51 protein-coding genes are annotated in these 56,792 nt (G+C 68.1%); 31 read left to right on the top strand and 20 right to left on the bottom strand.

Annotated elements, in window-relative coordinates; all coding sequences use genetic code 11:
• Nucleotides 1–134: 134 nt before the first annotated feature.
• From Q0309_RS06910 to Q0309_RS06900, 3 genes are read left to right on the top strand one after another with little or no spacing between them, the layout of a single operon-like run.
• Nucleotides 135–626, top strand: a complete 492-nt coding sequence (locus Q0309_RS06910; protein ID WP_299438873.1) for a MarR family transcriptional regulator — start codon at nt 135–137, stop codon at nt 624–626.
• On the top strand, nt 623–1,351 hold the full coding sequence (locus Q0309_RS06905) for a response regulator transcription factor (protein WP_299438871.1): 729 nt from the start codon (nt 623–625) through the stop codon (nt 1,349–1,351). Before Q0309_RS06910 ends, Q0309_RS06905 begins: the two co-directional genes overlap by 4 nt.
• 60 nt (nt 1,352–1,411) lie before the next feature.
• On the top strand, nt 1,412–2,740 hold the full coding sequence (locus Q0309_RS06900) for an ATP-binding protein (protein WP_299438869.1): 1,329 nt from the start codon (nt 1,412–1,414) through the stop codon (nt 2,738–2,740).
• Here Q0309_RS06900 and Q0309_RS06895 read toward each other — a convergent pair.
• From Q0309_RS06895 to Q0309_RS06875, 5 genes are all read right to left on the bottom strand, one after another.
• Complete coding sequence (locus Q0309_RS06895) at nt 2,735–3,376, bottom strand: GGDEF domain-containing protein (RefSeq protein WP_299438867.1); 642 nt, start codon at nt 3,374–3,376, stop codon at nt 2,735–2,737. The two genes, Q0309_RS06900 and Q0309_RS06895, sit on opposite strands and share 6 nt — an antisense overlap.
• 209 nt (nt 3,377–3,585) lie before the next feature.
• Nucleotides 3,586–4,515 carry an ABC transporter permease gene (locus Q0309_RS06890; RefSeq protein ID WP_299438865.1) on the bottom strand — a complete coding sequence of 310 codons (930 nt, stop codon included), beginning with the start codon at nt 4,513–4,515 and terminating at the stop codon, nt 3,586–3,588.
• A 1-nt stretch (nt 4,516) separates the two neighbouring features.
• Nucleotides 4,517–5,602: an ABC transporter permease gene (locus Q0309_RS06885; protein WP_299438863.1), complete on the bottom strand. Its 1,086-nt coding sequence runs from the start codon at nt 5,600–5,602 to the stop codon at nt 4,517–4,519.
• Nucleotides 5,592–7,178: an ABC transporter ATP-binding protein gene (locus Q0309_RS06880; protein WP_299438861.1), complete on the bottom strand. Its 1,587-nt coding sequence runs from the start codon at nt 7,176–7,178 to the stop codon at nt 5,592–5,594. Before Q0309_RS06880 ends, Q0309_RS06885 begins: the two co-directional genes overlap by 11 nt.
• Before the next feature lie 90 nt (nt 7,179–7,268).
• Nucleotides 7,269–7,709, bottom strand: a complete 441-nt coding sequence (locus Q0309_RS06875; RefSeq protein WP_299438900.1) for a flavin reductase family protein — start codon at nt 7,707–7,709, stop codon at nt 7,269–7,271.
• Nucleotides 7,710–7,986: 277 nt separating this feature from the next.
• Here Q0309_RS06875 and motA point away from each other — a divergent pair, with 277 nt between their 5' ends.
• From motA to Q0309_RS06860, 3 genes are all read left to right on the top strand, one after another.
• Entirely contained in the window at nt 7,987–8,844 is an 858-nt protein-coding gene (gene motA / locus Q0309_RS06870; RefSeq protein WP_299438859.1) for a flagellar motor stator protein MotA, read from the top strand.
• A gap of 133 nt (nt 8,845–8,977) precedes the next feature.
• Nucleotides 8,978–10,015 carry a flagellar motor protein MotB gene (locus Q0309_RS06865; protein ID WP_299438857.1) on the top strand — a complete coding sequence of 346 codons (1,038 nt, stop codon included), beginning with the start codon at nt 8,978–8,980 and terminating at the stop codon, nt 10,013–10,015.
• Nucleotides 10,016–10,117: 102 nt separating this feature from the next.
• On the top strand, nt 10,118–10,843 hold the full coding sequence (locus tag Q0309_RS06860) for an arginyltransferase (protein WP_299438855.1): 726 nt from the start codon (nt 10,118–10,120) through the stop codon (nt 10,841–10,843).
• Between the two features lie 12 nt (nt 10,844–10,855).
• Here Q0309_RS06860 and Q0309_RS06855 read toward each other — a convergent pair whose 3' ends face one another.
• The 3 genes from Q0309_RS06855 to Q0309_RS06845 all read right to left on the bottom strand — a co-directional run bounded on the left by Q0309_RS06855 (nt 10,856) and on the right by Q0309_RS06845 (nt 12,097).
• Entirely contained in the window at nt 10,856–11,071 is a 216-nt protein-coding gene (locus tag Q0309_RS06855) for a DUF3126 family protein (RefSeq protein ID WP_299438853.1), read from the bottom strand.
• Between the two features lie 139 nt (nt 11,072–11,210).
• On the bottom strand, nt 11,211–11,642 hold the full coding sequence (locus Q0309_RS06850; protein WP_299438851.1) for an Rrf2 family transcriptional regulator: 432 nt from the start codon (nt 11,640–11,642) through the stop codon (nt 11,211–11,213).
• Complete coding sequence (locus tag Q0309_RS06845) at nt 11,639–12,097, bottom strand: GNAT family N-acetyltransferase (RefSeq protein ID WP_299438849.1); 459 nt, start codon at nt 12,095–12,097, stop codon at nt 11,639–11,641. Before Q0309_RS06845 ends, Q0309_RS06850 begins: the two co-directional genes overlap by 4 nt.
• 386 nt (nt 12,098–12,483) lie before the next feature.
• Here Q0309_RS06845 and Q0309_RS06840 point away from each other — a divergent pair, with 386 nt between their 5' ends.
• Both Q0309_RS06840 and Q0309_RS06835 read left to right on the top strand, forming a co-directional pair.
• Nucleotides 12,484–14,064: a benzoate-CoA ligase family protein gene (locus Q0309_RS06840; RefSeq protein ID WP_299438846.1), complete on the top strand. Its 1,581-nt coding sequence runs from the start codon at nt 12,484–12,486 to the stop codon at nt 14,062–14,064.
• Entirely contained in the window at nt 14,061–15,269 is a 1,209-nt protein-coding gene (locus Q0309_RS06835; RefSeq protein ID WP_299438844.1) for a 3-oxoadipyl-CoA thiolase, read from the top strand. Before Q0309_RS06840 ends, Q0309_RS06835 begins: the two co-directional genes overlap by 4 nt.
• 20 nt (nt 15,270–15,289) lie before the next feature.
• Here the strand turns inward: Q0309_RS06835 and Q0309_RS06830 are convergent, their stop codons facing one another.
• The 8 genes from Q0309_RS06830 to had form a co-directional block, all read right to left on the bottom strand.
• Complete coding sequence (locus tag Q0309_RS06830; protein WP_299438842.1) at nt 15,290–17,956, bottom strand: bifunctional acetate--CoA ligase family protein/GNAT family N-acetyltransferase; 2,667 nt, start codon at nt 17,954–17,956, stop codon at nt 15,290–15,292.
• Between the two features lie 93 nt (nt 17,957–18,049).
• Nucleotides 18,050–18,892 (bottom strand): benzoyl-CoA reductase subunit D, encoded by an 843-nt coding sequence (bcrD, locus tag Q0309_RS06825; RefSeq protein WP_299438840.1) that lies wholly within the window; start codon nt 18,890–18,892, stop codon nt 18,050–18,052.
• Nucleotides 18,893–19,176: 284 nt separating this feature from the next.
• Entirely contained in the window at nt 19,177–20,475 is a 1,299-nt protein-coding gene (gene bcrA / locus Q0309_RS06820) for a benzoyl-CoA reductase subunit A (protein WP_299438838.1), read from the bottom strand.
• An 18-nt stretch (nt 20,476–20,493) separates the two neighbouring features.
• Nucleotides 20,494–21,777, bottom strand: coding sequence for a benzoyl-CoA reductase subunit B (bcrB, locus tag Q0309_RS06815; RefSeq protein ID WP_299438836.1), 1,284 nt, complete (start codon nt 21,775–21,777; stop codon nt 20,494–20,496).
• 4 nt (nt 21,778–21,781) lie between these two features.
• On the bottom strand, nt 21,782–22,957 hold the full coding sequence (bcrC, locus tag Q0309_RS06810) for a benzoyl-CoA reductase subunit C (protein ID WP_299438834.1): 1,176 nt from the start codon (nt 22,955–22,957) through the stop codon (nt 21,782–21,784).
• Between the two features lie 2 nt (nt 22,958–22,959).
• Nucleotides 22,960–23,742: a cyclohexa-1,5-dienecarbonyl-CoA hydratase gene (locus Q0309_RS06805; RefSeq protein ID WP_299438832.1), complete on the bottom strand. Its 783-nt coding sequence runs from the start codon at nt 23,740–23,742 to the stop codon at nt 22,960–22,962.
• Nucleotides 23,739–24,878: a 6-oxocyclohex-1-ene-1-carbonyl-CoA hydratase gene (gene oah, locus Q0309_RS06800; protein WP_299438830.1), complete on the bottom strand. Its 1,140-nt coding sequence runs from the start codon at nt 24,876–24,878 to the stop codon at nt 23,739–23,741. The genes Q0309_RS06805 and oah overlap by 4 nt, the downstream gene beginning before the upstream one ends.
• A 52-nt stretch (nt 24,879–24,930) precedes the next feature.
• Nucleotides 24,931–25,998 carry a 6-hydroxycyclohex-1-ene-1-carbonyl-CoA dehydrogenase gene (gene had / locus Q0309_RS06795; protein WP_299438827.1) on the bottom strand — a complete coding sequence of 356 codons (1,068 nt, stop codon included), beginning with the start codon at nt 25,996–25,998 and terminating at the stop codon, nt 24,931–24,933.
• Nucleotides 25,999–26,199: 201 nt separating this feature from the next.
• Between had and Q0309_RS06790 the strand changes: the two genes are divergently transcribed.
• The gene (locus Q0309_RS06790; protein WP_299438825.1) at nt 26,200–27,387 is read left to right on the top strand and encodes an acyl-CoA dehydrogenase; all 1,188 of its coding nucleotides are present in this window, start codon (nt 26,200–26,202) and stop codon (nt 27,385–27,387) included.
• A gap of 11 nt (nt 27,388–27,398) precedes the next feature.
• On the opposite strand, the gene fdhD is transcribed toward Q0309_RS06790, so the two are convergent.
• Nucleotides 27,399–28,190: a formate dehydrogenase accessory sulfurtransferase FdhD gene (fdhD, locus tag Q0309_RS06785; RefSeq protein ID WP_299438823.1), complete on the bottom strand. Its 792-nt coding sequence runs from the start codon at nt 28,188–28,190 to the stop codon at nt 27,399–27,401.
• A gap of 179 nt (nt 28,191–28,369) precedes the next feature.
• Between fdhD and Q0309_RS06780 the strand changes: the two genes are divergently transcribed.
• From Q0309_RS06780 to Q0309_RS06730, 11 genes are all read left to right on the top strand, one after another.
• Nucleotides 28,370–31,108 carry a molybdopterin-dependent oxidoreductase gene (locus Q0309_RS06780; RefSeq protein WP_299438820.1) on the top strand — a complete coding sequence of 913 codons (2,739 nt, stop codon included), beginning with the start codon at nt 28,370–28,372 and terminating at the stop codon, nt 31,106–31,108.
• On the top strand, nt 31,105–31,761 hold the full coding sequence (locus tag Q0309_RS06775; protein WP_299438818.1) for a 4Fe-4S dicluster domain-containing protein: 657 nt from the start codon (nt 31,105–31,107) through the stop codon (nt 31,759–31,761). The genes Q0309_RS06780 and Q0309_RS06775 overlap by 4 nt, the downstream gene beginning before the upstream one ends.
• Nucleotides 31,758–32,699, top strand: coding sequence for a phenylacetyl CoA (locus Q0309_RS06770; protein ID WP_299438816.1), 942 nt, complete (start codon nt 31,758–31,760; stop codon nt 32,697–32,699). The genes Q0309_RS06775 and Q0309_RS06770 overlap by 4 nt, the downstream gene beginning before the upstream one ends.
• A gap of 138 nt (nt 32,700–32,837) precedes the next feature.
• Nucleotides 32,838–33,251 carry a hotdog domain-containing protein gene (locus Q0309_RS06765; protein ID WP_299438813.1) on the top strand — a complete coding sequence of 138 codons (414 nt, stop codon included), beginning with the start codon at nt 32,838–32,840 and terminating at the stop codon, nt 33,249–33,251.
• 53 nt (nt 33,252–33,304) lie between these two features.
• Nucleotides 33,305–34,180 carry an NADH-dependent phenylglyoxylate dehydrogenase subunit gamma gene (gene padE, locus Q0309_RS06760; protein ID WP_299438811.1) on the top strand — a complete coding sequence of 292 codons (876 nt, stop codon included), beginning with the start codon at nt 33,305–33,307 and terminating at the stop codon, nt 34,178–34,180.
• Nucleotides 34,177–35,400, top strand: a complete 1,224-nt coding sequence (gene padG, locus Q0309_RS06755; RefSeq protein WP_299438809.1) for an NADH-dependent phenylglyoxylate dehydrogenase subunit alpha — start codon at nt 34,177–34,179, stop codon at nt 35,398–35,400. The genes padE and padG overlap by 4 nt, the downstream gene beginning before the upstream one ends.
• Nucleotides 35,401–35,415: 15 nt before the next feature.
• Nucleotides 35,416–36,675, top strand: a complete 1,260-nt coding sequence (padH, locus tag Q0309_RS06750; protein ID WP_299438807.1) for an NADH-dependent phenylglyoxylate dehydrogenase subunit epsilon — start codon at nt 35,416–35,418, stop codon at nt 36,673–36,675.
• A gap of 16 nt (nt 36,676–36,691) precedes the next feature.
• Nucleotides 36,692–38,020, top strand: coding sequence for an NADH-dependent phenylglyoxylate dehydrogenase subunit beta (gene padI, locus Q0309_RS06745; RefSeq protein ID WP_299438805.1), 1,329 nt, complete (start codon nt 36,692–36,694; stop codon nt 38,018–38,020).
• Between the two features lie 77 nt (nt 38,021–38,097).
• A complete protein-coding gene (locus Q0309_RS06740; protein ID WP_299438803.1) occupies nt 38,098–39,462 on the top strand; it encodes a phenylacetate--CoA ligase family protein in 1,365 nt (454 codons plus the stop codon).
• 172 nt (nt 39,463–39,634) lie between these two features.
• Nucleotides 39,635–40,393 carry an ABC transporter ATP-binding protein gene (locus Q0309_RS06735; protein ID WP_299438801.1) on the top strand — a complete coding sequence of 253 codons (759 nt, stop codon included), beginning with the start codon at nt 39,635–39,637 and terminating at the stop codon, nt 40,391–40,393.
• Between the two features lie 17 nt (nt 40,394–40,410).
• Nucleotides 40,411–41,112, top strand: a complete 702-nt coding sequence (locus tag Q0309_RS06730) for an ABC transporter ATP-binding protein (RefSeq protein WP_299438799.1) — start codon at nt 40,411–40,413, stop codon at nt 41,110–41,112.
• Nucleotides 41,113–41,139: 27 nt separating this feature from the next.
• Here Q0309_RS06730 and Q0309_RS06725 read toward each other — a convergent pair whose 3' ends face one another.
• Nucleotides 41,140–41,655 carry a DUF4863 family protein gene (locus Q0309_RS06725; protein WP_299438797.1) on the bottom strand — a complete coding sequence of 172 codons (516 nt, stop codon included), beginning with the start codon at nt 41,653–41,655 and terminating at the stop codon, nt 41,140–41,142.
• A 562-nt stretch (nt 41,656–42,217) separates the two neighbouring features.
• Between Q0309_RS06725 and Q0309_RS06720 the strand changes: the two genes are divergently transcribed.
• The 7 genes from Q0309_RS06720 (at nt 42,218) to Q0309_RS06690 (ending at nt 48,408) form a co-directional block, all read left to right on the top strand.
• Nucleotides 42,218–43,096 (top strand): hypothetical protein, encoded by an 879-nt coding sequence (locus tag Q0309_RS06720; RefSeq protein ID WP_299438795.1) that lies wholly within the window; start codon nt 42,218–42,220, stop codon nt 43,094–43,096.
• The gene (locus Q0309_RS06715) at nt 43,093–43,470 is read left to right on the top strand and encodes a hypothetical protein (RefSeq protein WP_299438793.1); all 378 of its coding nucleotides are present in this window, start codon (nt 43,093–43,095) and stop codon (nt 43,468–43,470) included. Before Q0309_RS06720 ends, Q0309_RS06715 begins: the two co-directional genes overlap by 4 nt.
• 15 nt (nt 43,471–43,485) lie before the next feature.
• On the top strand, nt 43,486–44,799 hold the full coding sequence (locus tag Q0309_RS06710; protein WP_299438791.1) for a hypothetical protein: 1,314 nt from the start codon (nt 43,486–43,488) through the stop codon (nt 44,797–44,799).
• 210 nt (nt 44,800–45,009) lie between these two features.
• The gene (locus tag Q0309_RS06705; protein ID WP_299438789.1) at nt 45,010–46,284 is read left to right on the top strand and encodes an MBL fold metallo-hydrolase; all 1,275 of its coding nucleotides are present in this window, start codon (nt 45,010–45,012) and stop codon (nt 46,282–46,284) included.
• Nucleotides 46,285–46,286: 2 nt separating this feature from the next.
• On the top strand, nt 46,287–46,904 hold the full coding sequence (locus Q0309_RS06700) for a hypothetical protein (protein WP_299438787.1): 618 nt from the start codon (nt 46,287–46,289) through the stop codon (nt 46,902–46,904).
• 406 nt (nt 46,905–47,310) lie between these two features.
• Nucleotides 47,311–47,547 (top strand): type II toxin-antitoxin system ParD family antitoxin, encoded by a 237-nt coding sequence (locus Q0309_RS06695; RefSeq protein WP_299438785.1) that lies wholly within the window; start codon nt 47,311–47,313, stop codon nt 47,545–47,547.
• A gap of 51 nt (nt 47,548–47,598) precedes the next feature.
• Entirely contained in the window at nt 47,599–48,408 is an 810-nt protein-coding gene (locus tag Q0309_RS06690; protein ID WP_299438782.1) for a GIY-YIG nuclease family protein, read from the top strand.
• 265 nt (nt 48,409–48,673) lie between these two features.
• Here the strand turns inward: Q0309_RS06690 and Q0309_RS06685 are convergent, their stop codons facing one another.
• Nucleotides 48,674–49,432 (bottom strand): VPLPA-CTERM sorting domain-containing protein, encoded by a 759-nt coding sequence (locus Q0309_RS06685; protein WP_299438780.1) that lies wholly within the window; start codon nt 49,430–49,432, stop codon nt 48,674–48,676.
• Nucleotides 49,433–49,675: 243 nt separating this feature from the next.
• Nucleotides 49,676–50,893, bottom strand: a complete 1,218-nt coding sequence (gene chrA, locus Q0309_RS06680) for a chromate efflux transporter (protein WP_299438778.1) — start codon at nt 50,891–50,893, stop codon at nt 49,676–49,678.
• 301 nt (nt 50,894–51,194) lie between these two features.
• Here chrA and mdh point away from each other — a divergent pair, with 301 nt between their 5' ends.
• From mdh to Q0309_RS06660, 4 genes are all read left to right on the top strand, one after another.
• Nucleotides 51,195–52,151 (top strand): malate dehydrogenase, encoded by a 957-nt coding sequence (gene mdh / locus Q0309_RS06675; RefSeq protein WP_299438776.1) that lies wholly within the window; start codon nt 51,195–51,197, stop codon nt 52,149–52,151.
• A 57-nt stretch (nt 52,152–52,208) separates the two neighbouring features.
• Nucleotides 52,209–53,408 carry an ADP-forming succinate--CoA ligase subunit beta gene (gene sucC, locus Q0309_RS06670; protein ID WP_299438774.1) on the top strand — a complete coding sequence of 400 codons (1,200 nt, stop codon included), beginning with the start codon at nt 52,209–52,211 and terminating at the stop codon, nt 53,406–53,408.
• Nucleotides 53,408–54,283, top strand: coding sequence for a succinate--CoA ligase subunit alpha (gene sucD / locus Q0309_RS06665; protein WP_299438772.1), 876 nt, complete (start codon nt 53,408–53,410; stop codon nt 54,281–54,283). The genes sucC and sucD overlap by 1 nt, the downstream gene beginning before the upstream one ends.
• Nucleotides 54,284–54,588: 305 nt before the next feature.
• The coding region (locus Q0309_RS06660; RefSeq protein ID WP_299438770.1) for a 2-oxoglutarate dehydrogenase E1 component at nt 54,589–56,792 on the top strand (2,204 nt) is incomplete at its 3' end.

The raw sequence follows: 56,792 nt of genomic DNA, 5'->3' as shown, positions 1-56,792 counted from the left end.
GGAATCTGTCCTCAAAAGACCCTGAACCGGTAACATCGTTAGGACAATATGTCAACAAACCTGACTTATATTTCCCCATGCAGCCTGCGCATGGCAGCGCTGCCCGCTCCCGGCGCAGGCAAGGACCGCGTTCGATGACCGACACGAAACCCGGCGCCAACCCGCTGTTCCTGCGCGACGAGGAGCTTCGCCAGGCCATCGAGCTGCTGTTCTTCGCCTATCGGGACTTCACGTCCGAGGCCGACGCCATGCTGGCCCGTCACGGCTTCGGCCGGGCGCATCATCGCGTGATCTACTTCGTCGGCCGCCATCCCATGATCTCGGTCAGCGCCCTGCTGGATACCCTGCGCATCACCAAGCAGAGCCTCTCCCGGGTGCTGAGCCAGCTCATTCGCGACGGGTTCATTGTCCAGCATCGTGGCACGTCCGATCGGCGCCAGCGCTTGCTCGAACTGACCGAAAAGGGGATCGAGATCGAACGGCAACTGACCGAGGCCCAGCGCCAACGCATCGCTCGCGCCTATCGCGAGGCCGGCGGCGAGGCCGTGCATGGGTTCCGGGCCGTGCTGCTGGGCATCATGGATCCGCCGGACCGTGGTCGGTTCACAGGGAAGGGCTCGCCATGACCGCCGACCTAGACCGGCCGGACCCGGCGCACAGCCCCCATGTTCTGGTGGTGGATGACGATGAGCGCCTGCGGGCCTTGCTGACCCGGTATCTATCGGACAACGGATTCGTGGTGACCGCCGCCGATGGCCCCGCCGAGGCGAGGGCGCACCTGACCGCCCTGGCCTTTGACATCCTGGTGGTGGACGTGATGATGCCGGGCGAGGATGGCCTGTCCCTGACGCGGTCGCTGCGCGAGACGAGCAGCGTGCCGATCCTCATGCTGACCGCCATGGGCGACCCGGATGCGCGGATCCGGGGGCTGGAGGCCGGGGCCGACGACTACCTGCCGAAACCGTTCGAGCCGCGCGAGCTGGTCCTGCGCATCAACAGTATCCTCCGCCGCCTGGCCGAGCAACCTGCCGTTACGACAACGGTCGCAGAACCACCGCCCCTCCTGCGCTTCGGGCCGATGGTGCTCGACTTGCGCCGGCAATCCCTGAGTCGCGATGGAGAGCCGGTCCACCTGACCACGACGGAACTCCAGTTGCTCATGGTCCTGGCCGAACGGCCCGGCGAGGTCATATCGCGCGACGACCTCGCCGACTTGACGGGCACAGGCGCCAATCCCCGGGGAGTCGATGTGCAGGTCACCCGTCTGCGCCGCAAGCTTGAGCAGGATCCGCGCGTGCCCCGGTATCTTCACACCGTGCGTGGCCGCGGGTATCTGCTTCGGCCGGACTGAGCCCGGCACGCCTGCCCGGCCGCCGGGTCCGCCCACTCCTCACACAGAGGCCCGCCCGCCATGCTCCCGTTCCGTCCGTTCCGGCTGCTCAAGCGCCTGGTGCCCCGGGACATCCTGGGGCGCTCTCTGCTGATCATCGTGATCCCGCTTCTGATCCTGCAGATCATCACCGCCTACGTTTTTTTCGATCGTCACTGGGACATCGTGGCCCGCCGCCTCAACAACGCGGTCGCCTCGGAAATCGGGCTGGTCGTGCGCCTGATCCGGGACTATCCCGGCGAGGAGATGCAGGAATGGGCCTTCAGCGTCGCCCGCATCACGCAGGGCCTCGTCTTCCGGTTCACGCCCGCCGGGCAGTTGCCCGACATTCCGGCCATGCGGAGCGATCCGATCGAACGCGCGCTGCGCCAGCGCATGGGCGGCTACATCCCCTACCCGTTCGTCATCGACGGTCGGCCGGGCGACCACATGCTGACGGTGCACATCCAAAGGCCCGATGGTCTCCTGTCGGTGGACGTGTGGAAGGAACGCCTGTTCACCGAATCGATTTTCCTGTTCGTGTTCTGGATGGCCAGTTCGTCCATCGTGCTGTTCGGGGTCGCCGCCATTTTCATGCGCAACCAGGTCCGGCCTCTGTTGCGACTGGCCCGCGCGGCCGACGCCTTCGGCAAGGGCCGCGAGGCCCCGAACCTGCGCATCACCGGCGCCACCGAGGTCCGGCAAGCGGCCCGCGCCTTCATCGCCATGCGCGACCGCATCCGCCGCCAGATCGACCAGCGCACCGCCATGCTGGCAGGCGTGTCGCACGACCTGCGCACGCCGCTCACCCGCATGAAGCTGCAACTGGCCATGCTGGATGGCGTGGAGGGCATTGACGATCTGCGCGCCGACGTCGCCGAGATGGAGCGGATGGTCGACGCCTACCTCGATTTCGCGCGCGGCGCCGGCACCGAGACCGCGCACCCCACTGACCTGGGGGCGGTCCTCCAACAGGTCGTGGAGCGATATCGCCGATCCGGCGGTGAGATCACACTGACGGTGCCGAAGTCCATCACGCTGCCTCTGAAACAGCAGGCGTTCGAGCGGTGCGTCGGCAACATCGTCGGCAATGCCGTGCGCCATGGCGGCCGCGTGGACGTCCAGGCGGTTCTGCGCGGCGAGCGCGCCGAGGTGATCGTGGACGACGACGGCCCGGGCATCCCCGCCGATCAGCGGGAAACCGTCTTCAAGGCATTCCAGCGGCTGGAGAGCTCACGCAATCTGAAAACGGGGGGCATGGGGCTGGGGCTGACGATCGCGCGCGACCTGGTGCGCGGCATGGGGGGCGACATCGCCCTGCTGGACAGCCCCCTGGGAGGGCTGCGGGTGCGTCTGACCCTGCCGCTATGACACCAGGCGCGCCCGCCGCGCCCGTTTGTGCCGGTACATGTCCTCGTCGGCGCGAACCAAGGCCTCCTCGACCGCCAGGCCCGGCTCCAGCACGCAGATGCCACAGGAGACGGACAACGGCTGCGCTCCGTCGGGCAGCGCCACGCTGCGGCGGGACACCCCGTGCTGAATGCGGGCGCGGACCTGCTCGGCGCCGGCCCGCCCCATGTCCATCAACACGACGCCGAATTCGTCGCCGCCCAGTCGACCGACCAGATCGGACGCGCGGGTACACTCGATCAGGGTCTCGGCCACCTGCCGGATGGCCGCGTCGCCGGCCGCGTGGCCGCCCCGATCGTTGATCGGCTTCAGGCCGTCCAGGTCCAACATCAGCAGTGCGAGATCCTGGGCCTGCCGGTCGGCATAGGCGACCATGCGGTCCAGTTCGCGGAAAAAGGATCGCCGGTTGCGCAGGGGCACCAGCGGATCGGCGTCCGCCAGGGTTTCCGCCTGGGTCAGACGGGCGCGCAGGGCCTCCCGGTCGTCATGGAGCCGACGGACCTCATCCGCCAGCAGCTTGAGCACCCCGCGCACCGCCGGCGTCATGTCAGACTCGGGGATGCCCGGAAACAGAGAAATCGGAAAAGACTGAACCATGGCGGGCCTCGCCGTGACGCACGCGGGCTCCGCCGCCTGACCAACGGGGTAGTCCCCTACCAAGGGAGTAGGGAAGGGCGTTCGACAGGTGGTCTGCATGGGCGGTCACCCCCTCCACGTTGACTGCACGCGGTTGTCATACCGAGGGGCAGGTTAACAGCGCGTAAGGCCGCGGTAAAGGGAAAAGTTAAAGTCGCGTATGAAGCTTTTTACCGTACCGCCTTGAAAGGCTTGCCAATACAGGATGGGGCGTTCAAGCGGATGCGCGCGCGGTCGCGGGAAATCAGCACCAGCACCACGATGGTCGCCAAGTACGGCAGCATCGACAGGATGTGCGACGACACCGCCAACCCCGCCCCCTGGGCGTGAAGCTGGACGATGGTCACGCCGCCGAACAGGTAGGCGCCCAACAGCACCCGGCCCGGCTTCCAGGTGGCGAAGACCACCAGCGCCAGCGCGATCCAGCCGCGCCCGGCGGTCATGCTCTCCACCCACATGGGCGTGTACGCGAGCGACAAATACGCCCCGCCCAGCCCCGCCATGGCGCCGCCGAACAGCACGCACAGCAGGCGGATCACGAGCACCGGATAGCCGAGCGCATGGGCCGCGTCGTGATTCTCGCCGATGGCCCGGATCACCAGTCCGGCCCGGGTGCGGTACAGGACCCAGCTCACGGCGGCGGTCAGGGCCAGCGAGGCATAGACCAGCGGGTCCTGGGCGAACAGCACCGGGCCGACCAGCGGCAGCTCGAACAGGCCCGGGATGTGGACCGGCCCCAGGCCGCTGATGGGGATACCGATGAAGTCCTTGCCGATAAAGGCGGACAGCCCGACACCGACGATGGTCAGGGCGAGCCCGGTCGCCACCTGGTTGGACATCAGGCCGAGGGTCAGGGTGCCGAAGATCAGGGCCATCGTCATCCCGGCCAGCAGCGCCACCAGCAGGGCCAGCGCCAGACTGCCCGTGGCCACCGCCGTGGCGAACGCGGCCACGGCGCCGACCAGCATCATTCCTTCGACGCCCAGATTCAGCACGCCGGACTTCTCGGCCACGAGTTCGCCCACCGCCGCCAGCGTCAGCGGCGTCGCGGCCCGGATCATGGCCACCAGCAGCGCGACGAGGCCGTCAAGTCCTTCCATCTCAGGCCCCTCCCCGCGCCGGGTTCACGCGGCGGCCGAACCGGATACGATGGTGGATCAACACGTCCGAGGCCAGCAGGAAGAACAGCGTCAGCCCCTGGAACACCCCAGTCACCGCGCGCGGAAGGCCGAGTTCAATCTGCAGGGTGTCGCCGCCCAGGTAGGTCAACGCCATGAACAGGCCGGCCAGCAGAATGCCCACGGGATGCAGTCGGCCGAGAAAGGCGACAATGATGGCCGTGAATCCGTAGCCGGGTGAGATCTGGGGATGCAACTGGCCGATGGGGCCGGCGACCTCGACCATGCCGGCCAGCCCGGCCAGTCCGCCGCCGCACATCAACCCCAGCCAGATCACGCGAGTCTGGCTGAACCCGGCATAGCCGCCGGCGCGCGGCGCCAGCCCGATCACCGTCACCTGAAAGCCGATGAAGGCGCGCATCAGCAGGACCCACACGGCGGCGACGGCGGCCAGCGCGAACAGCGCGCCCGCGTGCAGGCGCGTCCCCTCCACCAGGGCCGGCAGCAGCGCCGAGGGACCGAACAGCGCCGATTCCGGAAAGTTGAAACCACCCGGATCGCGCCACGGCCCATGCACCAGGTATCCCAGCAGCAACTCGGCGACGTAGGTCAGCATCAGACTGACCAGGATCTCGTTGGCGTTGAACCGCGTCCGCAGCAGGGCCGGGATGGCCGCCCAGGCCATGCCGCCGAGTATGCCGGCCACCACCATCGCCGGCAGCAGCCACGGAACGGACGCCTCGCCCGCCCACAGGGCGAGCCCGCCGGCGAAGATGGCGCCCAGGATGAGTTGCCCCTCGGCGCCGATGTTCCACACATTGCCCCGGAACCCGACCGCCAGCCCCAGGGCGCACAGCACCAGCGGGGTGGCCTTCACCACCAACTCTGCCCATCCGAACGCCGTGGTCAGCGGGGCCACGAAAAACGCCCACAGGGCTCGCACCGGGTCCTGACCCAGGGCCGCGAACAGAATCAGGCCAGCCAGCATGGTCAGGCCCGCCGCCACCAGCGGCGTCAGGTAGACCATGACGCGGGACCGCTCCGGACGCGCCTCCAGTCTAGGCCACATGCGCCGGCCCTCCCCCCGCCTGGGCGACCTTGCCGTCGTCGAACAGGCCCCCCATCAGCACGCCGATGTCCTCGGCCGTCACGGTGTGGGTCGGCCGGCTCTCCGACACGCGGCCGCTGGCGATCACGGCGATCCGATCCGACAGGGTGTAGAGCTCATCAAGGTCCTGCGAGATCACCAGGATCGCCGCGCCCTGGTCGCGCAGGTCCACCAGCGCCTGGTGGATCGCGGCGGCGGAGCCCGCGTCCACGCCCCAGGTCGGGTGGGCCGCCACCAGCACGCGGGGTTGCTGCAGGATTTCCCGGCCGATGATGAACTTTTGCAGGTTGCCGCCCGACAGGCTTCGGGCCTCGGCACCATGGCCGCGCGCGATCACGTTGAAGGTTTCCATGACCCGTCCGGCGAAGTGCCGTGCCCGGCCGTGGCGCACCAGGCCGCGCCGCACCAGGCCGCCGTGCCGGTAGGCCGACAGAAGGGCGTTGTCGGCCAGGGTCAGGTCCGGGACGGCCCCCTGCCCCAACCGCTCCTCCGGCACCACGGCGAGCCCCAGGTCGCGGCGCGCGCGCGGCCCGAGAAGCCCCGCCGCCGTCCCGCCGATCCGGATGGTGTCCGGTCGCGACACCCGGCGTTCCCCGGACAGCGCCCGCATCAAAGCGTTCTGGCCGTTGCCCGCGACACCCGCCAGCCCCAGGATCTCGCCCCCCCGCACCGCCAACGACACGTCCCGCAGGTCGGTGCCGCGCGGATCGTCGCGGTCCAGGTCCAGGCCGGCCACCTCCAGCAGGGGGCCGACGCCATCCTCCTCGGTTCGCCGGCGTTCCGTCAGGTCCGGTGGCTCGACGCCGATCATCAGGCGCGCCAGCGACCGCGCACTTTCCTGCCGGGGGTCCACGGTGGCCACCAGCCGGCCGCCGCGCAGCACCGACGCGCGGTCGCACACCCGGCGGATTTCATCCAGCTTGTGGGAGATGTACAGGATCGAACAGCCCTCGTCGCGCAGCCGGCGCAGCACGTCGAACAGGGCCAAGGCCTCGTTCGGCGCCAGCACCGAGGTCGGCTCGTCGAGGATGATCAGCTTCGGTGCCCCGAGCAGGCAGCGGATGATCTCGACGCGCTGGCGCTCGCCCACGGACAGCTCATGGACATGGCGGTCCGGCTGGATGGCCAGCCCGTAGCCGTCGGAGACCGCGCGCACGCGCGTTGACAGGGCCTCGACCGTCTCGCGCGTCTCCAGGCCGAGGGCCACGTTCTCGGCGACGGTCAGGGATTCGAACAGGGCGAAGTGCTGGAACACCATGCCGATTCCCAGCCGCCGGGCCTCCCCCGGGCTGCCGATGCGAACCGGGCGCCCCTCCCACAGGATCGTGCCGGCGTCGGCCGCCAAAACCCCGTGGACGATTTTCATCAGTGTCGATTTGCCGGCCCCGTTCTCGCCCAACAGGGCATGGATCTCGCCCGCGCGGACGGCAAGGTCGACGCCATCATTGACCACGACCCCGGGGAAGCGTTTGCAGATCCCGCGCAACTCCAGACGCGGCGGGGCGGGATCCGGCGGGCTGGGGACGGGAGTCGCCATGGTCTGCCTGTTCTGATGTCGCGGCGCACCGCGCGCCGGCAGGCTGAGGGGCCACGGGCCGGGCCGGACGCGACTCGTCCCTGTCCGCCGTCAGGCAAGGGCGTGGTAAGTGCCGCGGAAATGGATCAGGGGCTGGGCCGCGTCCACAACGGCCGTGTTAGTGACCGCGCCGACGATGATGTCATGATCCCCGCCGGGCAAGACCGCGTGCGTGTCGCATTCGATGTGGGCGAGGCTGTCCGCGATCACCGGCGCGCCATTGGCGCCGGGCGCATGGTCCACGGTGTCGAATCGGTCGTCGCGCTTTTGGGCAAACCGGACCGAGATCTCGCGTTGCGCCTCGCTCAACACGTTGACGACAAAAGGACCCTGCCGGAAGGCGTCAAGCCCCACCGTCCGGTGGCCGAGACAGATGAGGACCAGGGGTGGCTCCAGGGAAAGCGAACAGAACGCGCTGACGGTCAGGCCCACCGGGCTTCCCTCCGCGGTCCGGGCCGTGACCACCGTCACCCCGGAGGCGAAGCAACCCATGGTTTTTTTGAATGCCTCAAGATCTACTTTCATGTGCGGCGCCTTCCCTTCGGTGGCCTTTCGGGGGTGATACTCCATCACGCCGGAGGCGCCAATGTCTGATTTCCTTTGGATACGCCGCGATGTTCAGATTATGTCAAGCTTCTCGGGGGATCATCCCTCGGGCATTTCGGGAATGTCCGCCATAGGATTCGCCCGCAAGCCGGCAAGGCGCTATGATCGTCAGCCATGGCGGGTCTGGCCTTGGCTGGCTGCTGAAACAGGATCACGATTCTAAATGCTCGTTATCATCGGCACGATCGTTGCGACCGTCTGTGTGCTCGGGGGTTATGCCCTGCATGGCGGTCATCTCTACGTCCTCTGGCAGCCCTACGAATTCATCATCATTTTCGGCGCCGCGATCGGCGCGTACCTCATCGGCGGCTCCAAGACGCTGCTGTCGAACACGGTCAAGTCAATTGGCCCCATGTTGCGGGGGCCGAAGTACAAAAAGTCGCACTACCTGGAACTTCTGACGCTTCTTTACACACTGTTCCGGCTGGCCAAGACGAAGGGTGACCTTGCCCTGGAAAGCCACGTGGAGAAGCCGGAGGAGAGTTCGATTTTTCAGAAGTTCTCGGGGTTTTCCTCCAACCACCATAACCTTGAGTTTCTGTGCGACTATCTGCGCCTGCTGACGCTCGGCTCGAACAACGCTCACGAATTGGATACCATCATCGACGGCGAGATCGAGGCGCATCACAAGGAAAACCATGACGTCTCCGCGGCGGTTCTCACCATGGCCGACGCCTTGCCCGCGCTCGGTATCGTGGCAGCCGTTCTCGGCGTGATTCACACCATGGGCTCGATCACCGAGCCCCCCGAGGTCCTGGGCAAACTGATCGGCGCCGCCCTTGTCGGCACATTCTCGGGCGTGCTGTTCTCCTATGCGTTCTTCGCGCCGTTCGGCAAGGCCATCGGCGCCGCCTATGACGCCGAAACCGAATACCTGAACTGCATCAAGGCCGCCCTGCTGGCCCACATGCAGGGGTATGCCCCGCAGGTGTCGGTCGAGTTCGCCCGCAAGATTCTGTCGCCGTCCGTCCGCCCGACGTTTGCCGAGGTCGAAGACGCGGTCGCCAATGCGGCGGGCTGAGGCCCCGGGCTCGCGTCGGCATGGCCATCAGTTCACGCTTTGCTAAACAACCGGCCGTAAAGTAGCTTCGGTATCGACGCGGCCGGGCGGCCGCATCCGCAACGAACACACGGGCAAACGACAGCGGCAGGCAATGGCCGAGGAAAAGAGCACCGTCGTCATCAAGCGCATCAAGAAAGGCGGGCACGCCCACCATGGTGGGTCGTGGAAGGTGGCCTATGCCGACTTCGTCACCGCCATGATGGCCTTTTTCCTGTTGCTGTGGCTGCTCAACTCGGTCACGGAAGAACAGTTACACGGTATTTCCAACTATTTCGCCCCGACCGCGGTTTCCGAAAGCACCAGCGGCGCCGGCGGGATGCTGGGCGGCCAGATTGTCGGCCAGGGCGCCAACCAGTCGCAAAGCGCCTCCCCCACCGCGCAGCCGACTCTGCCGCCGCCGACCGTCGGTTTGGGCGGCAACGACTTCACCGACCCGGCCGAGGGGCTGTCGCTGGACGAAACACAACCCGATTTCCCGTCCGGCGAGGACGAGAACATGGGGCCGGGCGAAGGCCCCAGCGAGGACGACGGGCAGGCCGCCGCCGCCGAGGCCGACAAGGCCCAGGCCGAGGCCGCGCAAGAGGCCAGCTTTGACGACGCCGCCCAGGCCCTGCGCCAAGCCATCCAGGCCGTGCCCGACCTGGAACAGTTGCAGGACAGCCTGGTCATCGAGGAAACCGAGGACGGTCTGAAGATCCAGTTGCTGGACCAGGACCGCCTGGCCATGTTCCCGGGCGGCTCCTCGGCCATGTACGAGCACACCCGCCTGCTGTTGAAGCTGGTGGGCCAGGCCATCGGCGGCTTGCCCAACAAGCTCATGATCACCGGCCACACCGACGACGCGCCGTTCACCGACCCGACCGGGTACAGCAACTGGGAACTGTCGGCCGACCGCGCGCTGGCCAGCCGCCGCGTCCTGCTGGCCTCTGGCATCGAACCGAGCCGCATCGACGGCGTGGTCGGCAAGGCCTCGACCGAGCCGCTGATCCCGGGTGACCCGGATGATCCCCGCAACCGCCGGATCGACATCGTCGTGCTCCGCGATGCAGAGCTGTACGACCAAGCGCAGGCGGAAGAGGTGCCGACGCTGCCGAGCATCATCGACCTGCGCCCCGCCAACGACCTTTAGGCGATCCGGTCGATAGCGACGCCGCGCATTGGGGTTGGCGGGCGTCGGCAGGGCCGCCATATTGCCCCAAGCAAATCGGTTCCAGACAACGGCAGTGGGTCCATGGACCAGGCACCGCTCAAGCGTCCGCAGTTCTTCTTCACCACGGCCCCGATGCCGTGCCCGTACCTGGATGGCCGGTTGGAACGCAAGATCGTCACCGACCTGTCCGGGCAGAGCGCCGACGCGGTGCACGATGCCCTGTCACGCGCCGGGTTCCGACGCAGCCATACCATTGCCTACGCCCCCGCCTGCCCTGGATGTCAGGCGTGCCTGCCTGTGCGAATCGTCGTCGACGAGTTCCAGCCGAGGGGCACGCTGCGGCGCGTCGCCAAGGCCAACACCGATCTAGCGGCCACCCTGCGGCCCGCCGTGGCAACGGCCGAGCAGTATCACCTCTTCTCGCGCTACCAGCAGCACCGCCACGGCGAAAGCGACATGGCCCTGATGGGCTTCTTCGACTATCGCTCCATGGTCGAGGACAGCCCCATCGACACCGCCGTCGCCGAGTTCCGCGCCGAGGACGGGTCTCTGCTGGCCGCCTGCCTGCTGGACCGAATGGCCGATGGACTGTCGGCGGTGTATTCGTTCTTCGACCCCGACGCCCCCTCCAAGCGCAGCCTGGGCTCGCAGATGGTGCTGTGGCTGGTGCACCAGGCCCACGCGGAGGGGCTGGACTACGTCTATCTCGGGTACTGGATCGGCGAGTCCCGCAAGATGGCCTACAAGACGCGCTTCCAGCCGCTGGAAGCCTTCGGGCCGGAGGGATGGTATCGCCTGGAGACGTAGCGGCGACGCTGGCTATCGGCTCGGCAAATCGACGTCCAGGATGGTCATGTTGAAGTCGTAGGAGACCTCGCCCTCGTCCGTGTCCTTGTAGAGGGTCCCCAGGAACTCCTTGCCCAGCCACACCTCGACCGGGTCGTTGGGCTTCTTGGGCACGGTCAGCGTAATGCCGTCGTTGCCGAAGACCCGCTGCATATAGGTCTGGACCTGGTTGATTTCCTGGCGATTCACCGCTGCACCCCCATGACTGGTCGAGTCCACCCCCGCCCGGGCGGGACCCGGACATATGTCTTGTGGGGTTGCAACACGGATCGCCCCACCTGGTCAATGCCCGTGGGGCCGGTTGCACCAAGGGCAGGCCTGCCCCGCATCACGCCGCCGGCGGAGCGTTCCACTGTGACCGCCGGATCATCTTCAGCATGGTTTCCACCGTAATCGACGACAGCGTGGCGCGCGTCAGGATGTCGATTTCCTCCATCACCGAGCGCAGGGCCCGCCCCTCGGCTGTGTCGTCGCCAGGCTCGCGGTGAGAGGCGGCGGGCGTGCCCACCGTTTCGAACGCGCCGATGATGTCCAGCAAGGTGACCCGGCGCGCGTTGCCGACGAACCGATAGCCGCCGCCCACGCCCCGTACCGCCTCGACGAGTCCCAGTCGGCCGAGCGTACGCAGCACCTTCGACAAGTGATTGAGCGAAATGCCGTACTTCTCGGCGATCTCTGCGGCCGCCACCTGCCGGTCCGGCTGGGCGGCCAGTTCAAGAATCGCAAACAACGCATGGCGGGTCGCCATTTGCAGGTTCATCCCGCCAACTCCTTCTCAAGCTGAATGAAGGGCCCGCCCACCATGCCCTGGCTGCGAAAAAACGACATGATCAGAAGGGCATCGCGGGCCAGCATGGTGCGGATGGTCTTCACGCCGGCCTGCCGGAACCGCTCGCACAGACCGTCGAACAGCAGACTGCCGACGCCGCGCAGGCGCACGTCCTGCGGCACGCCCAGGGCAAACACCCAGCCGCAGGGTGGAGACCCGAATTCCCAGGCGCGGACCTCGCCAACAATGAAGCCGACGAAGCGGTCCCCATCCGAGGCGACCAGGATGCACCCTTCGGACCCATTGCCGAATCGATCGAAAACCCCGCGCCAGTAGTCCGGCTTCGACATGCCGGTCATCTCCTGGTCCAGCGCGATGATGGCGTCCAGGTCGGCCGGTGTGGCGGGGCGAATGGTCGGGGTCAAAGGAACCGGGACGTCGGACACGTCCGAACCTCCTTGCAAACGTGGCGCGGACAGATTGTTCCGCAAATGAAGCAATACCAGTACCAGAATACCTGTTATGGCGTCCGGTGGCCACCGGGATGAGGGCGAGGTGCGCTCCGGCCCGCGCCCAGGAGCGGCTTTTCGCGTTTCACGGACCCGCCCGGCGCGGCCCACACCAAAAGAGGGGTTGAGCGACCGAACCTTGACAGCACAGAGGCAAGATGTCAAAACGAGCAAAGGCGCACCACTTTGCTGGAATTGCGCCGGAACCTCCGGACACGCGCGGGACAGGTCCCTGCCCGCCTGTCCGTCCGGATGCGATGGAGACCGGAATTCGGCCCTGAACCAACGAGGCCGAACCGGGCCACGGGGAGGAGACACGCACCATGCCGGAGCCTTCGCGCGCGGTGGGGCCGGGACATGACCTAGCCTTTCCAGATGGCTTCAACGCCGCCACGGCTTTCATCGACCGCCACCTGACCGAGGGACGCGGCGACAAGGTCGCCCTTCGCTGGGCGCGCGGCGAGGTCACTTACGCGGGCGTTGCCGCCAACGTGAACCGATGCGCGAACGCCCTGGCCGACTCCGGCCTGGCGCGCGGCGACCGTATCATGATGATCGTCAAGGACTGCCCGGCCTTCTTCTACGTGTTCTGGGGCGCCATCAAGGCGGGTTTCGTGCCCGTTCCGGTCAACACGATGCTGCGGTCGGGCGACTTCGCCTTCATGATCGAGAATTCCGAGTGCGCCGCCCTGGTCTATTCGGTCGAATTCGCCGGCGAGGTCACGCCCGCCCTGGAGGCGGCGCCGCATCGACCGCGTCTGGTGGTCGAGGTGGACGCGGCCGGCGCCTGCTCGCTGTTCGAGGCCGGACCCGACACATTCGAGGCGGTGCCGGCCGGCGAGGACCAGGACTGTTTCTGGCTGTACTCCTCCGGCTCCACCGGGCGCCCCAAGGGGGCGGTGCATCGCCACCGCGACATGGTGGCCACCAGCGAGCTGTACGGCGTGCGCACCCTGGGCATCCGCGAGGACGATGTGTTCTTCTCGGCGGCCAAGCTGTTCTTCGCCTATGGTCTGGGCAACGGCATGACGTTTCCGTTGTGGGTGGGCGGGACGGCGGTCCTGCTGGACACCCGACCGACACCGGACAGCACGTTCGCGACCGTCGAGCAGTACCGCCCGACGCTCTATTTCGGCGTTCCCACACTGTACGCCGCCCAGTTGCAGGCGCTGGACCACGCCAAGCCCGATCTGTCCTCGGTGCGCCTGTGCGTCTCCGCCGGCGAGGCCCTGCCGGCCGACATCTTCCGGCGTTGGAAGCAGCGCACCGGCCTGACGATCCTGGACGGCATCGGCTCCACCGAGGCGCTGCACATCTTCATTTCCAACCGCGAGGACGACGTCAAACCCGGCTCCAGCGGTCGCATCGTGCCGGGGTACGAGGCCCGCATCGTCGACGAGACCGACCGCGAGGTTCCCCAGGGTGAGGCCGGGCGTTTGTTCATCAAGGGGCCCTCCACCGCCCGCCGCTACTGGCGCAATCCCGAAAAGACCGCCGCCACCATGCTGGGTGACTGGCTCAACACCGGCGACACCTACTATCAGGACGAGAACGGCTATCTGTTCTACAGCGGGCGCTCGGACGACATGCTGAAGGTCGGCGGCATCTGGTGTTCGCCGTTCGAGATCGAGGGCGCGTTGATCGAGCACCCGGCGGTGCTGGAGGCCGCCGTTGTTGGTCGTTCGGACGACGCGGGTCTGGTCAAGCCGGAGGCGTGGCTGGTGCTGGCCGATGGCGTCCGCCCGACCGACTCCCTGCGCGAGGCCTTGCAGCAGCACTGCAAGCAGGCCCTGGCGCCCTACAAGTTCCCACGCGACCTTCATTTCATCGATGAACTGCCGAAGACCGCCACCGGCAAGATCCAGCGCTTCCGCCTGCGGCAAGGCCTGGACCCGGCGGTATGATCGACGCGTACATTTATGACGGCCTGCGCACCCCGTTCGGGCGCCACGGTGGCGCCCTGGCCGGGGTGCGGCCCGACGATCTGGCGGCCGGGCTGATCCGCGCCCTGGTGGCGCGTCTGCCGGCGGAGGCCATGTCCCGCATCGAGGACGTGGTGCTCGGCTGCGCCTGTCAGGCCGGCGAGGATGGCCGCAACGTCGGCCGCAACGCCGCCCTGGTCGCCGGCCTGCCGGTGGAGGTGCCGGGCGCCACCGTCAACCGCCTGTGCGGCAGCGGCATGACGGCGGTGGTGGACGCGGCCCGGGCCGTGCGCGTCGGCGAGGGCGACCTGTTTCTGGCCGGCGGGGTGGAGTCCATGACCCGGGCGCCGTTCGTGATGGCCAAGGCCGAAGCACCCTATGCCCGCGACATCCGCATGTTCGACACCACCATCGGCTCGCGCTTCCCCAATCCGGCGCTGGTGGGGCCGCACGGCGACGACACCATGCCCCAGACCGCCGACACCGTGGCCCGGGAGTTGGGGATCAGCCGCGAGGACTGTGACGCTTTCGCGCTGCGGTCCCAGCAGGCCTACGCGCGGGCGCGCGCGGCGGGTGTCTTCGACGACGAGATCCACCCGGTCCCGGTCACGCCACCCGGCCGCAAGGCGCAACCCCGGTCGGTGGACGCCGACGAGCATCCCCGGCCGGAGACCACGGCGGACTCGCTGGCCCGGCTGCGTCCGCTGGCCGACGGCGGCGTGGTGACCGCCGGCAATGCCTCTGGCATCAACGACGGCGCCACCCTGGTGTTGGTCGGCGGCCCGGACATGGCCGACGCGACGGGCATGGCGCCCCTGGCCCGGGTGCGAGCGGCGGCGGTGGCGGGTGTGCCGCCCCGGGTGATGGGACTGGGGCCGGTGCCGGCCTCGGCCAAGGCGCTGGCGCGCGCCGGGCTGCGGCTGGCCGACATGGACCTGATCGAGATCAACGAGGCGTTCGCCGCGCAGGTGCTGGGCTGTTGCCAGCAGATGGGGCTGGCCGCCGACGATCCGCGCCTGAACCCCGACGGCGGCGCCATCGCCATCGGCCATCCGCTGGGGGCGTCGGGCGCCCGGCTGGTGCTGCACGCCGCGCGGGCCTTGCGGCGGCAGGGCGGGCGCCACGCCTTGGTCACCCTGTGCATTGGCGTCGGCCAGGGGATCGCCGTGGTGCTCGAAGCCGCCTGAGCCGGCAGACGGCCCCGTCTTTAATGCGCGTTCCCGCCGGTGCGGATGACGCAGTCCATGACCTCCGGGTCCGACGTCCGCCCGACCGAGAACCCGCACCGCTTGGCCAGGCGCAGCATGGCCTCGTTGTCCGCCAGCACCTGGGCGCCGATTTCCCCCGTGCCGCGCGCCCGGTGATAGCGGACGATCTTGTCCACCAGGATGGTGCCCAGCCCCGTCCCCTTCAGGTCGGAGCGCACCAGGATGGCCAGTTCCCCCCGACGGTTGTCCGGATCGGTGACCGTGCGCACCACGCCCAGGGTTTCCGGCTGCCCATCGGCGGCGCGGGGCCGCGAGGCGATGAAGGACATCTCGCGGTCATAGTCGATCTGGGTCAATCGGGCGAGCTGGTGGTGCTTCAGCTCCCGCACCGCGCCGAAAAAGCGATAGCGCAGGTCCTGCGGCGTGACCCGGGCCACCAGGTCGGCGTGGGCGGGCTCGTCCTCGGGACGGATCGGCCGCAGCGTCACCGTGCTGCCGTCGTACAGGGTGGCCGGCTCTTCCAGGTCGCTGGGATAGGGCATGATGGCGAAGCGCCGGCGGTCGGAGCCGTCCACGGGCGCCACCCGAATACGGGCATCGACCACCAGCACCCCCTGCTCATCGGCGAACAGCGGGTTGATGTCACAGGCCACGATCTCCGGGTTGTCGACGATCAGGTGCGACAGACGCACCAGCGCCTGGGCCAGCGCCTCGCGGTCGGCGGCAGGCCGGAAACCGTGCGCCTCCAGCCGGCGCGAGACGCGCGTGCGGGCGATCATCTGTCGGGCGAGCGGCGGATTGAGCGGCGGCAGGCCGATGACGTGGTCGCGCAGCACCTCTACCGCACGCCCGCCCTCGCCGAACACCAGCACCGGGCCGAACAGCGGGTCGCAGGCGCTGCCCAGCATGAGCTGGCGGGCGTTGGGTCGCAGCGCCATGCGCTGCACGGCGAAGCCCTGGACGCGGGCGTCGGGCCGGTGTTGCCGCACGCGGTGCAAAATGCCCTCGGCGGCGGCGCGCACGGCGGCGCCGTTTTCCAGGTTCAACGCCACCGCGCCCACGTCCCACTTGCGCGGCAAATCGGGCGAGGCCGCCGTCAGGGCCACGGGGAAGCCCATCCGCTCCGCCGCCCGCGCCGCGTCCTCGGCGTCGGTGGCGGGCACGCTGGGCACCGTGGGCACGCCATAGACCGCGAGCAGGGTGCGCGCGGCGGCATCGGTCAACAAGCCGTCGGGATCGGCCAAGCCGTGCTGGACCAGGCGGCGGGCCGCCTCCCTGTCGGGTTGATGGTCGGCGCTATCCGACGGCGGTGTTTCCAGCAGCATGTCCTGGTTGCGGGCATGGTGGACCACATGCCGGAAGCCGCCCACGGCGGCGCGGATGCTGGTGAAGACCGGCAAGCCGGCCTCGGTCAGCACCCGGCGCGCGGGCATGGCGGCGTCGGCGCCGATCCAGCAGGCCAGCACGGGACAGCCATGACGGCGTGTGGCCTCGACCACCGAGCGCGCCGTCGCCATCGCATCGGCCATGGGTGTGGGCACGTGGACCACCAGCACGACGTCCAGGCCCTCGTCCTCGGCCAGCACCGCCAACGCCTCGCCGTACCGCTCCGGCGCCGCCGCCAACCCAAGGTCCACCGCCGAGTCGCCGATGCCGCCGGGAATGGCGATGTCCTCCAGGCGGGCGCGCGTGTCGGGCGACAGGGTGGCCGGGCGCCCCCCGCTGGCGTGGGTGATCTCGTCCCACGCCATGGTGAGCGCGCCTTCGCCGTTGGCCAGCACGGCCAGCCGCTCGCCGCGCAGGGCGCGCGCGCGGGCCAGCGTCTCGGCCCCCTCGAACAGTTCGTCCAGCGAGCCAACGCGCAGCGCGCCGGCCCGGCCGACGGCGGCGTCGAACACGTCGTCGGGCGCGGCCAGGGCCTCCGACAGGAACGGACCGATCTGGCGGTTCAGGTCGTCGCGGCCCGTCTTGACCAGCAGCAGCGGTTTGTTGCGGGCGGCGGCGCGGGCGGCCGGCATGAACTCGCGGCGTTCGGTGATGGACTCGATGAACAGCAGGATGGCGCGGGTCTCGGGATCGTTGGCCAGCACGTCCATCATGTCGGCGAAATCGACGTCCGCCGCCTGACCCAGCGAGACGAAGCACGAAAAGCCGACCCCACGCGGGCGCGCCCAGTCCAGCACCGACACCCCCGGCACGCCCGACTGAGAGACAAAGGCCACGTGTCCGGGCTGTGCCGGCACATGCGCGAAGCTGGCGTTCAGGCGCGCCTGTGGCAGGATCAGGCCCAGGCTGCCGGCGCCGAACACGCGCACGCCGTGGGTCCGGGATGCCTGTCGGATGGCGGCGGGGTCCACATCCAGGGCGACGACAATGGCCCCGGCGGTGCCGCGCGCGCCCAACTGGCCCAGGGTCTCCGGAACCTGCCGGCCGGCGACGCACAGCACCGCCAGATCGGGCGCCACCGGCAGGTCGGCGACGGACCGATAGGCCAGCACGCCGGCGACGGCTTCCTCCCGGGGGTTCACGGGCATGACCGGCCCCGGGAAGTTGCCCTCCAGCAGATTGCGCATGACCACGTTGCCGAACCGTCGGGGCCGCGCCGAGGCACCGATCACCGCCACCGACCGCGGCGCCAGGACACGCGAAAGACCGAGAATGGACATACCGACGACCCCGGAGTGTGGACCCTCCGGGCACAATAGCGGATCCGGCGAGGCTGCAAACCCCGGGCAAAGGCTCCGTGCCGGTGTGCCCTCCTACGCCGCCGCCCGGCCCTGGGCCGCCAGTTTCTCGTAGCGGAAGGCGCCCCACAGCGCGGCGCCGATGGCGCCGGCGTGGATGGCGTCGGGGTGGCTGCGCGCACGCAGGGCCACCTTCTCTTTCTCCAACGCCGCGTTCAACGCCGACATCAGGCCCACATCCAGGCCCAGGCCGCCGGTCATCAGGGCGATGCCGTCCTTGGCGCCGATGGACTTCAGCAGCTTGGCCATGCGCACCGCCATGGACACATGGACGCCGCGCAGGATGCTGCCGGCCGGAATGCCGCGCGAGACCATGTTGATCACGTCGGTCTCGGCCAGCACCGCGCAGATGGAGGAGACCTTCTCGGAGTCCCCCGCCGCCTGCGACAACGGCCCGATCTCGTCCTGGGCGATGCCCAGGTAGCGCGCGATGTTTTCCAGGAACTGGCCGGCGCCGGACGCGCACTGGCTGGTCATCTTGTAGGCCAGCACCTTGCCGGCCCCGTCCACGCGGATGGCGCGGCCGTTCAGCGCGCCGACGTCCATCACGGCGCGGGCCTCGGGGTCGAGGAACACCGCGCCGCGCGCGTGCGTGGTCATGGAATAGAAGTGGCCGGTGGTGAAGGTCAGGCTTTCCGCGTCGCCTGTCGAGGCCACATAGGCCACGTCGTCCCGGCGCAGCCCCTGGGCGTCCAGCAGGCCCTGGAAGCTGTCCTCGGCCAGTTGGAACGGGTCGCGGTTGCGGATGCGCAGCACCTCGCGGCCGAGCCATTCGGTCTCGGCGCCGTTGACCCGGAACAGGACGGTCTTGACGCAGCCCGCGCCGATATCGACGCCGCCGGTGATCAGGTTGCTCATGGTGTGGTCCTCTCGCCCTGTTTCAACTGCTGTTGGCTCTGGCGTCCTTGCGTCGCGGTTCACTCGACAGCTGCCACATTCACACTGTTTTTCCGCTCGTGCGCGGGATTGCCGACCGTTTCGGCCAGGAGCGCCGTCATTGCGAGCCCGCGTCTTCAGATGCGGGCGAAGCAATCCAGAGCGAAAGACGCCCACCGTTGCCCTGGATTGCTTCGTCGCTTCGCTCCTCGCAATGACGGAGCAGGGTTGGCAAAGCCCTTTGAGGAGGAGGACGGGTGGCTGCGCTACTGCGTGACCGCCCGGACGGCGAACGTGGCGCCGCCCAGGGCGCCGGTGTAGATGGAGTCCGGGTCGATGTTGATGGTCACGTCGCCGTAGTTTTCCTTGATGAGCGCGCGCAGTTCCTTGACGGCGGCACCGTTCTTGGCCACGCCGCCGGTGAAGGTGAACTCGTCCTGAACCCCGCCGGCGCGCGACAGGATGGAAATGGCGCGCAGGATGATCGCCCGGTGCAGCCCGGCCAGGATATCCTCGCGCTTCTCGCCCAGGGCCAGACGGTTGCGCAGCTCGGCCCCGGCGAACACGGTGCAGGTGGAGTTGATGCGCACCTGCTTCGTGGCCTTCAGCGCCATCGGGCCGAGTTCATGCAGGCCCATGCTCATCTCGTCGGCGATGTAGCCCAGATAGCGGCCGCACCCGGCGGCGCAACGGTCGTTCATCTGAAAGTTCTCGACAATGCCGTTCGGGTCCACCTGGATGCCCTTGGTGTCCTGACCACCGATGTCCAGCACCGTGCGCGTGCCCGGGAACATCATGTGCGCGCCCAGGCCGTGGCAGAGAATCTCGGAGCGGATGTGTTCCTTGGGGAACGGCAGGCGCACGCGGCCGTAGCCGGTGCCCACCACGTAGGATTCCTCCAGCGGCACGGCCAGCGTGTCCTTGAGCACCTGGGCGACCTCCGGCCCGCCACCGGCCGCACCGGACTTTTCCAACGCCCGCAGGAAGGTGCTTTCCATGGTCGCGGTCGGCTCGCGGTTTTCCACGGCGATGATCGACTTGTCGTAGACGTTGAGGATGAGGTCGAAGGACAGCCCGGCGTCCTTGCAGGCCGCCTCCGCCGCGTGCATGAAGCCACCCCCGGCCAGATCGCGGAAGAAGTCGGACTTGCGCGCCACGCCGGGGGCGAACAGGTCGCCCGAGTCCTCCCGCAGGCGGGTGAACACCGTGGCAATGACCCCCCGGGCCACGGCGCGTACGTCGGCCAGACGCGGCGTTCCGGTGTTCTCCAGGCAGGTTTGTTCGAGATCTTCCAGCTTTTCCAGGTACTGGACGTGGCGGAAGTTCCGCTCGATGTCGGCCAGGATATCGTCAACCTTGCCGGCCAGGGTCGGAAACGCCGACAGGCTGTTTCGGAACAGGGTCAGGCGCGTATCGATCAGCGCCTCCTGCTTGGCGACGGCGGCGGCCGTGTCGTAGTTGGAGCGGGAATTGGTGATCCCCCGCCCCATGACCCGGCAGGTGTCGTCCATCACCACGGCCTTTGTAGTGGTGGAGCCCAGGTCAATCCCGATGAAGCAGCGCATGGGGTGTCGTCCCTCTGATCAGGCGGCTTTGTTGGCGCCGCGGCGCTTCTGGTCGATCATCTGGAAATAGCTTTCCAGCCGGTTCTTGACGTTGGCCGGCGAGAAGTAGCGGGGATCGACCAGATCGGTCTCGATGAAGGCGCCGGGCTTGCCGGTGCGGCGCTCCACCTCGCGCATGATCATCAGCTGCCCGGCGCTGAAGCTGTTACAGCTCTTGATCGAGTTCACCAGCAGGCCGTCGGCCTCGTAGTCCTCGACGTATTGGGCAAGGATGTCGACGCGGCTGGGCAGGTTGCGGTTGGTGTAGCAGCCCAGGCAGTACTCGGCGAGCGAGCGCAGCGGGTCGGCCGGATCGTGGCGGAACCCCAGGTCGTACATGCCGCCGACCTTGGTGTAGCTGGAGGCCACCACCACCGCGCCCTCGTCGGCGAACATCTGCCAGAACTCACGGAAACTGGTCCAGTTGGGCGGCCCCTCGACCACCAGCCGGTATTTCTGGTCGGTCAGAACGCTACCGTCCGGCAACGTCGGCCCCTGACCGGCGTCGAGGCGCGCCTTCACCTCCTGACGAAGGGCGGTGTAGTAGTCCACCGCCTCTTCGGTGCCGCGAAAGGCGGTGAAGATGGGGCCGATGTAGTAGACGCCGCCGAAATAGGCGTCGATGGGCGATGGCTTGTGTTTGCCCGTCTCCAGGCACCAGACCAGATCGTCCTCGGCCTTCGCCGACAGGGCGAGGATTTCGCGCAGCCGGTCGATGTCGAACTTGACGCCGGAGACCTCCTCCAGCCCCGGAATAATGACCTCTTTCAACTGCTTGACCACGTAGTCGATCATGTTCGGCGTGGAATGGCCGTCGCCCTCGTAGGGGACATGCAGCATCAGGGTCGGGCACTTGTACTCGGCGCGCAGCAGTTCGAACCACTTCATGAACGTGTAGCAGCCGGTGTAGGACAACAGCAGCACGTCGGGCTCGGGAAACGGCTTGCCGTTGGGGGCGATGTTGCCGCGCCCCATCATGCCGATGTCGGCCTTGACGTAGGTGCAGACGTCCTCGGAATGGCCGCCCTTCTCCGCCTCCATGATGTAGTCGCCCGACAGGCGGCGCATCCCGTTCTGGATGGCGTTGATCTCCGGCAGGTTGTTGAGGATGCCGAAGCACATCAGCAGTTCGTTCAGGTTGCCGGGCACGAACGTCGAGGAGACCTTGCGTCCGGTTTCATGCGCGGAGGTGATCGCGTCATAGTTCCCGGCGATCATCTCCTTCTGGAGCAGCATGGACGGCTCTTTGACGGCTACGGTCATCGGCTCAGCTCCACAGTTTGATGGAATCGGCGAAGGCACCGGCCTGTTCGCGGATGGGCTGCATCTGGCCGGAGTTCTCGGCGTACTTGAAGCTCATGTTCGGGATGCCGGCGTCGGACAGGCGTCCGCAGATCATCGGCCGGTCGAGCAACGCCGGATCGCAGAAGCTGGGGGCGGCGTAGATCACGCCCTCGGCGCCGGTCTGCTTGACGCGCTCGACGTGGAAGCGGCCCTTGTCCGCCTCGTTCGGCACGTACTTGCACGACGTCTCCACCGAGTGCCGCAGGTAGGCGGTGGACAGCGCCGCAAGGGGGTCGCCGTCGGTGGCCACGTCCTCGGTGATGAAGCGGTTGACCAGGCTGTAGTCGTCCTCGACCACGTAGCAGCCGGCCATCTCGATCGACTTCAGCAGGGCCAGCGGCGGCTGTTCGCAGAACGAGCCGAAGATTGCGACGCGGACGTTGTCCTTGCGCGGCCGGTCCTCGATGTCCAGCGCGGCCAGGTAGTCGGCCAGCAGGGCGTTGTGTTCCTCCACCGGCATCATCAGGCCGGCGCGCATGACGACGTAGACGTCGGCGGCCGGCGCCTTCCACGGTTCCGCCGCGCGGGCGTCGTAGACGGCGCGCACCAGCCGACGGTTCTCGTTGTACAGCGCGATGGAGGCCCGCAACGCCGCGTCGGTGATGTCCCGCCCGGTCAGGCGTTCCAGGTCGGCGCGAAGTTCGCGCAATTCGTGGGTGTAGTACGTCCCGCCGATCTCCGGATCAAAGTTCTGCGGCGTGTCGAAGAACTTGGTCCAGACGTCGGGGAACATCACCTTCCACATGCCCGACAGATTGCGGATCACGTCGCAGACGAACGGGAACAGCAGGCCGTCGACGAAATCCAGGCGACCGGTCACCCCCAGTTCGATGGTCGAGCGCGGAATGCGGCAGATGTAGCTCTGGTAGTAGGCGTCGCCGTGGATGACCTCGATGCGGTCGCCGCCACCGAACAGGCCCAGCGGCAGGCAACCGGCGGCGTGGATCAGTTCCATCGGCACGTACACCGGCAGGAAGCCGACCACCTTGCGGCCGGGCTCGGCGGCCTTCCAGTCGCGCGCCGCCTGAAAACTCAGGTCATCGACGATGGATTCGCAGCGCCGGGCGATGACGCCGGCCTTGGAAACGGGCATGTCCATGGTCAATGGCCCTCCCATGTTGCCGGACGCTTCTCCAGGAAGGCGTTCAGCCCCTCGTTGGCGTCGTGCGTGCGCATCAGCTCGGACAGGTACAGGTCTTCCAGCGCGCCCAGTTTGTCGCGCACCCGCTCCACCAGGCCCAGCCGCGCGGCCTTGACACCCAGGCGCAGCACCGCCGGGCTGTGCCGGGCCGGCCCCTGGTCGAACCACGCCAGGGCGGCGGCCTCGGGGTCGTCGCCGACGTGCTGGGCCAGCCCCAGGCGCGCGGCCTCGGCGCCGTCGATGGAACGGCCGGACAGCAGCAGATCCTCGGCCGCGCCCAGGGGCATTCTCTCGGGCAGCAGACAAGAGGCCGCCGGCGGGAACACGCCGAGTTGGATTTCCGGCTGACCCAGCCGGGTCTCCGGGTGGACGAACAGTATGTGTCCGGCCGTCGCCACCTCCAGCCCGCCGCCCAGGCACTGGCCTCGCGCCGCCACCATCACCGGCAGCGGATAGGCCAGCAGGTCGAGCACCAGCCGGTGCAGGGTGGCCAGCATGGCGGCGACCCGGTCTGGCATGTGCTCCTCGACGCTGGCGCCAAAGCTGAAGTGCGGGCCTTCGTGGTCGATCAGCACACCGCGCAGCATCTGGGCGTCCCGATGCTCCGCCAGTGCTGAGGACAGCGCGCCGATCATGGCGGCGTCGACGATGTTGGCCTTGGGCCGCGACAGCCGCAGACGCAACAGGGCGCCGTCGCGGTCCAGCCAGACCTTGAGGGGGGAAGAGGCCGGCGCGTCGCTCATTTGCCGGCCCTCGCGGCGGGCAGCAGGCTCTCGGTCAACTCCGGCGTCCAGGGCGTGCCCTTGGCCAGCGCCTGACGCAGGCCGACGAAGTCGATCTCGCGGTCGGCCTTGGTGCCCTCGTTGAAGGCCCGGAACCCGGCGCGGGCCTCGGTCATCATATTCAGCGCCAGCCACGCCCGGCTGTTCTCCTTGTTGGCGTTCCAGGCGTTCAGCTTGGGCTTGCGCAGTTCCTCGATGGTCTTGGTGAAGCAGTCGGGGAAGGTCAGCAGGATCTTGGCGCACAGTTCCTCGACCTTCTGGTCCAGCAGGGACAGGTCGATCTCGCCCTTTTTGAGTGTGGCCTTGGCGGCCTCGGCCTCCTCGCCGGTGCGGAACTCGCCGTGGACGATACGGCCGTACTCGTCGGTCCAGCGGTCGGTGATGACCAGCGGGTTGGGCACGAATTTTCCGTCCACCTTCAGCGCCGGGACGATGTCGGTCAGCAGGCCGAGGCGCGCCGCCTTGTGCGCCGACCACGCCTCGCACAACGAGCCGGAGACCATGGCCATCTCGCAGCCGAGCATGACCGGCAGGAAGTCGGTGGACCCGCCGACGGGGGCCGAGCCGTGCTTGGGGCCGGCCTGCCCGAAGCGGGCGAGGTCCTGGGACACCGAGAAGTCGCAGGCCATGCCGATTTCCTGGCCGCCGCCGATGCGCATTCCGTTCACGCGGCAGATCACCGGCTTGTCGCAGCCCAGGATGGCCGAGACCATGTCATTGAACAGGCGGATGTACTGGCGGTACTCCTGCGGATTGCCGGCGTAGTACTCGGCGTATTCCTTGGTGTTGCCGCCGGTGCAGAACGCCTTGTCGCCGGTGGCCGTGAACACCACAGCGACCACGTCCCGCGCGCACGAAGCCTCCCGAAACGCCAGGATGACGCCCTTGACCATGTCGGTGGTGTACGAGTTGTACTGCTTCGGGTTGTCCAGGGTGATCCAGGCGTTGTACAGGCCCGCGACCTCCTTGCCGTCGGGAGTGCGCGCCGGCTTCTTCTCGAAGATCACGCCGGGCCGCACGAAGTCGCGCGTCAGGGTGTGATCGAAAAGCGCGGCCGGAGCGGTGGCCGTGGTGACGGAAGCGGTATCGGCGGTCATGCTCTGCCCTCTTATGATGTGGGGTGTGTCTCGATTGGCCTTTTCGGCGCGCTCAGGGAACCATCACCGCGCGGCGCGCCAGACGATGGGCGTGGGCGTCCTCGATGACGCGGTTGATCTCGGCCAGGGGATGGCGCTCGACGAAGGCGCCCAGTTCGATGCGCCGGTCGAGGATCAGGTCGAGCGCGGCTGGGTACAGGTCCGGCGTGCAGCCCCAGTTGCCGAGGACGCGGGCGTGGAAGGCCATCAGGTTGGACAGCCGCACCTCAACCCGGTCCATGGTGAAGCCGACGATTGCCAGCGTCGCCCCATGCACCAGCAGGGACCAGGCCGTGGTCTGCCCGGCGGCGGTGCCGGAGCATTCGAAGATCGCCCATTCGCGGGACGAGGCGCCCCGTTCCTTGGCGAAGGCGGCGATCTCCTTGCGAAGACCGCGCGGGTCGGCACCCTTGACGTTGATGGTCTTGGCGGCACCGTGGGGGGCGATGGCCTCCAGCTTGGCGTCGTCCACGTCCAGCGCCACCACCACGCCGCCGAACGCGGCGGCGATCTGCGCGCAATAGCCGCCGACGCCGCCGACGCCGATCACCACGCACAGGGTGCCGGGGGTGACCTCGGCCTGTGTCACTGCCTGATAGGGCGTGGTCACCGCGTCGGCGACCACCGAAACGTCGGCCAGGCCGAGGCCGATGGCGGCCAGGCGATCCTCGTCCACGGGACATAGACCATGCGCCGGCACCGTGATATGCGTGGCGAAGCCGCCGTCGATGTCGTTGCCCGGCATCTTCTGGTGCGGGCAGATGGTGCCCTTGCCTCGGCGGCACAGATCACACACCCCACAGGGCATGACGGCGGGGATGATGACCGCGCGTCCTTGCCAGTCCGCGGCGCCCTCGCCGGTGGCGACGACGTGGCCGCTGATCTCGTGGCCCAGAGTCAGGGGCAAGGGATGATTGGTGCGCACGCCGTCATACAGAAAGCCCAGGTCGGTATGACAGACGCCGCAGCCGGCGATTTCCACGACCACCTGCCCGGCGGGCGGATCGGTCACCGCCAACGGGCGCCGTTCGAACGGCTGGCCAAGCGCGGTCATGACCCATTGATGGGCTTCGTTGGACATTCGCTTCTCCCTGCTCGCGTCTTCTGGCGGCTCCTGTTTCCGCTTGGGAAGCCGCTTGGGCCGGGCCGATTCGCGCCGCGAAATGCCCCGACCGTTAATAATGGCATTGACGTACCATAATGCTTCTTACAAAGTCAAGCGGGTTTCGGGCGGCCGGCGCGGCCGTCCTGCCCGCCTCACTCTCAGTTCACGTGGAGACGAATGATGCCGGCCGAGATCGCCTCGTTTCAGTGGGATGACCCCCTGCTTCTGGAAGACGTTCTGACCGAGGACGAGCGCATGGTGCGCGATTCGGCCCGGGCGTACTGCCAGGACAAGCTGATGCCCAGGGTCACCCTGGCGCACCGCCACGAGGTGTTCGACCGCGCCATCATGACCGAGATGGGCGCGCTTGGCTTTCTCGGCCCCACCCTGCCCGAGACCTACGGCTGTGCCGGCGTGTCTTATGTCTGCTACGGCCTGATCGCGCGCGAGGTCGAGCGCGTCGACAGCGGCTACCGCTCAGCCATGAGCGTGCAGTCGTCGCTGGTCATGCACCCCATCCACGCCTACGGCACCGAGGACCAGCGGCGGAAGTACCTGCCCCGGCTGGCCACCGGCGAGTGGGTCGGCTGCTTCGGCCTGACCGAGCCGGACGCCGGCTCCGATCCCGGCAGTCTGCGCACCCGTGCCCGGACCGTGGACGGCGGCTACCTGCTGACCGGCACCAAGACCTGGATCACCAACAGCCCCATCGCCGACGTCTTCGTCGTCTGGGCCAAGACCGACGACGACATCATTCGCGGATTCGTGCTGGAAAAGGGCATGAAGGGCCTGTCGGCGCCCAAGATCGAGGGCAAGTTCAGCCTGCGCGCCTCGCTCACGGGCGAAATCGTCATGGATGAGGTGTTCGTGCCGGCGGAGAACCTTCTGCCCAACGTTCAAAACCTCAAGGGGCCGTTCGGGTGCCTCAACCGGGCGCGGTACGGCATTTCCTGGGGCGCGCTGGGCGCGGCCGAATTCTGCTGGCACGCCGCGCGGCAGTACACGCTCGACCGCAAGCAGTTCGGCCGCCCACTGGCGCAGACGCAGTTGATCCAGAAGAAGCTGACCGACATGCAGACCGAGATCACGCTCGGCCTGCACGCCTGCCTGCGGGTCGGGCGGCTGTTGGACGACGGCCGGATGGCGCCGGAGATGATCAGCCTGGTCAAGCGCAACAGTTGCGGCAAGGCGCTCGACATGGCCCGCGCCGCGCGTGACATGCACGGCGGCAACGGCATCGCCGACGAGTTCCACGTCATCCGCCATGTGCTGAACCTGGAGGCCGTGAACACCTACGAGGGGACTCACGATGTCCACGCCCTGATCCTGGGCCGCGCCCAAACCGGGCTGAACGCGTTTTTCTGAGGCCCCCTCGCCTACCCCAGCGCGCGTTCGACCTCGGGCGGGAACCACGCCACTTCATCAGGGCCGGCGCGCGCGGCCAGGGTCATGCCGGCCCGGGCGGCCGTGTCCAGCGCCAGCGTCGTGGGGGCCGAGATCGTCGCCAGCACCGGCACGCCGACCCGCGCCGCCTTGTGCACCAGTTCGACACTGCACCGGCTGGACATCACGACGAAGCCGTCCGCCGGGTTGAGGTCGGCCCGCACCACCGCGCCGATCAGCTTGTCCAGGGCGTTGTGCCGGCCCACGTCCTCGCGGGCCATCAGGATCGCCCCGTCCGGCCCGCAGAACGCCGCCGCGTGAACCGAGCGGGTGCGCGCGTTCAGCGGCTGGTGGTCGGGCAAGGCGGCGAACGCCCGCGTGATCGCCGCCGGCGTCAACCCAGGCGGTGGGGCGCCAACCCGCGCCGGCTTGGGAACCGCCTGGGCCAGTGTTTCCACGCCGCACAGACCACAGCCGGTGCGCCCCTCCAGCCCGCGCCGTCCGGCCAGCCGATCCGTGTCCGCCTGGTCGGGGTCCACGGCGAGGCACAGTTCCCAGCCCATGTCGAGGCGGGTTGTCTTCGTCAGCAGCAGGGCGTCCGGCGCGGCGATCAGGCCCTCGCCCAGGCAGAACCCAAGCGCGAAGTCCTCCAGGTCGGCCGGCGTCGCCATCATCACCGCGAACGGCGCGGCGTTGATGACCACGGCCACAGGAGTCTCCTCGGCCAGGGTCCAGTCGACCCCGCCGACGGTCCCGTCGGCCCCATGCCGTTGTCCCCGTGCCATGGGCATCGGCCGCCTCCTCTTCCTTGCCCCCACCGTGTTCCTTGGATGCCAGCGTAACGCACTCAGGATCAGGATCGATCGCTTCCGTTTTCCTTTGGCGGCGTCCACCAAAAACGATATCATACGACAAAACCGGCAAACCGGTACGATTATGCGCTATAGCGCGGAGGACACGTCCGATGACGTCGACGCAAGCCCAGGAGGCTCGGCGGGTGCCGACCTTCTGCTACAACTGCGTGGCTGGTCCCGACCTGATGACCGTCAGGGTCGAGAACGGTGTCGCCACCCAAGTGGAGCCGAATTTCGCCGCCAAGGGCATTCACCCGGCGGACGGCCGGGTCTGCGTCAAGGCGTTCGGCCTGGTGCAGAAAACGTACAGCCCGCACCGCGTCCTCACGCCCATGAAGCGGACGAACCCGCGCAAGGGGCGTGACGAGGATCCCGGATTCGTTCCCATCACCTGGGACGAGGCGCTCGACACGATCTGCGGCCGGCTCAAGGCGATTCGCGAAACCGGCTTGACCGACGACGACGGGCTGCCCCGCGTGGCGGCGACCTTCGGTCACGGCGGCACGCCGGCCAGCTACATGGGCACCTTTCCCGGCTTTCTCGCCGCCTGGGGACCGATCGACTACAGCTTCGGCTCCGGCCAGGGCGTGAAGTGCGTCCACTCGGAACACCTTTACGGCGAGTTCTGGCATCGCGGGTTCACCGTCTGCGCCGACACCGTACACACCCGGTTCGTGCTGTCCTTCGGCACCAACGTCGAGGTCTCCGGCGGCCCCTGCGCGGTGGCCCGCCACGCCGACGCCCGGGTGCGCGGCATCAAGCGGGTGCAGGTGGAACCGCACCTGTCGATCACCGCCGCCGCCTCGGCCGAGTGGGTGCCGATCAAACCGAAGACCGACGCCGCGTTCATGCTGGCGCTGGTGCATGTGCTGCTGCACGAGGCGCCGCGCGAGCGGCTCGATCTGGCGTTCCTGCGCGACCGCACCGCCTCGCCCTACCTCGTCGGCCCGCATGGTTACTACCTGCGCGACCCCGACACCGGCAAACCGCTCGTATGGGACACGGCGAGCGCAACGGCGACGCCGCACGACGCGGCGAACCTCACGCCGGCCCTGGAGGGGCGCCACACGGTCGGCCCGGCGATCGAACGCGGTCCCGACGACCAAACATGGCATCACGACTCGACGACGGGCGCCACCGCCTTCACGGTCATGGTCGAGGAAATGCGGCCCTACTCCCCCGAATGGGCGTCCGGCATCTGCGACGTGCCGGCCGCGACCATGCGCCGCCTCGCCAACGAATACCTTGACCACGCCTGCGTCGGCGAGACCATCGAGGTCGACGGCCAGACCTTGCCCTTCCGGCCGGTCGCCGTGACCCTGGGCAAGACGGTCAACAACGGCTGGGGCGCGTTCCCCTGCTGCTGGGCGCGAACCATGCTGGCTACCCTGGTCGGCGCGCTGGAGGTGCCCGGCGGCACCCTGGGGACCACCGTCCGCCTCAACCGCCCGCACGAAAACCGACTGGCCAGCGTGCAGCCCGGCGAGGACGGCTTCATGGTCGCCCGCCTCAACCGCACCGGCCGCAAGACCTGGGAGGCCAAGCCCTCCGGCCGCAATGCGCACAGAACCCTGGTGCCGCTGGTGGGGGGCTCGGCGTGGGGGCAGGCGCTCGGCCCCACTCACCTGGCCTGGATGTTCGTGCGCGAAGCCCCCCAGGACTGGCCGCGCCCAACCTTTCCCGAGGTCTGGTTCACCTACCGAACCAACCCCGCGATCTCGTTCTGGGACACGACCCAGATCGCCGAGACCATCGCCCGGATGCCCTTCGTCGTCTCGTTCGCCTACACGCACGACGAAACCAACCACATGGCCGACATCCTGCTGCCGGACGCCACCGACCTGGAGAGCACGCAGCTCATCCGCATCGGCGGCACGAAGTATGTCGAGCAGCACTGGAACCACCACGGCTTCGCCCTGCGCCAGCCGGCGGTGCCACCGTGCGGCGAGGCGCGCGACCTGTCCTGGATCGCCGGCGAGTTGGCCCGCCGCACCGGCCTGCTGGAGGGCTACAACGCGGCCATCAACCGGGGCGCCGGCGGCGTGCCGCTGACGGGCGACGGCTACGACCATTCCCTCGCCGAGGACGCCGAACACGACGTCGAGGCCATCTGGGACGCCATCTGCAAGGCCGCCTCCGCCGACCTGACCCAGGGGCGGGACGTCAAGGATCTGGCGTGGTTCAAGGATCACGGCTTCCAGGTCGTGCCCTTCCGCCGCCTGGACTGGTACCTGCACCCGACCATGGTGGAGCAGGGATTGCGCTATGAACTGCCGTACCAGGAGCGCCTGTTCCGCGTCGGCAAGGAATTGGGCGCCCGCATGACCGAGGCCGGCCACACCTGGTGGACCGAGCAGGTCAAGGAATACGAGGCGATCCCCCGCTGGCACGACTTTCCGGGCTTCTGGGTCCGGTCCCTGCGGGACGCCGGCGTCGACCCGGAGGACTACCCGTTCTGGGCGGTCTCCACCAAGAGTATGCAGTACTCGGCCGGCAACAACGCCGGCATCCAGCTCATGCACGAGGTGGCGGAGAACGTGCGCGGCACCGGCCGCATCGTGCTCAACGCCGGGACGGCGCGGCGGCTGGGCATCGCCGCCGGCGACCGGGTCGAGGTGCGCTCCCCGGTTGGCACCACCGAGGGCCGGGCCGAACCCGTCGAGGGCATCCGCCCCGACACCGTGGTCATCCCCGGTCAGTTCGGGCACTGGGCCACGCCCTACGCCAAGGACCTGGACTACGCCACGCTGAACACGGTTTCCGCGCTGTCGCTCGCCCTCACCGACTCGACCGGCTCGGGCGCGGACGTGGCGCTGGTGGCCCTGCGCAAGGTGGGAGGCACCCGATGACCCGCTTTGTCATGGTTGCCGACCTGCGCCGCTGCGTCGGCTGTCAAACCTGCACCGCCGCCTGCAAGCACGCCAACGCCACCGTGCCGGGCGTGCAGTGGCGCCGCGTGCTGGACATGGAGGTCGGCCAGTATCCGGACGTTCAGCGACTGTTCGTGCCCACCGGATGCCAACACTGTCAGGCGCCCGCCTGCGTCGAGGTCTGTCCGTCCACGGCCACGCGCAAACGGCCCGACGGGGTGGTGGTCATTGATTACGACATCTGCATTGGCTGCGACTATTGCGCCCTCTCCTGCCCCTACGACGCCCGCTACAAGGTCGACGAGCCGACGTGGGCCTTCGGCGACCAGCCCACCGCGCCGGAGGCCGCCCGCTTCGATAAGAGCAAGCTCGGCGTGACGCAGAAGTGCACCTTCTGCGTCGACCGGATCGATTCGGGGCTCGCCCGGGGCTTGACGCCCGGGGTCGACCCCGAGGCCACGCCGGCCTGTGTCAACGCCTGCATCTCCGGGGCCATGACCTTCGGCGACCTGGATGATCCCGACAGCGCCGTTTCGCGCCTGCTGCGCGAGAACCGCCATTTCCGCATGAACGAGGACGCCGGCACCGGCCCCAGTTTCTTCTACCTTTGGGACAAGGAGGCGGGACCGTGACGGCACCCCCTCGCCTGACCCTCGGCCACCGGCCCCGGCTGCAGCCGTTCTGGGATGTGCGCGCGGCCTGCAACTTCATCGGCGGCGGCACCGGTACCGGGCTGATCATGGTCGCCGCCGGCGCCGCGCTGGTCGGCGGCCCCTGGTGGCCCGCCGCGCTTGTCGGTTTCGCGTGCGTGGCCTTCGGGCTGGGCATGGTGTTCCTGGAGATCGGGCGGCCGTGGCGGGCCATCAACGTGTTCTTCCACCCGCAAACCTCGTGGATGACGCGGGAAAGCGTGCTGGCCATGCCGCTGTTCGGGCTGGGCGCGGCCGCGCTCGGCGCCGGCTTGGTTCTGGGCGCTGACAGCGGCGTTGCCATCGCGGCCCTGGTGCTGGCCGCCCTGATCGCCGCCGGGTTCCTGTACTGTCAGGCCAACATCCTGCGCGCCGTGCGCGGCGTGCCGGCGTGGCGCGAGCCCGCGCTGCGGCCGGCCATGCTCGCCACCGGCCTGGCCGAGGGAGCCGGGCTGTTCCTCGTCGTCGGCGCCCTGGCGTCGCCGACACCGCCCGCCTGGAGCCTCTGGCTCGCCCTGCTGGCCGTGGCGGCGCGAGGGGCGGCGTGGAGTCGCTATCATCGGACCCTGCATCGCGCCGGCGCGCCCGAGGCCAGCCTGAGGGTGCTGGACCGGATGGCGCCCTGGGTCCTGGGGCTCGGTCATGGGCTGCCGGCTGTTCTGCTGGCGATGGCGCTGGCGCTACCGCCGACGATGGGATCGGCCGCGCCATCCGTCATGGCTGGCGTGGCGGGCCTGCTCATCGCCGCCGCCGGTTGGACCGCGAAGCTGCTGCTGATGACCCGCGCGGCGGCCACGCGCGGGTTCACCGTGCCGCATACGCCGGTGCGTGGACGGGGCACGAGCCGGCCCAGTCCGGCCCCGCCCGGCTGGGGCCTCTGACGGCGGCGGGCCGGGACGCACGGTCTGAACACGATCATTCCGCTTGCGCAAATCGGCCTTGTGGTACTAGAAGGCCCCTGAACCAAGAAAGGACATCGCCGGACAGCACCGGCGGTCCGACAGGGAGGACACGACACCATGAAAGAGACCCTGGTCCCGGGTCTGACCACGACGGTCCGGATCGACATCGACACCGCCCGCACCATCGATTTCATGGGCGAGGACGGCCGCGTTTACGCCACGCCCGAGCTGGTGCGCGACATCGAGATGACCACCCGCGACCTGCTGTTGCGGCACGCCGACGCCGGCGAGGATTCGGTCGGCACGCGCGTCGAGGTCGACCACCTCGCCCCCACACTGGCCGGCATGTGGGTGGAGTTGACCGCCACCGTCGCCGAGGTGGACGGCCGCGCCGTGACCTTTGACGTGACGGGTCGGGACGCCGCCGGCGACATCTGCAAGGGCCGCCACGCGCGCTTCGTGGTCGACGTCGAGAAGACCAAGCAGCGCCTGAGGAAGAAGGCCGAAGCGGTGGCCGCCTCAGCGGCATAGAGGCGCCGGGCCGGAGTCCGCTAGGCGACGGTCCCAGACGGAAAGCCCTATCGATGCACGAGATTCGCATCCATGGTCGCGGCGGCCAGGGCGCCGTGCTCGCCTCCACGATCCTGGCCAAGGCCCTGGTCGAGGAAGGCCGCCACGCGGTGGCCATCCCGTCGTTCGGGTTCGAGCGGCGGGGCGCGCCGGTGGCCGCGTTCCTGCGCTGTGCCGACCGGCCGATCCGCGCCATGACCAACATCTATGCGCCGGACATCATCCTGTGCATCGACACCACGGTCGGGCGCGCCGTCGACATCTTCGCCGGCATGAAGCCGGGCGGCACGCTGGTGCAGGCGACCGGGCTGACGGCGGACGAGTTGGACGTGCCACCCTCGGTCGGCCGGGTGGGCGTGTGCGACGCGGTCGGGCTGGCGCAGGCGATCTACGGCCGGCCCATCACCAACACCATCATGCTCGGCGCCTGCGCGCGCGCCACCGGCCTGGTGTCTCTTGAGGCACTCGAGTCGGCGCTCGAACAGGCGAGCTTCCGCGATGCCGGCCTGACGCAGAACATCGAGGCGGCGCGGCGCGGCTTTCACGAGACCACGGTTCAGGATCGCGCTCGGATCGAGGACAACGCCGATGGCACCGCCCAACCCGTCGCCCCTTCGGCCGCCCCACCAGACAACGGCGACCTGTGCCCCGTCGCCACCCGGCTGAGCCCCATGCTGCCGGGGGACTGGCGCGCGCTGCGGCCGGTGGTGGCGCGCGAGAAGTGCGTCAAGTGCGCCGTCTGCTGGACCTATTGCCCGACCCAGTGCGTGGTGGAGCGGCCGGCCTGGTTCGATTTCGACCTGCGCGTCTGCAAGGGCTGTGGCGTCTGCGCCCAGGAATGCCCACAGCGCGCCATCGCCATGATCCCCGAAACGGACGCCCGCCCATGACCCACGTCGCCACCAACGCGCCCCGCGTCATCGTCTGCGACGGCAACCAGGCCGCCGCCTGGGGTGTCGCGCTGGCCAAGCCCGACGTGGTGGCCGTCTACCCCATCACGCCCCAATCCTCGCTGGTCGAGTACGTCTCGCAGTTCATCGCCGACGGCACCCTGACCGCCACCCTGATGAACGTCGAGGGCGAGCACAGCGTGCTTTCGGCCCTGCAGGGCGCCATGCTGGGCGGCGCGCGCACCTACACCGCGACCTCCGGCCCCGGGCTGGCGTTCATGTTCGAGCCCTACATGCGCACGCCCGGCCTGCGCCTGCCCATGGTGATGTCACTGGTGACCCGTGACGGCATCACCCCGCAATGCGTCTGGGGCGGCCAGCAGGACGCCATGACCGTGCGCGATGTCGGCTGGATCCAGATCTATTGCGAGACCGTTCAGGAGGTCCTGGACACCACGCTCATGGCGTTCCGCATCGCCGAGCACCGCGACGTCATGCTGCCCGTCAACGTCTGCCACGACGGCAACTATCTGTCCTATGGCGTCTCCCGCTTGGAAATCCCGGATGCGCGACAGGCGGAGGCGTTCGTCGGCCCCACGGACGTCAACTGGCACACCGCCCTTGATCCGGCGCGGCCGATGGCCGTCGATCCCCTGACCGGCGGCGCCGGCGGCCCCGGACCGGCCCTGTTCGTGCGCTATCGGAAAAGCCTGTGCGCCGGCATGGAGGCGGCCCTGCGGGTGATCAAGGAGGTCCACGCAGACTTCGCAGACCGGTTCGGCCGCCACCATCCGGCCCTGGTCGAGGCCTACCGCCTGGACGACGCCGACCGCGCCCTGGTCACCATCGGCAGCATGACCGGCGCCGCCAAGGACGCCGTGGACGAGGCCCGCGCGGCCGGAACCCGCGTCGGCCTGCTGAAGATCAAGACCGTGCGGCCGTTCCCGGTGGCCGCCGTGGCCGACGCGTTGTCCGGCGTGGAGGCCATCGGCGTCATCGACCGCGCCGTCAGCTTTGGCTGGAACACCGGGCCGATGCACCAGGAGGTCCTGGCGGCCCTCGCGCGCGGGGGCCGCGTCGTGCCGTCGCTGGGCTTCATCGGCGGTCTGGCCGGCGCCGACATCACCGCCGAGCACGTCGCCCGCGCGATCTTCGACGTGGGCCGCCTGCGCGACGGACAGGCCCCGGCGGGGCCGGTCTGGCTCAACGAAACCGACTGACGGGACCGCGCCGCCATGCCCGACACCGATTACCTGATCGTCGGCAGCAGCCACGCCGCCCTGGAGGCGGTGACCGCCATCCGGATGCACGACCACAGCGGATCCGTCACCCTGGTGACGCGCGACCGCCATCCGCCCTACTCGCCCACCATCCTGCCCTATGTGGTCTCGGGGCGGGCCAAGCCGGAGCGGGTCCCGCTGCGCGACAGCGGCTGGTTCGCGGCCCAGGGGGCAACGTTCGTGCGCGAGGACGCCCTGGTCGGCCTTGATCCGGACGCATTCACGGCGCGGTTGGAGTCCGGGGCCATGTGGCGCTACGGCAAGCTGTTGCTGGCCACCGGCGCCCGCCCCGTGGTGCCCGACATTGCCGGGCTGGAGACGGTGCCCCGGCACGTCCTGCGCACCCTCGACGACGCCGTGGCCCTGCGCGAGGCGATCGGCGCGGCGCGGCGGGCGGTGGTTCTGGGCGCCGGGCTGGTGGGGATGCACGCGGCCGAGAACCTGGTGACGGCCGGCCTGGACGTGACCATCGTCGAGCGCGGCGCGCATCCCCTGCCGCTCTACTTCGGCGCCACCGCCGCGGCCATGATCGGTCAGGCCTTCGCCGCCCGGGGCGCGCGCCTGCTGTGCGGTCGCACCGTGGCCTCGGCGCAAGGCGGGGGCGACGGCGCGGTGGCGCTGGCGCTGGACGACGGCGAGACCCTGGCCACCGACCTGCTGGTGGTGGCCGCCGGCGTGGTCCCGGAAACGGGCTATCTGGCCGGCACCGATATCGGACTCGGCGCCGCCGGGGGGATCCTGGTGGACGCCCACATGCGCACCACCCGGCCCGGCATCTGGGCCGCCGGCGACGTCACCGAGGGACCGGCCTTCGGCGGCGGCGTGGCGGTCAGCGGCATCCTGCCGAGCGCGGTGGACCAGGGCCGCATCGCCGGCATGGACATGGCCGGCGACCGGGTGCCGCCCTACGACGGCGCCATTCCCCTCAACACCTACGCGGCCTTCGGTCGCCATGCGGTGTCGGTGGGCGATGCCCTGGCCGAGGGCGACGACCTGGACGTGCACGAGGACGGCGACCCGGAGACCGGCCGCTATCGCCGGCTAGTGCTGCGTGACGGACGGCTGGTGGGCGCGACGGTGATCGGCGAGGCCATCGACGGCGGCATCCTGCGCCAGTTGATCCTGCGCCGCACCGACCTGACGCCGGTCAAGGACGCCTTTCTCGCCGCCCCGCGCGACACCGCACGGGTCCTCATGTCGCGCCTCTGGCGGTAGCGCGGAGACACAGTTCATGGGCCGAAGCTTCGACACCATCCGCTTCCGCGCCGAGGCCTGCGACGCCTGCGGCCAGTGCGTGATCGCCTGCGCCCGCGCCAAGACGGGAACCGACGACACCAGCCGGGCGCGCCTTCAGATCCTGGGCGGCGGCACGGAAGGGGCCGAGCTTGCCCTGTGCCGGCAGTGCACCGATCCGCAGTGCGCCGCCGTCTGCCCGTCGGCCAGCCTGGCCAAGGACCCGGACAGCGGCGTCGTCACCTGGGAGGCCGAAACCTGCGTCGACTGCCTGCTCTGCACCGTCGGCTGCGCCTATGGCGGCATCGCCTCCGACCCTGTCGCTGGTCATGTCGCCAAGTGCGACCTGTGCGACGGCGCCCCCGAGTGCGTGGCCGCGTGCGACCGGGGGGCGCTGGAGCATGTCACCGCTTCGCGCCTGTACAACACACAGCACGAGCGCGAGGACCTGTTCGCGCCGGGCCTGTCGGCCTGCCACGGCTGCAATTCCGAACTGCTGATCCGTCACACCATGCGCCACATCGGCCGCGAGACCGTGGTGGCCGCGCCCCCGGGGTGCATCCCCGGCATGGGCGTGGTGGGCTACAACGGCCAGACGGGCTGCAAGGTGCCGGTGTTCCATCCCCTGTTGACCAACACGGCGGCCATGCTGGCCGGCCTGAAGACGCAGTACGCCCGCGCCGGCCGCGATGTCACCATGGTCGCCCTGGCCGGCGACGGCGGCACCGTCGACGTGGGGTTCCAATCGCTGTCCGGCGCGGCGGCGCGCAACGACCCGATGCTGTTCATCTGCGTGGACAACGAAGGCTACATGAACACCGGAATGCAGGCCTCGGGCTCGACGTCGTACGGCTCGTGGACCTCGACCACACCGGTCGGCGAGCACATGCAGGGCAAGTCCGGCGACGCCAAGAGCCTGCCGATGCTGATGATGATGCACAACGGCGCCTATGTCGCCACCGCCTCCACCGCGTTCCTGGAGGACTACCACGAAAAGCTGGAGAAGGCTTACGCGACCGCACAGCACGGCTTCGCCTACCTGCACGTCTATGCACCGTGCCCCACGGGGTGGCGTTTCCCGGCGGCCCTGACGACCGAGGTCTGTCGCCGTCAGGTGGAGACCAACTTCGTCACGCTATGGGAGTACACCCGCGACGGCGGGCTCCGTTTCACGCGCCCGGTCGAGGGGCGCCGGCCCATCGGCGATTACGTCGAGATGATCGGCAAGTACCGGCATCTCGACCAAACTCATCTTGATGTCATCCAGCACCAGGTCGACGAGAGGGTCGCGTTCCTCCGGCGATTCGCCGCACCCGCCGGCGGATGACATCACAGTCACGCTCAATCGCCGCCCGGACCAAATGATGGCGGCGGATGCGACAAAAAAACGGGAGGGGAAACACCATGAACGTCATCTCGCCGCAGCCCTGGATGCTGCACCCTGACGACGAGACCATGAGCCGCGACGCCCTGGCCGCGCTGCAACTCAACCGCCTGCGTGGCACGCTGACGCGGGCCTATGAGAACGTGCCACATTACCGGCGGGCCTTCGATGCGCGAGGCGTCACGCCGGCGGACCTGACGGATCTGAGCGACCTGCGGCACTTTCCGTTCACCGGTAAAAGCGACCTGCGCGACAACTACCCCTACGGCCTGTTCGCCGTTCCGCGCCGCGAGGTGGTGCGCGTGCACGCCTCCTCCGGCACCACCGGAAAGCCGACCGTGGTCGGTTACACCGCCGGAGACCTCGACTGCTGGGCCGACCTGATGGCCCGGTCGATGGCCACCGCCGGGGTCCGTCCGGACGATGTCGTGCACAATTCCTACGGATACGGCCTGTTCACCGGCGGCCTGGGCGCCCACGCCGGCGCCGAGCGCCTGGGCTGCGCGGTCGTGCCCATGTCGGGCGGCAACACCGAACGCCAGATCAGCCTGATCATGGACCTGGAGGCCACCGCCCTGTGCGCCACGCCCTCCTATGCGCTGAACATGGCCGAGGTGGCGGACAGCATGGGGATCGACCTGCGCCGCTCGCCGCTGCGCATCGGCCTGTTCGGCGCCGAACCGTGGAGCGAGGGTATGCGCGCCCAGCTTGAGGAACGCCTGGGAGTGCGCGCCAACGATGTCTACGGCCTGTCGGAGATCATGGGACCCGGGGTGGCCGTGGAATGCCCCCAGCGGTGTGGGCTGCACGGCTGGGAGGACCACTTCCTGTTCGAGGTGGTCGATCCGGAAACCCTGGAACCGCTGCCGATGGGATCGGCGGGCGAACTGGTCATCACCACGTTGACCAAGGAGGCGCTGCCGATGATCCGCTACCGCACGCGCGACATCACGCGGCTGTCGGATGAGCCCTGCGCCTGTGGCCGGACGCACGTGCGCATCATGCGGGTGACGGGCCGCAACGACGACATGCTGATCATTCGCGGGGTCAACGTCTATCCGTCGCAGATCGAGGCCGTCATGGTCGGCTTCCCCGGCACGACCCCGCACTATCAGTTGATCGTCGACCGTGAAGGCGTGCTCGACACCCTTTCCGTGCAGGTGGAAGCGGCGCCCGACCTAGCCGCGGAGGGTTATTCAAAGGTCGCCGCCGATGTGCGCCATCACATCAAGTCGATGATCGGGGTCACCTGCGGAGTCACCGTCCTGCGGCCCGGCGACGTGCCGCGCTCGCAGGGCAAGGCGGTGCGGGTGCGGGACCTGCGGCGGGCGCCTGACAGACAGGGCCCAGGTTCTCGGGGGGCTCCCGTTTCGAACGCGCCGTGATCCTGGCGCGCCAGAGGGGCACCGCCGAGGCGGGGTCGCGTGCGCGACGGGTCCAAGCGCAAGGGGTCAATCGCATGTTCGTCCCTGTCGCTCCGGTCCAGCAACGTCCAAGTGCCGGCGTTGGCCGAGCCTGGAGAGGCCGGTTGCGCTTCCGGGCGCCGGAGGCGACGCCATGAGCCTGCTGCGCGTGGAGAACCTGAGCATCCAGTTCGGCGGCGTCCGGGCCATCCAGAACCTCGCCTTCACCATCCAGGCCGGCACCATCCATTCGATCATCGGCCCCAACGGCGCCGGCAAGACCACGCTGTTGAACATGATCACCGGGGTCTACCGGCCGACCACGGGCACCATCCATCTGAACGGCCGCCCGGTGACGGGACGTCGTCCGCACGAGTTGGCGCGCCTGGGCCTGTCGCGCACCTTCCAGAACCTGCAGATCATGAAGACCATGACGGCGCTGGACAACGTCATGGTCGGCCGGCACCTGCACCTGAACCGCAATCTCGCGGCGTGCCTGCTGCGGCTGCCGACGATCACCCGGGGCGATCGGGCGGCGCGCCAGCATTGCACGGCCCTGATGGAGCGGGTGGGGCTGGGCGACTACATCCACGCCGAGGCCAATGCCATGCCCTACGGGGCGCTCAAGCGCCTGGAGATCGCCCGCGCCCTGGCGTCCGAACCCAAGCTGCTGCTGCTCGACGAACCGGCTGCCGGGCTCAACGCGACCGAAACCAGCGAAATCGACGCCGTGATCGCCGAGATCGCTCGGTCGGGCGTCACGGTGATTCTGGTCGAACACGACATGAAGCTGGTGATGGGTATTTCCGATCACATCCTGGTGCTGGACTACGGCCGCAAACTGGCCGAGGGCACGCCCGAGGAGGTGCGCGCCAACCCGGACGTGATCGCCGCCTATCTGGGCGCGGCGTGAGACGGAGAGCGGGACCGATGCTCGACATCCACGGACTGAGCACGCACTACGGCCGCATCCAGGCGCTGCACGGCATCGACCTGACCATCGGCGAGGGCGAACTGGTGGCCCTGGTGGGCGCCAACGGCGCCGGAAAAACCACCCTGCTGCGCTGCCTGTCGGGCGTCCAGCCGGCGACGGCCGGGCGGATCGTGCTCGACGGCGAGGATATCACCCGCCTGCCGCCGCACGCGCGCGTGGAACGCGGGCTTTGTCAGGTGCCGGAGGGACGGCAGGTCTTCGGGCCGATGTCGGTGGAGGACAACCTGCGCCTGGGCGCCTATCGCCGTCGCGGCCGCTCGGTGACCGAGGACCTGGAGCGCATGTACACCCGCTTTCCGGTCCTCAAGGAGCGACGGCGGCAGCCCGCCGGGACGTTGTCGGGCGGTCAGCAGCAGATGCTGGCCCTGTCCCGGGCGCTGATGGCGCGCCCGCGCCTGCTGTTGCTGGACGAGCCGTCCATGGGGCTGGCGCCCCTGTTGGTGGCCGAGATCATCGACAGCATCGCCGCGCTGAAGGACCGGGGGACGACGGTGTTCCTGGTGGAACAGAACGCCCACGCCGCGCTGCGCATCGCCGACCGGGGCTATGTGCTGGAGACCGGCGCCGTGGTGCTGTCGGACACCGGCGCCGCCCTGCTGGACAACGCGCGGGTCAAGTCCGCCTATCTGGGGGGATAGGCGAAACGGTTTCATGGCCGGCCGGAATCACGCCTCCGCCCCACCCGTCGCGCCCGAGCGCAGGGATGCGTCCTGGTCCGTATACTCGATGGCCCCGTCCGGCAGCAGGAACAGGATACGGACACGCCCGCCGGTGACCGCCGGCCAGTGGTCGCTGCCCGGCGGATAGACGGCCCAGCCGCGCGGATTGCCGTCAAACTGCCCGGCCGCGTCGGCCGGCATCACCGCGCAGACCTCGCCGTTCGGGTGGCGATGATGGGGCCCGCAAAAGTCGATGAGTTGAACCACGTCGACGCTCAGGCCGCCCGTGGCGGCGCCGGGTTCGATGACACGCGCCCCCTTGCGGACCTCGTCGCCCTGAAGCCCCATCCAGCCGGTTGTGATCCCGTCGTCGCAGCGAGCCTCCAGGGCCGAAAACAACGGGCCGTCCGGCGGAAACATCGCGTTGAGTCGTTCCGCCAGGGCGGCATTCCACGGCACCGCCGCGATCTCACCGATCACGGGGGCGAGCAGGTCGGTCAACGCGCGCCGATCCTCGTCCATCCCCGGTCCTCCCCTCTCCACAAACAGCGGTTCCACGTATGCCACCCCATGAATGACCCCGAACGGTACCACAGGTTCGTTCCATGAAAACAATGTCTTTGGGCCACGCCTCCGCGCGGGGTCGCGTCACGCGCTGGCCGTCGCGCTCTCGCCTGGAGCCGTCTTCTAGGGCGGCAGTAGCACCATTTAACTGTCGAAAAGAGCGACCGACACTCAAAACAATATTTCACGATTTTTGTAGGGTTCCGGGTCCCGCCCGCTGCATGGCTGATGAGGCGCCAATCTCGGCTCGGTGCACACGAAATATGACACAAGACGACGGGCGATTGACAATTGTCATGTCGCTGGAAACGACAGGGGCATAATTTCGAACGGTCCTGGCGATCAACCCGGCTTGCTTGTGCGTCGCAAACTATTTTGCTGCACCGCACATCAACCGTGGCGCGACCGCCATCGCACCCCGCATCCAGGATCGGTGCCGCGGGGCGTAACCAGGAGGGTGCCCGCCCGCGGGCACTGGCCGTCGATGAATGCAGACCGCAGGCCGGCAGCCGTAGCCGCCATGGTCCGCCGCCCAGACCCGGCGACCGTCGCCGTGTCGATTGTCGACCACGGACTGCGCCTGTTGAAGATGGACGCCACGGCGTCCGCGCGGATCGGTCTGACCGGCCTCCACATCTGTCCGAACCACGCCTTCGCGGCGCAGATCTGGCTGGCCGAGAGCGCCGGCGTTTATGCCATCGAAACGCTGCCAACACTGGCGCCGGATCCGTTGACCCCGGACGACGCCGGCCGCGCCACGATGCTGGTGCGTTACTTTCCCCATCCGGATGAGCCGTCATTCGCGGCCCTCTCCGCCGACGAGCGGGTGGTTCGCCTCGACCCGGGGTTCACGACGACGGGCGCCCCCGACGGCGCGCTGACCCGCGACCTGTTCGACACGCCGCTGTTCGGTGTCGGCCTTCTGCGGCTGGCGCGGGCGACCGACGGCACGGCCCAGAGCGTGGCGGCCGTCTCCGGCACGCCGGAGGGCTGGCACACGGTGCGCCCCCTGCTGGATGCGCTGATTACCATGCTGGCCTTCACGCACCGCGTCCAACCGGCGGCGGTCACGACGATCGGTCGGCCGGGCGAAATCGGCCTGCATGTCGTGCTGCCGGCAGCGCCGACCCCAACGGACCCGGTCCCGACGCGTCCGGGCGCCGCTTTGGCCGCGTTCGTGGCAGCCGCCGGCGCCACGGAAACGCGCCCCGACGGCGCCCCGGCCCGCTGGTGGGAGGCCGCCGCCTGGGAGGCTCACCCCGACTCCAAGCCGTGCGCCTGCTGCTCTGGCGACCACGACGTGACGGCGCCCCACGGGCACCATGGTCACCATCACCACCATGGGCACCATTCCCACACCGGCACACGGGCGGCCGAGTCCGCCGGGAGTCCGCCGTGACCGCTGATCCCATCGGCCGCCGCGCCCTGTGCCGGGGGTTGGTCTCGAAAGCCGCGCGCGCCGTGACGCGCACCCCCGCCGAGACCGTCTTGAATGCCGTCGAGGACGACAGCGAAGCCGACGACCGCGCCGCCGAGACGACGGCGGTGCCGGACTACTTCGCCTCCTTCGACCAGTGTCACACCCTGATCGCGGAAATGCGGCCGTTCCTGGCCGACGCCATCCGCGACCTGGGGATCGATCCGCGCGGCAAGTCGGATGTCGAGCTTGCGCGCGAGATCATGGCGCATCAGTGCGCCACACCCGCGCGACAGCGGACCGATGCCGACGACGAGGCTCCGGCGGATGCGCCGGGGCCGGCCGGCGATCCCTAACAAAGGTCAAGCGCCATGCCATCATCCGAGACCATGGAGCGCTATGGGGACGGCTACCTGGAGGAACGCAACCTCGTCCAGCGTTGGCCCACCCCCATCCCGCAGATTCTGAACCTGGTCCTGCTCGGGGCCCTGTTCTATGCTACCTGGTGGATCTTCCAGGATCCGCGAGGCTGGCTCCGGCTTTATACGCCCTTCGTCGGCTACAATTACTGCCGCTGGCTGCTGATCATCTTCATCTGGATGGTCTATATCTTCAACTTCTGGCCATTCCGCCGCGTCTGGCTGGAACGCACCCATCCGGTGGTGAAAGCCGTGGTGCTGACCAGTATCGCCTTCGTCATCATGATGATCGTCATCAAGGGTTTCTTCGAAGGCCTGCTGGGCAGCTACGGTCTGGCCTACTTCAGCCCCGACCAGATGCAGAAGATCGGCATCACCGAGTTCTTCGCCGAGGAATACGCCGCCCTGGCCATCCTGATGTTCGCCGCCCTGGCCTCGTGGCTGTCGCCGGCCTGGATCGTCGGCATGGAAGGCGCCCCCTGGCACAAGGAACGCCAGCCGGTCCGCGGTATCACCATTCTATTGGTGACGTTCTTCCTGGCCACCATCATCTTCTTCATGACCATGCATCCGCACATGGGCATCCTGTATAAGGAATGGCAGTCCTTCGCCGCCATCGCGCCGCCCTGGTGGCACGACTTCGCGGACACGGTCAGCGGCAACTTCCATGTTTCCTGGATCATGTGCTGCACGGTCGTGGTCTGGTTGGTCGAGACGATCTGGGAACGCTATCCGTTCCGCGTCATCCGCCATGACTGGGCACGCCGCTTCGCCACCTTCTTCGGCATCATCGCCATTGCGTTCGCGTGCCACTTCTTCCTGTACTTCGCGCAGGAACTGTGGTGGGGCGAGGCCGTGCGCGGCACCCGCCGCCTGATGGCGCCGGACTGGCGTTGGCTGCATGTCGGCGAGATGATGATCTTCTTCCTGCTGCCGGCCCTGTTCATCACCTTCTACTTCGGCAACTGGCCGCGCAAGGGCAGCCCGACCTATCGGGTCGCCGTGCGCACCCTGGTCACGCTGGTGGCCGCCATCGTCATCTACTGGCTGTACTACAACACCAGCCACCTGTTCCTGGGCACCCAGAAGGGCTTCAGCCACCCGCAGCAGTTCCCCATGATCCCCACCATCTGGCTGATCAACATCATGCTGATCAATCACTGGTTCATGGACAACTGGCCGGGCTGGAAGATCGCGCCGCAGACCAGCACCGAGTCCGCCCGGAACGAGACGGCGATGGACCCGGCCCTGAAACCGGCCGAATGACGCAAGGAGATCACCATGAGCAGCTACACAAAGGGCCTTCTGGCCGGCCTGCCGCTGGGCGTCGCGGTGTTCTTCCTCGTCGTCTACGCGCTGAAGTGGGGCGGCACGCTGCCCCTGATGATGGATTGGTAGGGTAATCCCGACCCGCCGGCCGGCGCCCGGTTCCATGCGCGCCGGCCCGCCCGGGTCGAACACGGGGAGTCATGACAGATGACTGAGTCTTCCCAAGGTCCGACCAACGACCGCCGCGCCTTCCTGCGTGGCGCCGTTGGCGGCACGGCGCTGGGCGCGCTGGGCATGATGGGGGCGTATTCGTACTCGCCCCTGCGCCGCGCGCACTTCGACACCGCCGAGGGCGCAAAGACCGACATCGGCGCCGTCAAGTCGCTGAAGGTGACCAACATCTCCGAAACGAGTTGGTTCAACAACGCCGACCTGATCGGCGACATCCGGGGCGCCGGCGGCCTGCTGGTCAACCAGTACAAGTTCAACTGGCCGCCCTTCGCCGACAAGAACGGCAAGCTGGCCGAAGGCTCCTACGCCGACGGCATCAAGCACATCAAGGCCGACCTGCCCAACAACCTGGAGCGGGCCTGGGCATTCCAGATGGAAAATGCCGTCCATCCCGAGAACGCCGGCGGCTATGCCGCGTTGCTTGAAATCGAGATGCGCGACGGCAGCACCAAGAAGATCCTGCTGGATTCCGGCTGGTCCTACGACTGGATCGACAAGGCGTTCCAGCGCGAGGGCATCGACACCATGCTGGCCAACGGCGAGATCGATGCCCTGATCATCTCGCACGAGCACTTCGATCACTTCTGGGGCTTCCCGGTGAGCATGAAATACGCCCCGGAGATCGACGTCTACGTCCCGGACGGCTTCTATGAGGAAGGCTTCCAGTACGTGAAGGACTCCGGGCACCGGGGGAAACTGCACGTCATGAAGCCGGGTTTGACGCCGCTGTTCGACGGCGTGGCGATCTACAACTTCGCCATTCCCATCATCACCCGGGTGTACGGCGAGAACTCGCTGTACGTGAATATCGAGGGCAAGGGCCTCGTGTCGGTGACCGGCTGCTGCCACCAGGGCATCATCCGCTTCGCCGAAACGGCGCTGAAGGAAATCAAGATGGACAAGCTGTACGGTATCTACGGCGGCTTGCACATCAGCCCGTTCGACGACTGGGACCCGAAGTACGACGACCTGGTGTTCACGCTGGGCGATTACGGGTTCGAGAAAATCGGCGCCAACCACTGCACCGGCCTGCTGACGGTGAAGAAGTTCATCGCCCGGGGCCTGCCGGTGGTCCAGGGCACCGCGCGCTTCGGCAGCAAGGACCCGGTCTACCTCGGCAACGGCGACCAGATCGGCTTCGGCCGCGAGGTGCCGCTGATGAGCCCGGTCAGCGCCGAGGTCGCGCCGGCCGCCTACAGCCCGCCAGCCAGCGGCGCAGGCGACGACGCCGTCAAGGGAGCCACGTACTAGCCATGAAACACACCCTCGCGGGGGCCGCGTTCGCGGCCCTCGGCCTGCTGGCGGCGCCCTGCGGCGCGCTGGCGGCCGACATCACCTTCGCCTCGGTCGGCGGCCCGCCGTCCGTCGCCAAGGCCCACACCTTCGTCGGCATCCTGGAAAGCCTGACCGACGCCCACACCGGCTCCGTTCAGGCCGTGCCGCCGGATGGCCTGCTGGACGCCCTGACCAGCGGGGCTGCCCAGGTCAGCTTTGACGTTGATCCGGCGGCGGAGAACTTCGGCGCCTTCGAGGCCGCCGGCCTGGTCGACCTGGGTCCGAACCAGATGGGCGCCCTGCCCGAACGGCACACCATGGTCACGCCTGACCTGGTCGAAACGGCACCGGAGGTGGTGGAGTTCCTGAACCTGTTCTTCGTCTCCGGCGCGCGGCTGGACGAGATGGCCTCGCTGGTCGAGGGCGACACCATCCCCGACGCCGCCCTGTCGTCCTGGCTGGCCGACAACGAGCCGTGGATCCGCAACATGCTGGCCCTGTGCCCGGAGTTCAGTTCAGGCGCGTGCGAGACCGACGGCGGACCGCGCCCGTTCAAGGCGCAAGACTGGTACGGCACGCCCGCGGCCGACCGCTGACCGCCGCGCATGGACCAAATCGGGTAGGAGGGGCACTCGCGGCACCCCTCCTCCCACACCACCGGGCATACTTTGTACGGACCACTGAACGACCTCGGGTTCGCCGCAGGCTGGTTGGTGAGAGTCCTACGCCGCCATCGTGGTGTCCCGACAGGTCTCATGATAACGGGCTTGGGCCTCGGCGGGGGATATGTTTCCAATCGACCCCAGCAGGCGGCGGTGGTTGAACCAAGAGGCGGCCGCCGGCCCATGATCCTCCAGCGCGTGGAGTATTTCGACGACCAAAGCCCCGTGCACCGGCATTTCGCGATGCGGGAGGTGCTTTATCCCTGAGTGGCGGGCGGCTTCCGAGCGATTACCTTTGTGCCGAATTTCAGTATATAGTGGTAACAAAGGGAGGCCACCCATGCCGAAGAACATATCCATCTCGCTGGGGTCGCACGACACGGATTTCGTGGACCGGCAGGTTTCCGAGGGCCGCTATGGGTCCGCGAGCGAGGTCGTGCACGCGGGCCTGCGTCTGCTTGAGGAACATGAGACCCGGCTGGCGGCGCTGCGCGCCGCGCTGGTCGCGGGTGAAACAAGCGGTCTCTCGACCCCCTTCGATTTTGACGCTTTCCTCGAAGGGAAGAAAGCGGGCTGAGTGATTGGTAGGAGTTTAGGAAATATACAATCTTGAGAGATGGACGTGCAAATGACACTCCTGATGAAGGACATTTGGAGACTAGAGGCTCTTTCGGATTACAAAGTCCATTTTGCGCGATGGAACGGCGAAAACCAGCCCCTGGAAGTGTTTATGCGCAACAAGCGCGAATGGCAGGAATGGCAGGAATACAGGCCGACCCGCAATGAGTTTAACCGGCCCTCTATATTCGCTCTTGCGCAGTTTTACCACGAACCGGACGCGTGGCTCTTCGCTGGAATCTTTCACGTCCTGACGCGCCGCGACGACCGATATGAGGTCGCTCTATCGGATGAGGGACGGGCCTTCATCGGCCGGCTGAAGCTTTTCTCGCGGTATCGCGGTCGCACAACGCGGGTCAATCTGGAAAACTTTTACGACAGCTTTGAAGTGCTCGAGATCCTGCGGGAACCCTACACTGGCCGAGGTTTCCCTGGATACGAGGACATCAACGTGTCCTTTGAAGAATTGGAAACGCTGGTGACGCAGGAACGTCCCGACTGGAAAGCCGCCCTTGAAAGCGTCAAGGGAATATACCTGATCAGCGATACAAGAACGGGCAAACGTTACATTGGTTCAGCTTACGGAGAAGACGGGATCTGGTCCCGCTGGTGCGCCTACGTTGCAAACGGACATGGCGGCAATATCGGATTGCGCCAACTCGTGACCGATCCGAATCTGGAGTATTGCAGGGCGAACTTTCGCTTCGCGCTTCTGGAGCATCGTCCCACCCGAACGCCCGACGAGACCATCTTGATGCGAGAAACATTCTGGAAGGAAATATTGCTGACACGGGGCGACTACGGCCTCAACCGGAACTAAGTGTCTGTCCGGGAGGTTCATGAGTCAAAACAACCAGTTGCAGAAATTAGTTGATCCCGCCTCCGTAGCCCGATTCCCTGTCAAGAGGACCTGCTGTCAGAGAGTAGGGTCATGTGGACGGACGAGAACCGGGCGCTGTTCTTCCAGCCACCTGCGGGCCTGCGGTTATCCGGCGTTGGTCACGGATGGCCAGCGCGCCTATCACGCCGCGACGGTCGCGCTGGCCTGCGATCCGGCCGTTCGTGCATGAGTTCGGAGCGTGGCATCAGGAGCCAGTGCGGACCCGCTTGACCCAGCGGGTCCCCGCCAGGCCGCCCAGGGCGGTCAGCATGAACCAGGCGGCGGCGGGCAAAGGCACCACCGAGTACTCCAACTCCGCAAAGGCGATGTTCGGGTCAGACGGACTACCCGATATGCCGTCAGTCTCGAAGATGAACGCGAACTTGGTGTAGCGGGTCGAGTCGAATGTGAACTGGACGTCGCCAGGATCGCCCATGGCCGCGGTGACCGCGTCGCCGGTAATGTACAGGCCGGCGGGGTCGCCTCTGCCCGGGTTGATCTCGGCCGTGCTGTTGTAAGTGACGGTCGCCTCCGTGGTACTGCCGACGGTATCCCAGGCACGCACCCCGAACAGGTGCTGCGTCGCCTTTGTCGGGTTGTAGTCGCCGAAGTCCAGGAAGCGCACCTGGAAGAAGTCGACGGCGGTGTCAAACTCAAACACGAAGTCGTGCAGACGACCGTCAGAAATGTCCCCGAACCCCCCGGTGGCCGGCAGGCCACCGTTGAGGACAGAGCTGCCACCGTTGGGCGCCCCGTAAGTCGCGGGCACCTTGCCCGCCTCCAGGACAACACCGGCGGCATCGCCCGAGGCGGAGGAGATGGTCAGCCCGGGCGCCACGGCGTCCTGACCGAATACGGACGTCCCGCTGCCCAGGCTGGCGAAATCGATCACGGCGGCCTGGGCCGATGCAGTGGCCAGCATCAAGCCGGCGGCCGTGAGGGCAGTGGTGGCGAGCGTCTTCATGGCATTCTCCCATACATCGTGCATTCTGCGGTCGAGTAATCTGCGCTGAACGATCCCCGTGACGGCACTATTCGTCAACCCTGCGCCTGCCGTGGCATCGGGGTCAATCCGTCGGATGGTTGACCCGGACGGGCTCCATCGTTTGGGGGGCCAGGGCCACCACAGCCCACGGAACACCCCCCAAAGGGTGGAGGCTGTCTGGGCAGGGTAGTGCACCGAGCCTGAAGACCCGAGTTCGTCGAGCTACAGGACCACCCCCGCCACGACCGCGCCGACAAGCACCACGGCCCAGGGTGGCGCCTTCCAGATGTGCAAGGCCAGAAAGGCGGCCAGCCCAAGGGCCACGTGCTCGGGCGCGGCGACGGCACTGGTCAGGACGGGGTCATAGAACGCCGCCAGCAGCAGCCCGACCACCGCCGCGTTGATGCCGGTCAGGGCGGCCCGCGCGGCCGGGGATTGCCGCAGGGCGCTCCAGAACGGCAGCGCGCCGAACAGCAACAGCGCCGCCGGCACGAAGATGGCCACCGTCGCCAGCAGGGCCAGCCCCAGGCTCGCCAGCACCGTGGTACCGGCGGCCGATCCCAGGAACGCCGACAGGGTGAACAACGGCCCCGGCACCGCCTGCGCCAGGCCGTAGCCGGCCAGGAAGCTCTCGCGGTCCACGAGGCCCGTCGGCACCACTTCCGCCTGCAACAGCGGCAGAACCACGTGCCCGCCACCGAACACCAGCGCGCCGGCGCGGACCATGCCGTCCGCCAGCCGCGCCCCGTCGGCGTGTGTCAGTTGCGCCAGCACCGGCAGCAGCACCAATAGGCCGACCAGCAGCCCCAGACAGGCCACACCCACCCGCCGGCTGAACCCGACGTGCAGGTGCTCGGCGGCCTCGGCGACTTCGCCCTTGAACAGCCACCATCCCACCAGCGCACCAATGGCAATCGGCGCCAGTTGCCCGACCACCAGCGGCAGGCCGGTCAGCGGCCACACCAGCACCAGCGCCGCCGCCGCCAGCGCCAGGGTGGCGCGCGGGCGGTCCGGCGCCAGCGTCTTTGCCATGCCCCACACGGCCTGAGCGACCACGGCGGCGGCCACGATCTTCAGTCCGCGCAACCAGCCGCTGTCCCCGCCCGGGTCCAGCGCCGCCACGCCCAGCGCCGCCAGCACCAACGCCAGCGCCGACGGCAGCGTGAACCCGGTCCAGGCGGCCAGCGCGCCCAACGGCCCGGCGCGATGCAGCCCCAGGCCCATCCCCACCTGACTGCTCGCCGGGCCGGGCAGGAACTGGCACAGCGCCACCAGATCGGCATAGGCGGCGTCCGACAGCCACTTGCGGCGTTCAACGAGTTCGGCGCGGAAGTACCCCAGATGCGCCACCGGCCCGCCGAAACTGGTTAGGCCCAGGCGCAGGAACACCAGGAACACGGTCCAGGCGGAGGCTGGTGGGGCGGCGTTGGTCGCGGTCATCTGGTCCCTCGTCTCGGTGCCGCTTGGGCGGTGTGGCGCCGCACTCTTCCGCACCCGCCGCGTTTGCCGCAAGAGCCCGAGTCGGCCGGTTTGACAATTGTCATGGACGTGTCACGCGGAAACCGGCCGGCCGGGCGACGACTCGTTGTCGTACGCGGGGGTCGGCCCTTGCTCCCGCGTCGGAATCGCGTTACCTAAAAAACCACCTGCCGCGCCGCACACAAGGCGCGCCCCCCGTTTCCCCATCCACCGGACACCGGTATTCGGGGCTTTCCCACACATTTCGGACGAAAGGACGGTCATGGCACGCAAGAAGATCGCTCTTGTCGGCGCCGGCAATATCGGCGGCACGCTGGCGCATCTCATCGGCCTGAAGGAACTGGGTGATGTGGTGCTGTTCGACATCGCCGAGGGCGTGCCGCAGGGCAAGGCCCTCGATATCGCGCAATCCACCCCGGTCGAAGGCTGCGACGGGGTCTATGGCGGCGCCAACGATTACAGCGTCATCGCCGGCGCCGACGTGGTGATCGTCACCGCCGGCGTGCCGCGCAAGCCCGGCATGTCGCGCGACGACCTGATCGGCACCAACGCCAAGGTGATGGCCGCCGTGGGCGAGGGCATCAAGGCGAACTGCCCCGACGCCTTCGTCATCTGTATCACCAACCCGCTGGACGCCATGGTGTGGGTGCTGCGGGAGCTGTCGGGCCTGCCGCACAACAAGGTCGTGGGCATGGCCGGCGTGCTGGACAGCGCGCGCTTCCGCTACTTCCTGGCCGAGGAGTTCAAGGTCTCGGTCGAGGATGTCACCGCCTTCGTGCTGGGCGGCCATGGCGACACCATGGTGCCGCTGGTGCGTTACTCCACGGTGGCCGGCATCCCGCTGCCGGATCTGGTCAAGATGGGCTGGACCACGCAGGAGCGCCTGGACCAGATCGTCACCCGCACCCGCAACGGCGGCGCCGAGATCGTCGGCCTGCTGAAGACCGGCTCGGCGTTCTATGCGCCGGCGGCGGCGGCCGTGCAGATGGCCGAGGCCTACCTGAAGGACAAGAAGCGCGTGCTGCCCTGCGCCGCCTGGTGCGACGGCGTGTTCGGGCTCGACGGCCTTTACGTGGGTGTGCCGGTGGTGCTGGGCGCCGACGGCGTCGAGAAGATCGTCGAGATCGAGATGAACGCCGACGAAAAGGCGATGTTCGACCACTCGGTGGAGGCCGTGCGCGGTCTCGTCGCCGCCTCAAAGGAACTGATGCCGAAATAAGGATTGGGAGCCGCGCCGGGTCGGCGCGCGGGTTCCGTCACAACGGGGTAGCCATTCATGAACATCCATGAGTATCAGGCCAAGCAGGTGCTGGCCAAATTCGGCGTGCCGGTGCTGAAGGGCGGGGTCGCCTACACGCCCGAGGAGGCCGAGCAGGTGGCGCGTGGGCTCGACGGTCCGGTTTTCGTGGTCAAGAGCCAGATTCACGCCGGCGGCCGTGGCAAGGGCCGCTTCAAGGAGTCCGAGGCCGGCGACAAGGGCGGTGTGCGGGTCGTCAAGTCGATCGACGATGTGCGCGAGAACGCCTCGCAGATGCTGGGCAACACGCTGGTCACCCACCAGTCGGGGCCCGACGGCAAGCAGGTCAAGCGCGTCTACATCGAAGCCGGCTGCGACATCAAACGCGAGCTGTACCTGTCCATGCTGGTCGACCGCGCCACCAGCCGGGTGACCATCATGGCCTCGACCGAGGGCGGCGTCGAGATCGAGGAGGTCGCCGCCAAGACCCCCGAAAAGATCATCCTGCAGGACATCGACCCGGCCACCGGCATCATGCCGTTCCACTGCCGCAAGGTCGCCTTCGCCTTGGGTCTGGACGCCGGCCAGGTCAAGAGTGCCACCAAAATGCTGCTGGCGCTGTACAAGGCGTTCGTCGAGACCGACGCCTCGATGCTGGAGATCAACCCGCTCGTGGTCACCGGCACGGGCGACGTCATTCCGCTCGACTGCAAGATGAACTTCGATTCCAACGCCCTCTATCGCCACCTGGACATTTCCGAGATGCGCGACGAGGACGAGGAAGACCCGGCCGAGCTGGAGGCGCAGAAGCACGACCTCAACTACATCAAGCTCGACGGCTCCATCGGCTGCATGGTCAACGGCGCCGGCCTGGCCATGGCCACCATGGACATCATCAAGCTGTACGGGGCCGAGCCGGCCAACTTCCTGGACGTCGGCGGCGGCGCCACCAAGGAGCGCGTGACCACGGCCTTCAAGATCATCCTGTCCGACCCCAACGTCGAGGGCATCCTGATCAACATCTTCGGCGGCATCATGCGTTGCGACGTCATCGCCGAGGGCGTCATCGCCGCCGCCAAGGAGGTCAGCCTCAACGTGCCCCTGGTGGTGCGCCTGGAAGGGACCAACGTGGAGCTGGGCAAGAAGATCATGGCGGACTCGGGCCTACCCATCATTGCCGCCGACAACCTCGCAGACGCCGCCGACAAGGTGGTCAAGGCCGTGAAGGAGGCGCAATAATGGCGGTTCTCGTCAGCAAGGACACCAAGGTCATCTGCCAGGGCTTCACCGGCAGTCAGGGCACCTTCCACTCGGAACAGGCCGTGGCCTACGGCACCCAGATGGTCGGCGGCGTCACCCCGGGCAAGGGCGGCACAAAGCACCTCGACCTGCCGGTGTTCGACACCGTCGCCGATGCCAAGGACAAGACCGGCTGCAACGCCTCGGTGATCTATGTGCCGCCGCCGTTCGCCGCCGACGCCATCCTGGAGGCCGTGGACGCCGAACTCGACCTGGTGGTCTGCATCACCGAGGGCATCCCGGTGATGGACATGGTCAAGGTCAAGCGCGCCCTCATGAACTCGAACACGCGGCTGGTCGGCCCCAACTGCCCCGGCGTCATCACCCCGGACGAGTGCAAGATCGGCATCATGCCGGGCCACATCCACAAGCGCGGCAAGATCGGCGTCGTCTCCCGCTCCGGCACGCTGACCTACGAGGCGGTGGCGCAGACCACGGCCGCCGGCCTGGGCCAGACCACCTGCATCGGCATCGGCGGGGACCCGGTCAACGGCACCAACTTCATCGACTGCCTGGAGATGTTCCTGGCCGACGACGAGACCGAGGGCATGATCATGATCGGTGAGATCGGCGGCTCGGCCGAGGAAGAGGCCGCCGAGTTCATCGCCAAGTCCAAGGTCAAGAAGCCGATGGTCGGCTTCATCGCCGGGCGCACCGCGCCCCCGGGCAAGCGCATGGGCCACGCCGGCGCCATCATCAGCGGCGGCAAGGGCACGGCGGACGCCAAGATCGAGGCCATGCGCGCCGCCGGCATCCTGGTGGCCGACAGCCCGGCCGCCCTGGGCGAGACCATGCTGAAGGCGATGAAGGGCTAGCCGACGGCTCCGAAACGGTGCCCGTGCCGTTCCCCCCTATTCTTTGCGGTTCTGTTGCGAGAAGGTGGTGGATCAAGACGGTGCGGGCGCTTAGATTAAAGCGGTTGCATTGGGCGGTCCGGGTGCCACGGCGCCTGGGCCGCCGTCCAGCGGCGGTTCGGTTGCCGGGGGCTGGACCCCAGATACCGTCCCGAGTGACCGGGACCGCATGATCCGGATCGTCGCGCCGTCGCCCCACCATGATCGGGTCGGGGCCTGAATCAGGAGGAAACACGGCCCAGAAGGCCGTGTTCGACCGCGCCACGATGGATTCCGCTCTCGACCCCCGCCTCGCCGCTTCCTTCCTCTCCGGTGCCAACGCCACCTACATCGCCGAACTCTACGAACGCTACCTGGAGGCGCCGGACAGCGTCGATTCCGGCTGGCGCGGGTTCTTTGACGAGTTGCGCGACGGCCCCGACGACATCCACACCGAACTGCGCGGTCCGTCGTGGAACCGCAACGGCCGCGCCGTCATCGGGACGCCCGATCCGGACGCCCCCCCGCCGCCTGCCAAGGGTAAAGGCAAGGACGGGGACAAGGAGGCCCCCACAGCCGGCCTGACGGAGGAGCAGGCGCGCGCCCACACGCTGGATTCCATCCGCGCCCTGATGATGATCCGCGCCTACCGGGTGCGCGGCCACCTGGAAGCGAACATGGACCCGCTCGGCCTGACCGAGCCGGAACCGCACCCGGAGCTGGACTACCGCAGCTACGGCTTCACCGACGCCGATCTCGACCGGGAAATCTTCATCGACAATGTGCTGGGGCTGGAAACAGCCACGCTGCGCAAGATCATCGAGGTGGTGCGCGAAACCTACTGCGGCGACATCGGCGTCGAGTTCATGCACATTCAGTACCCGGACCAGAAGGCCTGGATTCAACGCCGGGTGGAAAGCGAACTGAACCGCACCGCCTTCACCGACATCGGCCGCCGCGCCATCATGGAGCGGATCGTCGAAGCCGAAACGTTCGAGCAGTTCCTGCACCGCAAGTACGTGGGCACCAAGCGGTTCGGGCTGGAGGGCGCCGAGAGCATCGTCCCGGCGATCGAACAGATCCTGAAACGCGGCAGCCAACTCGGGCTCGAACACGTGGTCATCGGCATGGCCCACCGGGGCCGCCTGAACGTGCTGTCCAACGTCATGCACAAGCCGCTGGAGGCCATCTTCAGCGAGTTCGAAGGCAACGCCGCCAATCCGGAAAGCGTGCAGGGCTCCGGAGACGTCAAGTATCACTTGGGCACCTCGGCCGACCGCCAGTTCGACGGCCGCACCGTGCATGTCACGCTCAACGCGAATCCGTCGCATCTGGAAGCGGTCGATCCGGTCGTGCTCGGCAAGGTCAGGGCCAAGCAGACCCAGATCGGCGACACGCGCCGGGACCGGGTGCTGGGTCTATTGCTGCACGGCGACGCGGCCATGGCCGGCCAGGGCGTGGTGGGTGAATGCTTCTCGCTGGCGCACCTGATCGGCTACCGCACGGGCGGCACCATCCACTTGGTGATCAACAACCAGATCGGCTTCACGACCAGCCCGCAGTACGGCCGCTCCGGCCAGTACTGCACCGACATCGCCAAGACCATCCAGGCGCCGATCCTGCATGTGAACGGCGACAACCCCGAGGCCGTGGTGCACGCCGCCCGCGTGGCCATCGAGTTTCGCCAGCATTTCAATACCGACGTGGTGCTGGACGTGGTCTGCTACCGCCGTTTCGGCCACAACGAAAGCGACGAGCCGGCGTTCACCCAGCCGCGCATGTACAAGCGCATCGGCGAGCACCCGACCGTGCGCGCGCGGTATGCGCGACACGTGGTCGAAGCGGGGTTGTTGACCGAGGCCGATATCAAGGCCATGGACGCGGCCTATGTGGATCGGCTGGAGGCGGCCTTCAAGGCCGGCGAGTCCTACCGCCCGAACCGGGCCGACTGGCTGCACGGCATCTGGGAAGGCCTGGAAGCGGCGTTCGGCGAGGAGGAATTCCGCCAGTACAGCACGGGCGCGAAGGACAACGTGCTGCGGGAGGTCTTCAAGGCCATCTCGACCCCGCCGGACTCCTTCGATCTCAACACCAAGATCGCCCGCCAGCTCAAGGCCAAGGCGAAAATGCTGGAAACCGGCGAGGGCATCGACTGGGCCACGGCCGAGGCGCTGGCCTTCGGGACCCTGCTGCTGGAAGGCCACCGCGTGCGCCTGTCGGGTCAGGACAGCGGGCGCGGCACGTTCTCGCAGCGCCACGCGGTGCTGGTGGACCAGACCACGGAAAAGCGCTACCGGCCGCTCAACCACATCCGCGACGGCCAGGCCCTGTTCGAGGTCCTCGACAGCCCCTTGTCGGAATTCGCCGTGCTGGGGTTCGAGTACGGCTACGCCTCGCAGGATCCCATGGCCCTGGTGCTGTGGGAGGCCCAGTTCGGCGACTTCGCCAACGGCGCCCAGGTCATCATCGACCAGTTCATCTGCGCGGCCGA

This window comes from uncultured Rhodospira sp., assembly GCF_937138205.1.
In the GTDB taxonomy this organism is placed as follows: Bacteria; Pseudomonadota; Alphaproteobacteria; order Rhodospirillales; family Rhodospirillaceae; genus Rhodospira.
This window is presented reverse-complemented; position numbering and strand designations above follow the sequence as displayed.

What these genes read in the sequence shown, in the direction of transcription:
- Q0309_RS06705 (WP_299438789.1), top strand. Translation starts at nt 45,010, where the DNA reads ATGACTGAGTCTTCCCAAGGTCCGACCAACGACCGCCGCGCCTTCCTG.
- fdhD (WP_299438823.1), bottom strand. Translation starts at nt 28,190, where the DNA reads ATGGCACGGGGACAACGGCATGGGGCCGACGGGACCGTCGGCGGGGTC.
- had (WP_299438827.1), bottom strand. Translation starts at nt 25,998, where the DNA reads ATGTCCAACGAAGCCCATCAATGGGTCATGACCGCGCTTGGCCAGCCG.
- Q0309_RS06885 (WP_299438863.1), bottom strand. Translation starts at nt 5,602, where the DNA reads ATGTGGCCTAGACTGGAGGCGCGTCCGGAGCGGTCCCGCGTCATGGTC.
- Q0309_RS06805 (WP_299438832.1), bottom strand. Translation starts at nt 23,742, where the DNA reads ATGAGCGACGCGCCGGCCTCTTCCCCCCTCAAGGTCTGGCTGGACCGC.
- Q0309_RS06850 (WP_299438851.1), bottom strand. Translation starts at nt 11,642, where the DNA reads ATGAACCTGCAAATGGCGACCCGCCATGCGTTGTTTGCGATTCTTGAA.
- bcrB (WP_299438836.1), bottom strand. Translation starts at nt 21,777, where the DNA reads ATGACCGTAGCCGTCAAAGAGCCGTCCATGCTGCTCCAGAAGGAGATG.
- bcrA (WP_299438838.1), bottom strand. Translation starts at nt 20,475, where the DNA reads ATGCGCTGCTTCATCGGGATTGACCTGGGCTCCACCACTACAAAGGCC.
- Q0309_RS06905 (WP_299438871.1), top strand. Translation starts at nt 623, where the DNA reads ATGACCGCCGACCTAGACCGGCCGGACCCGGCGCACAGCCCCCATGTT.
- Q0309_RS06685 (WP_299438780.1), bottom strand. Translation starts at nt 49,432, where the DNA reads ATGAAGACGCTCGCCACCACTGCCCTCACGGCCGCCGGCTTGATGCTG.
- padH (WP_299438807.1), top strand. Translation starts at nt 35,416, where the DNA reads ATGCCCGACACCGATTACCTGATCGTCGGCAGCAGCCACGCCGCCCTG.
- Q0309_RS06890 (WP_299438865.1), bottom strand. Translation starts at nt 4,515, where the DNA reads ATGGAAGGACTTGACGGCCTCGTCGCGCTGCTGGTGGCCATGATCCGG.
- Q0309_RS06690 (WP_299438782.1), top strand. Translation starts at nt 47,599, where the DNA reads ATGACACTCCTGATGAAGGACATTTGGAGACTAGAGGCTCTTTCGGAT.
- Q0309_RS06895 (WP_299438867.1), bottom strand. Translation starts at nt 3,376, where the DNA reads ATGGTTCAGTCTTTTCCGATTTCTCTGTTTCCGGGCATCCCCGAGTCT.
- Q0309_RS06900 (WP_299438869.1), top strand. Translation starts at nt 1,412, where the DNA reads ATGCTCCCGTTCCGTCCGTTCCGGCTGCTCAAGCGCCTGGTGCCCCGG.
- bcrD (WP_299438840.1), bottom strand. Translation starts at nt 18,892, where the DNA reads ATGAGCAACCTGATCACCGGCGGCGTCGATATCGGCGCGGGCTGCGTC.
- sucC (WP_299438774.1), top strand. Translation starts at nt 52,209, where the DNA reads ATGAACATCCATGAGTATCAGGCCAAGCAGGTGCTGGCCAAATTCGGC.
- Q0309_RS06700 (WP_299438787.1), top strand. Translation starts at nt 46,287, where the DNA reads ATGAAACACACCCTCGCGGGGGCCGCGTTCGCGGCCCTCGGCCTGCTG.
- padE (WP_299438811.1), top strand. Translation starts at nt 33,305, where the DNA reads ATGCACGAGATTCGCATCCATGGTCGCGGCGGCCAGGGCGCCGTGCTC.
- Q0309_RS06835 (WP_299438844.1), top strand. Translation starts at nt 14,061, where the DNA reads ATGATCGACGCGTACATTTATGACGGCCTGCGCACCCCGTTCGGGCGC.
- Q0309_RS06730 (WP_299438799.1), top strand. Translation starts at nt 40,411, where the DNA reads ATGCTCGACATCCACGGACTGAGCACGCACTACGGCCGCATCCAGGCG.
- Q0309_RS06695 (WP_299438785.1), top strand. Translation starts at nt 47,311, where the DNA reads ATGCCGAAGAACATATCCATCTCGCTGGGGTCGCACGACACGGATTTC.
- Q0309_RS06860 (WP_299438855.1), top strand. Translation starts at nt 10,118, where the DNA reads ATGGACCAGGCACCGCTCAAGCGTCCGCAGTTCTTCTTCACCACGGCC.
- Q0309_RS06790 (WP_299438825.1), top strand. Translation starts at nt 26,200, where the DNA reads ATGATGCCGGCCGAGATCGCCTCGTTTCAGTGGGATGACCCCCTGCTT.
- bcrC (WP_299438834.1), bottom strand. Translation starts at nt 22,957, where the DNA reads ATGGACATGCCCGTTTCCAAGGCCGGCGTCATCGCCCGGCGCTGCGAA.
- mdh (WP_299438776.1), top strand. Translation starts at nt 51,195, where the DNA reads ATGGCACGCAAGAAGATCGCTCTTGTCGGCGCCGGCAATATCGGCGGC.
- Q0309_RS06740 (WP_299438803.1), top strand. Translation starts at nt 38,098, where the DNA reads ATGAACGTCATCTCGCCGCAGCCCTGGATGCTGCACCCTGACGACGAG.
- sucD (WP_299438772.1), top strand. Translation starts at nt 53,408, where the DNA reads ATGGCGGTTCTCGTCAGCAAGGACACCAAGGTCATCTGCCAGGGCTTC.
- oah (WP_299438830.1), bottom strand. Translation starts at nt 24,878, where the DNA reads ATGACCGCCGATACCGCTTCCGTCACCACGGCCACCGCTCCGGCCGCG.
- Q0309_RS06875 (WP_299438900.1), bottom strand. Translation starts at nt 7,709, where the DNA reads ATGGGTTGCTTCGCCTCCGGGGTGACGGTGGTCACGGCCCGGACCGCG.
- Q0309_RS06830 (WP_299438842.1), bottom strand. Translation starts at nt 17,956, where the DNA reads ATGTCCATTCTCGGTCTTTCGCGTGTCCTGGCGCCGCGGTCGGTGGCG.
- Q0309_RS06720 (WP_299438795.1), top strand. Translation starts at nt 42,218, where the DNA reads ATGGTCCGCCGCCCAGACCCGGCGACCGTCGCCGTGTCGATTGTCGAC.
- Q0309_RS06710 (WP_299438791.1), top strand. Translation starts at nt 43,486, where the DNA reads ATGCCATCATCCGAGACCATGGAGCGCTATGGGGACGGCTACCTGGAG.
- Q0309_RS06725 (WP_299438797.1), bottom strand. Translation starts at nt 41,655, where the DNA reads ATGGACGAGGATCGGCGCGCGTTGACCGACCTGCTCGCCCCCGTGATC.
- Q0309_RS06910 (WP_299438873.1), top strand. Translation starts at nt 135, where the DNA reads ATGACCGACACGAAACCCGGCGCCAACCCGCTGTTCCTGCGCGACGAG.
- Q0309_RS06880 (WP_299438861.1), bottom strand. Translation starts at nt 7,178, where the DNA reads ATGGCGACTCCCGTCCCCAGCCCGCCGGATCCCGCCCCGCCGCGTCTG.
- Q0309_RS06865 (WP_299438857.1), top strand. Translation starts at nt 8,978, where the DNA reads ATGGCCGAGGAAAAGAGCACCGTCGTCATCAAGCGCATCAAGAAAGGC.
- Q0309_RS06840 (WP_299438846.1), top strand. Translation starts at nt 12,484, where the DNA reads ATGCCGGAGCCTTCGCGCGCGGTGGGGCCGGGACATGACCTAGCCTTT.
- chrA (WP_299438778.1), bottom strand. Translation starts at nt 50,893, where the DNA reads ATGACCGCGACCAACGCCGCCCCACCAGCCTCCGCCTGGACCGTGTTC.
- padI (WP_299438805.1), top strand. Translation starts at nt 36,692, where the DNA reads ATGGGCCGAAGCTTCGACACCATCCGCTTCCGCGCCGAGGCCTGCGAC.
- Q0309_RS06735 (WP_299438801.1), top strand. Translation starts at nt 39,635, where the DNA reads ATGAGCCTGCTGCGCGTGGAGAACCTGAGCATCCAGTTCGGCGGCGTC.
- padG (WP_299438809.1), top strand. Translation starts at nt 34,177, where the DNA reads ATGACCCACGTCGCCACCAACGCGCCCCGCGTCATCGTCTGCGACGGC.
- Q0309_RS06780 (WP_299438820.1), top strand. Translation starts at nt 28,370, where the DNA reads ATGACGTCGACGCAAGCCCAGGAGGCTCGGCGGGTGCCGACCTTCTGC.
- Q0309_RS06765 (WP_299438813.1), top strand. Translation starts at nt 32,838, where the DNA reads ATGAAAGAGACCCTGGTCCCGGGTCTGACCACGACGGTCCGGATCGAC.
- Q0309_RS06775 (WP_299438818.1), top strand. Translation starts at nt 31,105, where the DNA reads ATGACCCGCTTTGTCATGGTTGCCGACCTGCGCCGCTGCGTCGGCTGT.
- motA (WP_299438859.1), top strand. Translation starts at nt 7,987, where the DNA reads ATGCTCGTTATCATCGGCACGATCGTTGCGACCGTCTGTGTGCTCGGG.